The sequence below is a fragment of the Streptomyces flaveus genome (genome assembly GCF_014647675.1).
GTDB lineage: Bacteria > Actinomycetota > Actinomycetes > Streptomycetales > Streptomycetaceae > Streptomyces > Streptomyces flaveus.
The window spans coordinates 248,950-304,599 of sequence record NZ_BMPQ01000008.1 but is presented as its reverse complement, the minus strand read 5'-3'; the positions used below and the strand labels follow the sequence as shown (position 1 = coordinate 304,599).

The window sequence follows — 55,650 nt, the reverse complement described above, 5'->3', positions numbered from 1 at the left end:
ACCACGGACGGCGAATGGGACGACGGCAAGCAGCCGCTGAACACGGCGAAGGTGAAGGACATGATCGCGGTGTCGCCGGCCGCCGAGCGCGCGCTGTGGCAGCACGTCTGCTCGGTGGACTGGGTCACGGCGGTGAAGACGGGCCATCGCGCTCCGGACGACCTGCTGCCTCTCCTGCTGCCGGACCCGCGGGCCGCGCGGCTCACCACGCAGGCCGACTGGCTGTGGGTGCGGATCCTGGATGTCGTACGGGCTCTTGAGGCGCGTACGTACGCGGGTACCGGGACGCTCGTGCTGGAGGTCACCGATCCGGACGGGCTGTCCGCCGGGCGGTACCGGCTGGACGCGTCACCGGACGGGGCGAGCTGCGTACGAACCACGGACGCCGCCGAACTCACGCTGGGAGCAAGCGAGTTGGCGGCGCTCTGGCTCGGGGACGAGTCGGCGGTGCGGCTCGCCGCGCTCGGCCGGGTGGCCGAGTCGCGGGCGGGCGCCGCAACCACCGCCGACGCCCTGTTGCGTACGTCCAGGCGGCCTTGGTGCCCGGACGTCTTCTGAAGTCTGTGTCACCTCCTCCCTCCGTAGCGTGATGGGAACGGACTGACCGAGCTCCCGGCTCCCCTCCGGAAGGGAGCCCGGCCAGCCGGACTGTCGGACGGTGGCGTCCGGTCAGCCGGTCTGGGTGAGCAGCACCACGAGAATGAACGCTCCGATGCCGCCGATGTACGTGTTCTTGGCCTTGATGCCGATGGAGAGGAGAACGAACGCGATGAGGCCCATCGCCCCGAACTTCAGCTGGACGAACTGCTCGAAACCGATGATGAGGGCGGCGATGACGAGGGTGGCGATGAGCGGCATTTCGGTCCCTCCTTCGGGATGGGGACGCGGTGACCGGCGGTGACCAACTGGTCGATCCAGTCACCGGTGGTAACCAACTTCTCCAAAAGTCTGGCCATGTTGCCGAAGTTGGTGACCAACTCCAAGGGTTTTATCTCCGCCTGGATGCGTCTCATAACCACCTTCACGGTAACTGCCCAAAGATGGCGCGAAGTTGTACTGTTTGGTTGTGGACGCGAAACACGCCGCCGTCAATGGGCGGAATCGGTCTCAACGGCCCCAGCGACCACAGCGGTCACACCGAGAGGTCGCTGACGCGCTGCGCAGCCGGATCAGGTCCGGAGAGCTGCAGCCGGGACAGCGCATGCCCACACAGGCCAGGCTGGCCGACGAGTTCGGCGTCGAGCGCGGTGCCGTACGCCAGGCGCTGCGCATCCTGCAGTCGGAGCACCTGCTCTCCAACGTTTCCAAGGGCAGCCCGGCGACGGTCGCCCCGGACGTGGGCAAGGTCCTGCCCGGGCCGGAGACGCCGCAGCCCACGATGGTGGCGCTGGCGCCGCGGATAGCGGACGCCTTCACGGCCCCGCACGTGGAGATCGACGCCCTGTGCCTGAAGGCGGTCTCCCTCACGCTCGCCATGAGCGAGCCCCTCCGTCTCATCCACGAGGGCCGTATGAAACCGGCCAAGGTCGACGTCCGGGTCCTGCTGCCGAGCCGCGACATCGACCTCGCCTTCCCCGTCCCGGTGGACGGCGGCAGCGATGACGACCTGGTGCACGAACGCTGGCTGGCCCAGCGCAACTCCCAGGGCCAGGTGCTCCGCCACAACCTGCTGGCCTTAAGGGCCTCCCACGGCATCGATGTCCATGTGACGTTCCGCGCGCTGCCGTTCACCCCGCCGGTGAAGCTGTATCTGCTGAACGGGGAGGAGGCGCTGTTCGCGTATTACACGCTCACGCGGCGCGGCGAGGAGATCGACCACGAGTACCTGGAGATGTACGACACCGAAGGCACGCAGTCCATGCTGTTCCCCTTCGAGCAGGGGCCCGCACTGCGGGACACCACCTTCGTGGAGCAGTCGCATCTGTGGTTCAACGCACTGTGGGAGACCATCAGTCTGGAGCTGGAGCTCACGAACTGAGGTCTCCCACGGGTGGGTCTTCGAGCGGAGGATCTTCGGGTGGTGGATCTTTCGGAGGGCCGGTCGGCAGATCGGTCGGGGCGGGGTCTTCCCAGCTCACATTGTCGGGCCCGCGACGAGTACGGCGAGCAGGACCGCCCCGATCGAGCTGCAGGTGTGGCTCTTCGTCTTGATCCCGATGCTGAGCAGAAGCAGGCCGAAGATGCCGACGGGTCCGTAGTGCCACTCGACGAGCTCCTCGAAGCCGACGACGAAGACTGCGGGGATGAGTGCGATGGCGGGCATGGTGGATCCTCCTTCGGGCAGTGCCTGGCTTCCAGGGGCGGACGAGCAGAGCGGACAGAGCGGGTACTTTCGGGCGCGTACTGCGTATCTGCCAAGTGCTTGCGAAAGGAGGGAGGCATTCCGCCATCTTGGCTTAGTTGGTTGCCAACTATGATTAACTTACCCCAAGTTGGTCGACGTTAACCGGCAAGTAGCGAACAACTCGCCTAAGATGGAGCAAAGTTATAGCGTTTGGTCGTGACCCAGGAGAATGTCGCAGTGAACGGCAGCAGAAGGCTCTCGCCCCAGGAGATCGCCGACATCCTGCGGGACCGCATCCGCAGCGGCGAGCTGAAGGCCGGCGACCGCCTGCCCACGCAGGCCGAACTCGCCGACGAGTTCGGCGTGGAACGCGGCACGGTCCGCCAGGCCCTCCGCGCCCTCCAGGAAGACGGCCTGCTCAGCAACGTCAGCAAGGGCAGCCCCCCGCGTATCGCCGAGGTGACCCCGTCCACCGACAAGCCCCAGCCGACGATGGTGGGCCTGGCCCCGCAGCTGATGGAGGCCTTCACGGCCAAGCACGTACGCATCGACGCGGCCTGCCTCACCGCCGAGACCCTGCTGACAGCCCTGGGTGAACCGGTGCGCCGCATCCACGCGGGCGACCTCCGTCCGGAATCCATCGACGTACGCATCCTGCTGCCGTCTCGGGACATCGACCTGGCCTTCCCCGTCCCGGTGGAGGGACGCGGCGACGACGACCCGGTCCACCGGCGCTGGCTGGAACAGCGCAACGCCCAGGGCCAGGTCCTGCGCTACAACCTCCTGGCCCTGCGCGCCTCCCACGGCATCGACGTCCATGTGACGTTCCGCGCGCTGCCGTTCACGCCGCCGGTGAAGCTGTACCTGCTCAACGGCGTCGAGGCCTTGATCGCGTACTACATGCTGACGCGACGCGAGGAGGAGTGGGAGAGCGGAACCCTGGACATGTACGACACGCTGGGCTACGAGTCCCTGCTCTTCTCCTTCGAGAAATCCGCCGGTGAACGGGACGCTGCCTTCGTCGACGAATCCCAGAAGTGGTTCGACGCCCTCTGGGCAACCATCACCACTGACCTGACACTCTCCTAGTGACTCCTGATACGAAGCAGCAGACTGAGCTGGTGACGGCAGAGACTGAGAAAGCGAAAGAGACAGAGAAACTGAGGGGACTGGTCGCTGGAGCGCGCTTTGTGCTCTTCGACTTCGATGGCCCGATATGCCGGTTGTTCGCGGGGCACACGGCGGAGCAGGTGGCCAAGGACCAGGTGCGGTGGCTCGAGGAGAGAGGCCTGCGTGGGCTCCTCACGGAGGAGGAACAGGCCGAACCCGATCCCCATATCGTGCTGCGGATGGTCGATCGTCGGCATCCCGACAGCGACCTCGTGTTCGAGCTGGAGAAACGTCTCACCCTGCAGGAACTGAGGGCGGTGGAGTCGGCGTACCCCACGGCCCACGTGGATCCACTGATCCGGACCTGGCACGCGCTGGGGGTACGGCTGGCCGTTGCAACCAACAACTCCCCGCTGGCCGCCGCCCGTTATCTGACCACCCGCGGTCTGACGGAGTGTTTCGCCCCGCACTTCTACGGTCGCACCCAGGACCTCTCGCTCTTGAAGCCGCACCCTCACTGCCTGAACCGCGCCTTGAGCGCCCTGGGCGCCGAGCCCTCCGAGACGCTCATGATCGGCGACCAGCCAACGGACTTCGAGGCGGCCCAAAGCGCCGGAGTCAGCTTCTTGGGTTACGCGCGTAACGAAGCCAAGGTGGAGGAGCTGCGGGCCGCCGGAGCCAGGGTGGTCGTGGAGGAGTTCAAGTCCGTACTGAAGATACTCGGGGGCCGGGTCTGAACCACGCTCGGAAGCGGTGAGGCGAACGACTGTGCGTCCAATTGGGCTGTTTTGCCTGGTGGTTGGTGGAGGTACGGTCGGTGTGTGGTTGAGGGTCGGGTCGGCGATGGGGGCGGCAGGGAGTTCGAGCGCGTGCTGGACGCGCTGCGGACTCGCTTGACCGACGGCACGTATCGGGTCGGCAACCGTCTGCCGCTGCAGCGTGAGCTCGCCGAACACTTCAGCGTTTCCCGGGACACCGTGCAGCGGGTCCTGAAGGCGCTGGTCAGTGAAGGCTGGATCGAGTCGCGTCAGGGCAGTGGCTCCCGTGTGATCAAGACCCAGCGGATCCAGAGCACGACGGCGCGGAGCGCGAAGTCGGGCCCTGTGCCGCTGGGCCCGATGATCGGCGAGGCATTCGACGAGCCCGAAGTCACCCTGGATATCCACACGTTGACGTCCCAGTCCTTGGATACGCACATCCGGGTACAGGTGGAGCGGATCCGTTCGGGGGAGATCGCCCCGCAGCGTATTGCCGTGCGTATGCTCCTGCCTGCCGAGGAGCTGGAGTTGCCCTATCCGCGGGCCAAGGACGACCCGGCCGATGCGCGCCCGCGGGATCGTCTGCTGTCCATTGAGCGCAGGTCCACCGCTTCGCTGCAGGACGTTCTCGGGAATCTGCGCGCCGAGAACCTCGTGCCGGACGTCAGCCTGGAGATCCGTCACGCACCACTGACGCCGACCTTCAAGCTCTACCTGCTCAATGGCACCGGGGCGCTGTTCGGACCGTACGAGGTGACTGAGCGCCCCATCTTTCTGGAGGAGAACGAGGAGATCGACGCGATTGACGTCGTCGAGATCAGCGCCGGCCTCACGCACTACGTCAAGGACGGCAACCCGGACTCCCCGGGAACCTTCTTCGTGAACAGCATGCAGGACTGGTTCAACTCGGTGTGGAACCTGCTTGCCGAGTAGGCCTGTCCTCAGGCCTGAGCCATCAACAGCACGAACAGCACGGCACCGGCGGTGAGGCACGTCGAGTTGCGGGCCCGGACCCCACAGGTGATCAGCAGCAGGCAGACGATGCCCATAGCCCCGTACCGCCATTGGATCAACTGCTCCAGGCCGAGGCTCAACACGACTGACAGCACTTGGAAGATGACCATGACCCCACCCCTTTGTCTCTGACACTTCCAGCGAAGCGATCAACTAGTCGTCCAATTGGACTGGTTGACTAAGATTGGTCTTCCCTTGTTGTCTGATCCCTTAACCGGCAGGCTTGGTGGGCTGTTGAGTTGACTGGAAGTGGTTTGTTTCTCGACTGGAAGAGGTACGGTCGGTGTGTGGCTGAGGGTCGGGTCGGCGATGGGGGCGGCAGAGAGTTCGAGCGCGTGCTGGACGCGCTGCGGACCAGCCTGACCGACGGCACGTACCAGGTCGGCAACCGTCTGCTGCCGCAGCGAGAGCTCGCCGAACACTTCAACGTTTCCCGGGACACCGTGCAGCGCGTTCTGAAGGCGTTGGCCGGAGAGAAGTGGATCGAGTCCCGCCAGGGCAGCGGAACCTGGGTGATCAAGACCCAGCGGATACAGTCCCCGACGGCGGATGCCGCGCAGCCCGGCCAAGCTGTGACGCTGGCCAGCCTCATCGGTAAGGCGTTCAAGCAGTCCGAGGTCACCCTGGATGTCTACACACTGACGTCCGAGTCCCTCAACGCCCACGTCAGGGTGCAGACGGAACGGATCCGCGCGAAGGAGATAGCGCCGCAGCGCATCGCCCTGCGCATGCTGCTGCCTTCCGAGGCACTGGAACTGCCCTATCCACGAGCAAAGGACCCCGCCTACAACGAGCCCATGCGGCAACGCCTGCTTAGCATCACCCGCTTGCACACGGCGTCGTTGCGACGCGCCCTACGGGAACTGCGGACCGAGGGCCTGGTCTCCACCGTTGACATCGAGATCCGGCACGCGCCGCTGACCCCCACGTTCAAGCTCTACCTGTTCAACGGTGCCGAAGTACTGCACGGTCCGTACGAGGTCCTCGAGCGCCGCATCGAGCTGGACAGCGGCGAGGAGATCGATGCAGTCGACGTGCTCGGCGTTGGCGCCACTCTCACGCACTACGTCAAAGACGACGATCCGAATTCGCAGGGGTCGGTCTTCGTCGGCAACATGCAGTCCTGGTTCGACTCCGTCTGGAACCTGCTTGCGGAGTGAGTGCAAAAAAACGGCCTGAATCTCACAATCATGCCCATCCCGCCGGGCTCGTATACCTCATTGAGACCAACACTTAACGGACTCCGCTCGTGAGGGATCTCAGCCGACGATACTGTGTGCTCACCTTCGAACGTCAGCCAGGAGCGGCCAGTGGGCACACCGCGTGACCTCAGCCGCATCTCCCGGGAGCGAAGGGCCGCCGATCAGGCCTACGACGAGTTCGTGGACCTGGCGAAAGAGCACGGGACGATGAGCGGTGGCCATCACAACCGCAATTACGTGCTGCCTCTCACCGAGGACATGGCGCGCCATGTGCGGCGCGAGGCCGGCACATCCGTGACGGTGCGGATCCGCAAGCCCGAGGCACTGCCGGTCGTGATCAGGACCTGGCAGCACGAGTCGGAGATTCTGAACGCCGTCAAGGGCGTTTTGCGCCACGTGCCGGAGTGCCTGGCCGAACGTGGAGGTTCTGCGGTCCACAGCTACGTGGAGGGTGTCCCGCTCTCCAACGTGTGCCCGAACGGCAAACCGGTCGACAGACTGCTGATCAAGGCCCTGGCCGAGCTGCTGGCGCAGATGTCCCAGGTGCGCAGGGAGGCGTTGCCGCCGCTGCCCGCTGCCTGGCCGCGTAACGACAAGGACAGCCAGGGGTTTCTGCATACGCTGGCGCGCCTCGCGGACCGGCAGATCCGTCAGCCCAATTGGCCTGCCTTCGGTGGACTGTTCACGGCCCTGGGCATCCCCGAGGACGCCCTGACCCGTCTGGCCGACCGGGTGCCCGCTATGGCGCGCCGCCCGTACAGCCTGCTGCACGCGGATCTCCACCGGGACAACGTGATCGTGACCTACAGCGGTAAGCCGCCCCTGATCTGCGTCGACTGGGAACTCGCGTCCTACGGTGACCCTTTGCACGACCTCGCCACGCATCTCGTCCGCATGCAGTATCCCGAGTTCCAGTGGGACGAGGTCATCGACGCGTGGGCCGAGGCCGTGCAGGCCACGCGCCCTCTCGCCGTGAACGGCCTCGCCAAGGACCTGCGTCACTACATCGACTTCGAGCGAGCCCAGTCCGTCTATCCCGATGTGATGCGTGCGGCGAAGTCGCTTGAGGAATCGTTCGACCAGAAGAGCCTGGACGAGGCGACGGCTTCCGTGCGCCGTGCTTTGGAAGCCGCCGCCAAACCTCTCCGACTTGCCAGTGTGGCGAGCGAGACGGAGATCGAGAGGGTTCTCTTCCGGTGGCAGGCGTCCCGGCTGGAACGGCACCCGGGTGTCCGGTCGGTCAACGTCATCAGCTGGGATCCGGATGCGAGAGTGTCGGAGCATCCCGATTTTCCGAAGTCCGCGGTATTCGACGCGTTGATCGCGGAGGGGGCGGCCCCCGCGAGCCGGGTGTTCAAGGGCACCGCACACCTCAACTCGGTGGTCCGGGTTCCGGGCGTCGACTTTCCAGTTGTCGTACGCCGCAAGGTGGCATCGGTCAGCCGCCGTGAGCCCAGCTTTCTCAGTGAACACGCCGTGCTCCGGGCCATCGAACGGTCGCAGGTCGCGGTGACGGCGCCGCGGGTGCTCGCCCTGGGCACGAGCTATCAGGACGACCCGTTCGCCATCCACACCTATGTTGGTCCGCCCGACGATGATCAGCCCCCCAGCCATCCGGAGCACGGTCTGCTACCTCATGAGGCGGACGGGCTGGTTGACCAGCTTTGTGCGCTGACCAACGTCGATTACGGTCCTCTCGACCCAATCGGTGAGATCGCGGACGCGTCGGAGTTCTACGGCTGGCTGAGCGAGCAACTGGTGGCGCTGGTCCGGAAACTGCCCAAGGAATCGCAGCTGATGGCACGCAACCTCGGCCTGCCCGATGCCTCCCGGCTCAGCCAGATCCTGTCGCGGCATCGAGTGACACCGCGTCGGCCGGCCCTGCTGCACGGTGATCTGAACCCCTGGAACCTCGTGCGCCGCGACGATGCGCTCGCCCTCACCATCATCGACTGGGAGATGGCGATGGTCGGCGACCCGCTGTACGACCTGGTCCGGCACATGCATCTCACCCCGACCCAGCCCGACATCCGCAAGCGCATGTTCCGCCGCTGGGCGCGGAAGCTTCCCAGCACGCACACGAAGGACTGGGAGCAGGACTGGCGCGTCTACCGGTGGATCGAGAGCATCCGCTCCGCCTACGTGGATCTCGACCGCCTGGTGACCGGCGCCAGCCTCGACGCCCCGAACGTCCGCAGGGCGGTGGACTCGTACGCAGTGACCCTCGCGGTTGCCAAGGGGTCACTCGGACTGCCCACTCGCGCTACCGCGAACCCCTATCTTGCCCGCGCGTTGCCGTACGGAGACCATGGCGGCATCAGTCGGGCCGGGTTCACTGTGGGCGCATGACACGTCGCCGGACGGCCCGAGGCGAGGGGGCCGCTAATGTCCGGGGCGGGAAGTGGCGGAGCCGACGGCGGGTGGGGCTTACGGCTGAGGCGGTATCAGGAGCGGTTGGAGCCTGTGGTGACGCGGGTCCTGCTCATCGGGATCTTCGTCGGCGGGCTGACCGCCCAGTTCGTCAAGCCGGTCGGAGACGCCCTGGAGGGCAAAGGGTTCCTCGGCGGTGCGCTGCTGAGCCTGGTGGGCTATGTGCTGTACGACGCGGTGAGGAAGCTCTCCTCGTCGGTCAGGACGCCCAGCCGCGCTCTGGTGAACTCGCGCCAGCTCGGTAGTTTCGTCGGTGAGGCCTTCCGGGCCCAGAAGGTGGAAATCAGCTTCCTCGGTTACACCGGGGAGACGCTTTACAACGAGCTCTACCACCGGCTGGAGGAACTGCCTGTCGATCCCGGTCCGACCAAGCGAGTCTCCGTCAGGATCCTGGTGCCCGACTTCCGCCTGCCGATGACCGTGCCCTCCCGTGTCGGGCACGACGGGGCGCCTGTGGACGACCCCGAGTTCCGTGAGCGCATTGAGCGGAAGTGCAAGGAGTACGACGGGATACTGTCGGGCCTCGCGGAGCAGCTCACGGCCAACGGCACGGTCGCCGTCGAGTGCGAGTACCGCCTCTATCCCGGCATTCCGCGGGACAAGATCTGCATCTTCAACCGGAAGCAGGTCCTGCACGGCCTCTACAACGTGGCCGCCCGTATGCGGCTGAACCACCTGGATCCGGAGTTCTACGACCCCAAGGGCTACAGCACGGACCTCAATGTCTGGTCCCGAGAGGGCACGGCTGCCGCCGACGCAGCCATTTCCACGTGGAACAAGCACTTCGACGATCTGTGGAATCTTGCGGCAATCCCCGCGTGGAGGCAGGGACCGTGACGTGAGGCGTCCCCGAAGGACGTCACACGGCGGCCCAGCCGCTCCGCTCGCATGCGGCCCGTGGTGCGTACGCTCGTCCGCATGAGCGACACGGGACTGCGCGAGCGCAAGAAGCGGCGGATGTACCAGGAGGTCTCCGACCTGGCCATCGCGCTGTTTCTGGAGAAGGGGTTCGAGAAGGTGTCGGTCGCCGAGGTCGCCGCCGTCGCCGAGATCTCCAAGCCGACCCTCTTCCGGTACTTCCCGGCCAAGGAGGACCTGGTCCTGCACCGGTTCGCCGACCACGAGGACGAGGCCGCGCGGGTCGTTGACGAGCGGGCCGAGGGGCAGTCGCCGCTCGAAGCGCTGCGGGTGCACTTCCTCGGCGGCCTTGAGCGGTGTGATCCCGTCACCGGGCTCAACGACGCGGAGCCCGTGCTCGCCTTTCACCGGCTGCTCTACGGGACGCCCTCGCTCGTGGCCCGGTTGTCCGGGTTTCTGGAGCGGTCCGAGGAGGCGCTCGCCCGTGCTCTTGGCGGGGACCTGGAGGCGCGGCTCGCCGCCGGGCAGATCGTTGCCGTGCGGCGGATCCTCGCGATGGAGAACGTGCGGCGGATGGCGGCGGGGGAGTGCGCGGAGGAGGTCCGGGCGGATGCTGTCGCCGCGGCCGAGCTGGCCTTTCGGCAGTTGACGGCGGGGCTGAAGCGGTTCGCGTGAGCGCGCGGTGGGCCACGGTCCGCCGTTTCCGTCCGTATGTGAGACTCGATAAGAAATTTAACTCGGTAACGTTTCGCCGTTATCCTTGCTGGAATGACGTCCCCCGAGCCCTCCCTCCAGCACGCTCTCACCCAGGAACGCGCCCATCACGAAACCTGCCGAGCCGCCCTCGCGGCGATGATCGACGGCGCCCAGGAGCATGTCGTCACCGGCGAGGACGTCTCCGCTTCCGGGGCCGACGCCGAAGTGCTCGGGTATCAACTGCGCAGCAAGGCAAAGGAGTTGCGCGAGCTGCCCGACGGTCCTTTGTTCTTCGGGCGGTTGGATTTCGACGGCGGCGAACACGCCGGGCAGAGCTACCACGTCGGTCGGCTGAGGATCAGCGAACACCCCGCCGCCCCGCCCCTCGTCGTCGACTGGCGCGCCCCCGTCTCACGTGCCTTCTACCAGGCGAGTGCCCACGACCCGCAGGGCGTCCGCGTGCGCCGCCGGTTCGGCTGGGCACCGGGCAGCCGGGGCGAGTCCGCCGACCTCACCGGTCTGGAGGACGAGCACCTCGGGACGGGCCTCGGTGCAGGGGAGACCCGGCAGCAGAGCCGTATCCTCGCGGGCGAGATCGAGCGCCCCCGCGTCGGCCCCATGCGCGACATCGCCGCGACCATCCAGCCCGAACAGGACGATCTCGTACGCGGCGACCTGGCGGCCTCCGTCTGCGTGCAGGGCGCCCCGGGCACCGGCAAGACCGCGGTCGGGCTGCACCGCGCCGCGTACCTCCTCTATACGTACCCGCAGCGCATCCAGCGCTCCGGCCTGCTGATCCTCGGTCCGAACCGCACCTTTCTCTCGTACATCTCGGCGGTGCTGCCGGCGCTCGGCGAGACGGGCGTGCGGCAGTCGACCCTCGCGGACGAGATCGCCCGCCATCCCGTGGCGGCCACGGACGCGGAAGCGGCGGCCGTCGTGAAGCACGACGCGCGGATGGCTCAGGTGTTGCGCCGGGCGTTGTACGCCCGCGTGGGGACGGACGGGCCGGGCGACCTTGCGGTGCCGGACGGTTCGTACCGCTGGCGGATGTCCGGTGAGGAGCTGGCGCGGATCGTGGCGGGCGTACGGGACGAGGAGCCGCCGTACGCGGTCGGGCGTGAGCGCGTACGGACGCGGGTCGTGCGGCACATCCAGCGGCAGGCCGAGCGGCGGGCGGGGGCGGTGCCGAACGCATGGGTGCGGAAGATCGAGCGGGCGCGGGCGGTCAGCGCGTACGTCGACGCTGTCTGGCCCGCGGTGCGGCCCGAGGAGGTTCTCGCGGAGCTGCTCGCCGATCCGGACGCGCTGGCCGTGGCGGCGGACGGGGTGCTGGACGCGGACGAGCAGAAGGCGGTTCTGTGGGCCCGGCCGCCTCGCTCGTACAAGTCGGCGCGGTGGTCGGCAGCCGATCTCGTGCTGCTCGACGAGGTGGCGGGGCTGGTCGAGCACCCGGAGGGGTACGGGCACTTGGTGATCGACGAGGCGCAGGATCTGTCGCCGATGGAGTGCCGGGCGATCGGGCGGAGGGCGGCCTTCGGCTCGGTGACGGTGCTCGGTGATCTCGCGCAGGGGACCACGCCGTGGGCCGCGCGTGACTGGGCCGAACTGCTCGGGCATCTCGGGAAACCGGAGGCCGCGTCGGTGCCGTTGACGACCGGGTTCCGGGTGCCGGGGGCGGTGGTCGAGCTGACGAACCGGCTGCTGGCGCGGCTGGATGTGCGGGTGCCCGCGGCTCGGTCACTGCGGAGGGACGGTGAGCTGAGGATTCGGCAGGCCGCGGACGTCGTCGGGGAGACCGTCGCGGCTGTGCGGGACGCGCTCGCGCACGAAGGATCCATCGGGGTCATCACCGCCGACTGCGATGTCGTACGGGTGCGGGAGGCGCTCGGGGCCGCGGGGATCGAGTCGGCGGGGCCCGACGAACTGGGCGCACGGGTCGCGGTGCTGGGGGCCGGGGTCGCCAAGGGGCTCGAGTACGACCACGTGGTCGCCATGGAGCCGGCGGCGATCGCGGATGCGGAGACGGAGGACGAGGGGGAGGGCGAGGGAGCGGCGGGGGCGAGTGCGCGAGGGCTGCGCCGGCTGTATGTCGTACTGACTCGGGCCGTGTCCCGGCTCGATGTGGTGCACGGTCGGGCGCTGCCGTTCGACTGAGGCCGCTCGGAGCCCCGCGACCGAGCTTTGCGACCGAGTCCTGCGGCCCGGCCCCGCGACCCCCGTCGGCGGTCCTGAGTTGCCGGTCCCCGTGCCCGGTGCCACCGTGAACGAGGGGCAACGCCGACGGCCTGGCAATGGGCAACCTTGCAGGTCACGACAGTACGCGTTGATACACGGCTGAACCGCGCCCCACGATCCGTGGTGCCTGACAGTCCGTGCGTCGGCGCGCGTCCACGCAACAGGGGGAGCGCACAGAAAGCGGGAGAACCACATGGCGAACGGATCCATGGACCGACGCGCCTTCGGCGAGCAGCCGGGCCGACCAGGCTGGCCCAACAGCCCCGGGATGGGCCAGGGCACGGAGTACACCGGCCGGTACGTGATCCTGCTCGACCAGAGCAACCAGGAGAGCGGACTGAACGCACTGCGTTCCTCCGCCGACATCGCGTCCGTCGAACGTGTCCGAGGAACCGAGGCCGGCAATATCGCCGAACTCCTGGAGCGCCCCGACGTCTCGGTGCACTTCGAGGAACTCGGCGTCGCCGTCGTCGAGGTGCGGCCGGAGCAGCGCCACGCGCTGGTGACCACGGCCGAGGCGGAGCCCTCGATCATCGCGGCGGAGCCGGAGCGCCTGGTCTACGCCTCGCCGGTCATCACTCCGCAGCAGGCGCCGACCGAGTTCTACCCGGCCTACCGCAGCGACGAGGACGTGGTCGCGCGCCACACGCGGGCCGAGATGGCCGCCGCCCAGGGCCCGGCCTGGGACGAGCAGAGGTGGACCTGGGGCCTGCAGGCGATCCACGCACACCTGTCCAGCCTGACCGGACGCGATGTGAAGATCGCCGTCCTCGACACCGGCGTGGACACCGACCACCCGGACTTCGCCGGCCGCATCGAGGCGACGGCCTCCTTCGTGCCCAACGAGAGCGTCGTGGACGGCAACGGTCACGGCACGCACTGCATCGGCACCGCGGCCGGCCCGGCCAAGCCGCAGCAGGGACCCCGTTACGGCGTGGCCTGCGAGTCCCGGATCCTCGCGGCGAAGGTGCTCAACAACGCGGGCACGGGCACCGACGGCCAGATCCTGGCGGGCATGGCCTGGGCCGTCGCCCACGGCGCACGGGTGATCTCCCTGTCCCTCGGCGCGCGCGTCCAGCCGGGTGAGCTGTTCCCGCAGACGTACGAGAAGCTGGCCCAGCGCGCGCTCGAGCGGGGCACGGTGATCGTCGCCGCCGCGGGCAACGAGAGCAACCGTCCGCCGGACATCAAGCCCGTCGGCCGGCCCGCCAACTGCCCCTCCATCCTCGCGGTGGCCGCGCTGACCAAGGCGATCACGTCGGCCTTCTTCTCCAACGGCGGCGTCAACGGCCAGGGCGGCGAGGTCAACATCGCAGCCCCCGGCTGGCAGGTGCACTCGGCTGCCCCCGGCGGCGGGTACCAGCCCATGAGCGGCACCAGCATGGCCACGCCGCACGTCGCGGGCGTCATCGCCCTGCTCTCCCAGGCGAACCCCAACGCCTCCGCGGCCGACCTCGTGGCGGCCCTGAAGTCCGGAGCGTTCCCGCTGATGCTGCCCGCCCGGGACGTCGGCGCCGGTCTGCTCCAGGCGCCGTGAGCGAGTCGAACCGGTCCGCTCCGGTCGGGGTCGTCCTCGCGGTCGACCCCGACCGGTTCGCGGAGGTGGTCGAGGCCCTGCGGCAGGCCGGACTGACGGTCACCGGAGAGCAGCCGATCCTCGGCACGCTCTCCGGCACCGTCGCGGAGGACCGTGTCCCGGCCCTGGAGGCGGTCGACGGCGTCGAATCCGTGGACCGGGACATCACCATCCAACTGCCCCCGCCCGACTCCTCGATCCAGTGAGTTCACATCCGGTGATCAGGCCGGCGCGTCGAGTATGGGGATCAACTGCTCCTCCTCGTACGTCAGATGGACTTCGAGTGCGTCCGTGAGGCGTTCGACTTCCTTGCGTACGAGTTCCCTGTGTACGGAGGCGGGGCCGCCCTCGCTCCCCGGGTCCGCGGTGTTGGGGCCCGCGGTGTCGATGACCGTCTTCAACTCCTCTGTGAGCGCGGCGATCTGCTCGTGCTCCCGGCTCAGGCGGTCGATGACCGGGGCGAGTTCGGGATAGCGGCCGGCGAGAGCCGGGAACATGGCGACATCCTCGCCGGTGTGGTGGTTGTGCAGGCCCTGGCAGAAGGTCAGGCAGTTGACGCGGAGCTGGGCGCCGAGGGCGGTGGTGCCCGGCCCCGCGTCGGTGAATTCCTTGCGGATCAGGGCGAGTTCGCGTCGGAACGCGTCGTGGATGACCTTGAGGTACTCACCCATCGATGAGGCGGCCACGTTCGGCGGGCCGTCGCTCGGGATCTCGTGCAGGGCGACCACGGGGATCACGCGGTCGGTCTTCGCCTGGTACTCCGCCCAGCCCGGCTCGGCCTCGACCGCCCGTGCGAAGACCCGGTCGCGCTCTTCGCCCTCCAGGACGACGGCCCGTGCCTCGTACGTGAACACCCCTGTTTCCACGGTGACTTGAGGGTGGACGAGGAGGTTGCGGAACCAGTCCGGGTGCTTCGGCGCACCGCCCGCCGAGCCGATGACCAGGACCCTGCCGCCGCCGTCGGGGAGATAGCCGACGGGGGTGGTGTGCCGGGTGCCGGTACGGGCTCCCGTGGTGGTCAGCAGGAGCAGCCGGGCTCCTTCGAAATAGCCGCCCACCTGGCCGGCGTTTCTGCGGAACTCTTCGATGACCTGTCGGTTGAATTCGTTGGGCATTCTCTTCTTTCTTCTCGGGACTCTGCGAATTTCTGCATGAGGGCAGGGCGAATTACCACGGGCGGCGAATGGGGCGCGACCGTGGTGAAGGAACGGCGGAAGGGTGCGCGGATTTCGACGGAGTGATCCGGAGCGCATCCGGCACCAGGTGAGAACACATCCGGCACCGGGCGAAAGGCATCCGGCACCAGGTGAAGACGTCGCGTGAGCGTCGGCAAGGGGCATACGGGCACGCGGATCACGGATCACGGAAGAAAACACGCGTGGCGACGCAGCCGCCGTACTCAATACGCGTACTCAGAAAATGGCGGGCCCCTGGCCCACCCCGGCCTCACGCAGAGGCCGGGAACCCAACTCGCTCTTGGCCCATGGCCGACCCGGCAGTCACGGGGAAGACGTTAATGGAATGCGGGCGGTTGAGCAATGCCGTATTTCTCGCCATGGCTGTGCGGCACGCGGAAGGCGCGGCGATAAGCGGCCGGGGTGGTGCCGAGCGCGCGGTGGAAGTGCTGGCGGAGGCCGTCGCCGCTGCCCAGTCCGCTGCGTTGGGCGACGGTGTCCACCGGGAGGTCGGTGGTCTCCAGCAGCTCCCGAGCGCGCGCCAGCCGCTGCTGGTTGAGCCAGCGCAGCGGAGTGGTGCCGACCTCGCGCGCGAAGTACCGCTCGAAGGTACGAGTACTCATTCCGGCACGTGCCGCCAACTCCCCTACTGTCAGCGGCTGTTGGAGTCGCTCCAGGGCCCAGTCCAGGACCGGGGCGAGTCCCTGCCCCGATGTCTGTACGCGGGGCGTGCGGGCCGGTGCGTACTGCGACTGGTCGCCCTCCCGGTGCGGGGCGACGACCATACGGCGGCCGACCTCGGCTGCCCCCGCCGAGCCGTAGTCGTGGCGCACGATATGCAGGCAGAGATCGATGGCGGCCGCGGTACCCGCACTGGTGAGGATGGAGCCGTCATCGATGTACAGGGCCCGCTCGTTGACGCGTACGCGGGGATGGCGGCGGCGCAGTTCGTCCGCGTACATCCAGTGCGTGGCGGCCTCGCGCCCGTCCAGCAGTCCGGCCGCGGCCAGCACGAACGCCCCGGAACACAGCGATGCCACCCGTGCCCCTCGGGCGTGCGCGGCACGCAGTTCGTCGAGCAGTTCCTCGGGCGGCTCGTACGCGTCGCCCATCACGCACGCCGGTACGACGACGAGGTCGGCCTCCCGCAACGCGTCCACGCCTCGCTCGGCGGTCAGGCTCAGCCCGCCGGGCGCCCGCTGGATGCCACCAGGCGTGGTGCTGCACAGCGTCAGCTCGTAACCCTCGTCGAACACGGCGCAGGGCACCGAGAGCTCGAACAGAGAGGCCTTCTCCAGGAGCGCGACCACAACGCGTATCGGTCCTGCCTGCTTGTCGTCGGCGTACTTGTCCTTGGCCATGACGTAAATCTAGTGCTTCCTGACGTTTCCGCCACTGGTTCGGCGTCTCCCCAGGTCACAGGCTTGAGATATGGCTATGACACGCATCATCGGTCGTCCCCAGTGGCACGTCGGTCTCGCCGGACTCAGCGCCATCGGCGTGACCTTCGGCTTCGCCCGCTATGGCTACGGCCTCTACCTCCCCGAATTCCGCCGGGAGTTCGGCTTGTCCGTCGCGACGGTCGGTCTGATCGGCAGTGCGAGCTACATCGGCTTCGTGGTGGCCCTGCTTCTGGTCGGCACGCTGGTCGCCCGTTTCGGCCCGCGCGCCATGGTGATCATGGGCGGAGGGTGCGCGACCGCCGGCATGGGCCTGGTCACCGTCGCCCGCGATCCGGCCGCCCTCACCACGGGTCTGGTGCTGGCGGGCATGAGTTCCGGCTGGGTCTGGGCTCCGTACTCCGACGTGGTGGACCGTGTGATCCCGCGGAACCGTCGCGAGCGCGTCATGGCGGTGATCGCCACCGGCACCGCCTTCGGCGTCGTCGTCGCGGGACCGCTCGCCCTGTTCCTCCGTAACTCCCACTGGCGGCACGCCTGGTCGGTCTTCGCCGTGGCCGCGCTGGCCGCCACGGTCTACAACGCGCTGGTGCTGCCCGGCGGTTCGCACCACGCAGCGCCGCACGGCGCACGCGGGCGGAGCGAGGCCGACCGAGCCGGATCAGGGGCAGGCCGGGGCTGGTTCCTGCGCCGCCGCGCCGTCCCGCTCTACCTCACGGCGGTCTCGTACGGGCTGGTGGGCGCCGTGTACTGGGCGTACGCGATCGAGGCGATCACCGACGAGACCGGCTCCGGCTCGGCCACCGCGCCGCTGTTCTGGACCCTGATGGGGCTGGCCGGTACGGCGGGCGCGCTGACCGGCCATGCCATCACCCGCCACGGTCTGCGCCGCACGCACATCGGGCTGTTCACCGGCCTCGCCGTCGCCGTCGCCCTGCTCGGCACCGCCCCGGGCTCGCTGCCCGCCGTGGCCGCCTCCGCGGTGCTGTACGGGCCGTGCTTCATGGCCGGTTCGGCGCTGCTCGCGGTCTGGAGTTACTACACCTTCCCGGAGAAGCCCTCCACCGGCTTCACCGCGACCATCCTCTTCGTAGGCCTGGGCACCATCACCGGCCCCGCCACACTCGGCGCCCTCGCGGACAGCCACGGACTGCGCGCCGCATTCCTGGTCACGGCCCTGGTGGCAGCCACCACACTCCTTGTACGCCCCGGCTCATGGCTCGGCCCGCGTTCCGGTACGGGCAAGGCCCGGAACGAGTACGGCCACGAGTACGGCCGCCACGGGCAGGTGCATCAGGGTCGGCGAGGCGCGGGTCCCGCCCGTCATCCCCACGGAAACTGACGCGCCCGGACGCGCCTGGATGAACCGGCCGAACTCGTACCGGTGCCGCCGGCGAACAGGAAGACTGACCCCATGGAACTCGTCTTCACCGGCCAGGTGATCGAATGGCGCGGGCCGTCGCCGTACTACTTCGTCCGCGTGCCGGGCGAGGAGTGCGACGACATACGCGAGGTGGCCGCGATGGCCACGTACGGCTGGGGCGTGATCCCGGTCGAGGCCCGGATCGGCGAGATTGCCTTCGGGACGTCGCTCTTCCCCAAGGACGGCGGATACCTGCTGCCTCTCAAGGACGCTGTGCGCAAGCCGCAGGGCCTCACGGCAGGTGACGACGTGACCGTGAAGCTGACGGTCCGAATCTGAGCAGTGAGCTCCCTGCGGGTTAGCAGGCGCAGGTTGGCAACGAAGAACGACCTGCCGGTGCCAAGTGGCTGTGACTTTCAGCGTTAGGTGTCACCGACGTCGTCGGCTGACCTGCGATGCCCCGTTGAGGTCGCAGCGGTATCTGTCACCGAATGCGTGAGCTTGTTGGCACCACTTGCGTGTTCGCAGCTGAGTTGTCACCGTGTGTGTCCTGTACGTGCAGAATGCGGGGTCATGGGCGAGCAGGACACCAGCATCAAGACGACCGTAGCTGGTCGGAGCATCAATCGCCGCGCTCGCCTTCCCGGTGCTCGGGCCGGTGGGAGTGGTGGCGGTGCGCCAGTGGGTGGCCGCCGTGGTGCTGCTGTGCGCCGGCCGGCCGAACCTGAGTTCATTCACTGCCGCGCAGTGGCGGCCGGTCCTGGGTCTTGCCGCGGTGTTCGCGACCATGAACCTCACGCTGTATGCGGCGATCGACCGGATCGGGCTCGGCCTTGCGGTCACCCTGGAGTTCCTCGGCCCGCTTGCTGTGGCGCTGGCAAGCTCCCGCCGCCGTATCGATCTGGCCTGTGCTCTCGTCGCTGCGGCGGGCGTGGTGGTCCTCACCCGTCCCCGGCCCAGCACGGACTCTCTCGGCATCGGCCTGGCCCTGATCGCCGCCGTCTGCTGGGGCTGTGACATTTTGCTCAACCGCACCGTGGGCGAGCGCCTGCCCGGGCTGCAGGGATCGGCCGCCGCCGCGGCCGTCTCCGGCCTGCTCTATCTGCCCCTCGGCGCCGCTGCCCTGTGGCTCCACCAGCCCACCGTCGGAGCCCTGCTGTGCGCGCTGGCCGCCGGTGTGCTGTCCTCCGCGGTGCCGTTTCTCGCCGACCTGCTCGCGCTGCGCCGGGTCCCCGCCCGCTTCTTCGGGATCTTCATGAGCGTCAATCCGGTGTTCGCCGCGCTGATCGGCATGCTCGTCCTCGACCAGCATCTCGGTGCGGCTTCGTGGCTGGCCGTCACCGTGATTGTCGCCGCCAACGCTGTCTCCGTGGGCACCGCCGCCGGCCACTCGAAGAAGAAGACCGACCTCTTGCGGTGAACCCGCGCCGGGCGCCCGCATCCCCGTGTGTGCCTTCGCCCTCCGCCATGGCGACGTACGGGCCCTTCCCGACGGCGGTATTTCCGCGCGAAAGAAGGTACGCAGCCCGCCTGGGTTCATGGCGCCGGTACGGCACCGATCTGCTGCATCACCCCGAGGAGGTCGGGCTGCCCCCGTTCGCCGACGATCCGGCCGTCGGCCAGATAGTAGAAGTTCATGGCCTGCACCGAGATCTTGTTGCCGGTCGCCGGGATCCCGAAGAATTCACCGTCGTGGGTTCCCCGCATGGTGAACCGCGCGGCGACCGTGTCGCCTTCGGTGACCGTCTCCTCCAGCGTCCACTGGACGTCCGGGAAGGCGCTGCGCATCATCCCGAGGACTTCCATGTACCCATCGGGCCCCCGCAGCGGTTCCGGGTGACTGGGTGCGTGGAACACCGCGTCCGGAGAAATGACCTCGCGAGCGAGACCCTCGTCGCCCGTGTTGATGAACTCGACGAAGCGGTTCATCACTGACTCGCTGGACTGCGCCGGCATCTTGCTGTGCCTCTCCAAAGACGATGGGTGGATACCTGGGAGCGTAACATCGAATCGATGTTTACATCGATTCGATGTAGGCGTGCGAAGATGGACCCATGCTCGAACTCGCGATACTCGGTTTCCTGGCCGAGGGACCCTTGCCCGGACACGAGCTGCGCCGCCGCGTCTCACAGCTGACCGGCTACACGCGGCCGGTCAGTGACGGCAGCCTGTATCCGGCGATCAATCGTCTGACCAAGGCGGGCCTCATCGAGCGGCGCGCCGACCCGGCCGCGGGGGCGGCCCGGTACGTGCTCAGCCTGACCCCGGCCGGACGGGCCGAAATGCTTCAGCGCCTGCGCAAGCCCGCCGACCACGAGATCACCGACTTCACCCGGTTCTACATCGTCCTGGCATTCCTCTCCCACCTGCCCGACGTGGCCGAACAGCACGCGGTGCTGCGCAGACGGCTGGAGTTCCTGGAAGAACCCGCGAGCTTCTTCTACGACAACGACCGGCCCCTGCGCGCCGAGGAGATCGCCGACCCCTACCGGCGCGGCATGCTGCTCACTGCCCGCGCCACCAGCCGCGCCGAACGGACCTGGCTGCGCGAGACCCTCGGCGAGAAACCGCCCGCATTCGACACCACGGTCACTGACAACGATCCGCATGCGCCCGCCGCCCCCGCGAGCTGACCGCCCACGGAGGTATCTCCATGCTTGCTTCCTGGTACGACGACCAGGGACCCGCCGCCGATGTCCTGCACGTCGGCGAACTCCCTGATCCCGTCCCCGGCCCCCGCGAGGTCCGCGTCCGCGTCACCGTCTCGGGCGTCAACCCTGGCGACACCAAGAAGCGGCGCGGCTGGCTCGGCTCGTCCATGCCCTTCCCGCGGGTGATCCCGCACAGCGACGGCGCCGGAGTCATCGACGCCGTGGGCGCCGGAGTCGACGCTCGCCGCGTCGGGCAACGAGTCTGGGTGTACGGGGCCCAGTCCTACCGCCCCTTTGGCACGGCCGCCCAGTACACCGTCGTCCCTGCGGATCTGGCCGTCCCGCTGCCCGACCACCTCAGCGACGAGCTGGGCGCGAGCCTCGGCATCCCCGGTATCACCGCCCACCGCACCGTCTTCGCCGACGGCCCGGTCGACGGCCAACTGGTCCTGGTCCACGGCGTTCTCGGCGGCGTCGGCTCCCTGGCCGCCCAGCTCGCCCACTGGGCCGGCGCCACCGTGATCGCCACCGTCCGCCGAACCGCGGACCTCGACCGCGTCGACCCGGCCGTCGTCTCCCGCGCCGTCGCCCTGGACACCGGTGACCCCGTCGCGGCCATCCGCTCGTACGCGCCGCGGGGCGTCGACCGCATCGTCGAGGTCGCGCTGTCCGAGAACGCCGACCTCGACAACGCCGTCGCCGCCAACGAGGCCGTCATCGCCGCCTACGCCACCCGCGCGGACCGCACCGAGATCCCCTTCTGGCCCCTGCTGTTCAACAACGTCACCCTGCGGCTGCTCGGCAGCGACGACTTCCCTGCCGAGGCCAAGCGTCAGGCCGCCCGCGATCTCACCTCCGCAGCCGCCGTCGGCGCCCTCACCGTCGACGTCCGCGACCGCTACCCGCTGGACGACATCGCCAAGGCCCACGACCACGTCGACGCCGGCGGTGGCCACGGCCGCATCCTGGTCACCATCCCCCAATAGCGCGCAGTGGCGTAGCGCACTATTGCAAGCAGGCGCTTGCAATAGTTAGCGCGGCTGGGGCAGAGTGGAGGCATGGCAACGCTCAACGTCGGCAATCTTGGTGAGTATCTGCGGGAGCAGCGGCGCAATGCGCAGCTGAGTCTGCGGCAGCTCGCCGAGGCCGCCGGGGTGTCCAATCCGTATCTGAGTCAGATCGAGCGCGGGCTGCGCAAGCCGAGCGCGGAGGTGTTGCAGCAGGTCGCCAAGGCCCTGCGGATCTCCGCCGAGACGTTGTATGTGCGGGCCGGGATCCTCGACGCCGAGCGGGACCGGGACGAGGTGGAGACGCGAGCCGTCATCATCGCCGACCCGACGCTCAGCGAGCGGCAGAAGCAGGTGCTGCTCCAGATCTACGAGTCCTTCCGCAAGGAGAACGGCTTCGAGATCAAGGATGTCGAGGAATTCCAGGACGTTCAGGATGATCTGGATGCTCAGGGCGTAACGGAAGGTCGGGTCACCGCCGTTGACAGGGCCCGCGCGGCCGACGGCAGCGAGGCCGTGCAGCGCGACCCGTACGACGAGGACAGCCGGCACGAGAACACGAAGAACGACCGCAAGACCGACAAGAGTGACGAGAACGATCGCGGTGAACCGCACGGTCGGCAGTCCGCGAGCTGACCCGGGGCGACGGAGCCCCACCGCGGAGCAGCGGTCGTACGCCGTAGCACAAACCCTCACATAAAACCCTCACTTAGCGATTCCGGAAGGACCATCGCCATGGCGATCACCGAAGACCTGCGCAAGACCTTCAGCAACCCGACCCCGCTCTACTTCGCCGCCGGCACCGCTGACCTTGCCATCCAGCAGGCCAAGAAGGTGCCCACGATCGTGGAGCAGATCCGTACCGAGGCCCCGTCCCGTATCGAGGCCGTCAAGCAGATCGACCCGAACGCCGTCCAGGAGAAGGCCACCACCCGCGCCAAGGAGGCGCAGGAGACCCTTCAGAGCAAGGTCACGGAGTTCATCAGCACGCTCGACACCGACCTGAAGAAGATCGGTGAGACCGCTCAGGACTTCGCCCTGCGCGGTGTCGGCGTGGCCGCCGAGTACGCCGTGAAGGCGCGGGAGACCTACGAGAAGGTCGCCGAGCACGGTGAGCAGACCGTGAAGACCTGGCGCGGCGAGGCTGCCGAGGAGATCGAGGAGCTGGCGGTCGCCGTCGAGCCGAACCCGGAGCCGGCCGAGGTAGCCGAGGCCAAGGGCGAGAAGCCGGCCGAGGCCAAGTCCGAGCCCGCCGCGGCGAAGAAGCCGGCCCCGGCCAAGAAGGCCCCGGCCGCTCGCAAGACCACGGCCAAGAAGACGACGCCGCCCAGCAAGTAAGCGGCGTACGGGGCGTTGACAGAGATTCACCCATGCAAGAACCGTCGGGGACTCCGGGCACTATCGGAGTCCCCGACCCGTTCTCCGGGTACGGTGACGGCGTAGAGACGACTCGACTCGGGTGGTGGGCACAGTGTTGATGACGGCATTCGGCGGCTTCATGTCGCTGCTCTTCCTCGGCATGCTGGTGCTCGCCGTGGTGGCGCTGGTGATGGCGGCGATGGCCCGCGACGACGCGTACCGCGCTGCGGACAAGCAGAACAAGATGTTCTGGATGATCATGCTCGGCGTCACGGTGGCCGTGAACCTGCTGGTGCCGATCCTGTTCCTGCAGATCGCCGGGCTCATCGCCACGATCGTCTTCTTCGTGGACGTACGCCCCGCGATCAAGCAGGTCTCGGGTGGCGGCGGCCGTCGCGGGGGCAGCAGCAGCGACGGTCCGTACGGGCCTTATAACGGCGGACGCTGACAGCCGCGAGGCCGCGTAAGCCCGTAGCGAGAGGTCGTACGTCCGCAGAGTACGGAGGCCGGAGGCGTACACCCTTGTGGCGTGCGGCCCGGCACGGTCCTTACGGTCCCCGGTCGAGCAGCAGTACCGCCACGTCGTCCGTCAGCTCCCCGCCGTTGAGGTCCCGGACCTCGTTCACGGCCGCCCTCAGGAGTTCCTCGCCGCTCAGGCCCTGTGCCAGCTGGCGGCGGACCATGTCGACCATCCGCTCCTGGCCCAGCCGCTCCTTGCCCGCGCCGATCCGGCCTTCTATCAGGCCGTCCGTGTAGAGCATCAGGCTCCACGCGCCGCCCAGCTCCACCTGTCGGCGCGGCCAGCGGGCGTTCGGCAGCAGGCCGAGGGCCGGGCCGCCGCTCTCGTACGGGAGCAGTTCGGCGACGTGGCCGGAGCGGGCGATCAGCGGGGTGGGGTGTCCGGCCAGGCACAGGCCGGCGCGGCGGCCGTCCGGTGCGATGTCCACCGTGCAGAGCGTCGCGAAGATCTCGTCGCTGTCCCGCTCGTGCTCCAGGACCTGCTGGAGAGTGCCGAGCAGTTCGTCGCCGCACAGGCCGGCCAGCGTGAGCGCGCGCCAGGCGATGCGCAGCTCCACGCCGAGCGCCGCCTCGTCGGGGCCGTGCCCGCAGACGTCGCCGATCATGGCGTGCACGGTGCCGTCCGGGGTGCGCACGGTGTCGTAGAAGTCGCCGCCGAGCAGTGCGCGCGAGCGGCCGGGCCGGTAGCGCGCGGCGAACCGCAGTGAGGAGCCCTCCAGGAGGGGTGTGGGCAGCAGACCGCGCTCCAGGCGGCGGTTCTCCTGGGCGCGAACCCGGCCCTCGGCGAGCTGCCGCTCGGTGGTGTCCGACCGTTTTCGCTCCACCGCGTACCGGATCGCGCGGCTGAGCAGCCGGCCGTCCAGCTCGTCGCGGAAGAGGTAGTCCTGGGCGCCGACGCGTACCGCTTCCGCGCCGCGCTCGGCGTCCTCGGACGCGGTGAGTGCGAGGACGGCGTGCCGGGGCGCGAGCCGCAGTACGCGCTTGAGCGTGGCCAGCTCGTCGTCGCCCTCGACGGCCCGGCCGGGCGCCGGCAGCGCGAGGTCGAGCAGGATGCACTGGACGTCGTCGGTGAGCAGCCGCCCGGCCTCGGTGAGGTTGCGGGCGGTACGGACCCGGATCGGCTTGCCGGCCGAGTCGAGCAGTTCGGGCACGCTCAGCGAACCGGCCGGGTCGTCCTCGATGACGAGCAGCGTCAACGGGGCGCTGCCGGCCAAGGCGCCGGTGTCACGCGTGGCCGAGGGTGGTGTCTGGGCGGCCGGGGCGCCCGGTGCGGACGCGGTGTCGGCCATGGCGCCGACTTTGGAGGCGGCGCGAGCCTGACCACCTTCCACGGCCGGGATCGCTCTCTGCCGCGGTACGGGTACGGGCATCGTCTTGGTTCCTTCCCTCCCCCCGAGGGCACGGTGGGACAAGGTCTAGCCCACCGACGGGGACCATAGCGTCAGCTGCCGCCACATAGGAATGGCGTAAAGCGATCGGTACGCAAAACAGCCCCTGTCATATGCCGCATCCTGTAACGGATTTGGACATCGGTTGGCTCTCCAGGTAATGACGAACGTCACGTTGCCGGGGTTGTTGGAGGCCTCGGAACGTGTTGCACGTCACGTGGAGTGCGTCACGCATCAGGGGTTACGGGAGAGGGCGCGGCAGGGACCGCTGTCCGCACCCTCACGCCCACGTCCCTCACGTCCACGTCCCTCATGCAGCCGGACGCACGACCCCCAGGATCGGCATGGACCCCGCACCCGCCATCGTCACGGTCCGCCCCGGCCGAGGGGCGTGGATGATCGCGCCGTCACCTATGTACATCGCCACATGGCTGGCGTCGGGGTTGTAGATGATGAGGTCGCCCGGGCGCATGTCCTTGATGTCGACGCGGTCGAGCTGCTTCCACTGCTCCTGCGAGGTGCGCGGGATGGCCTGGCCTGCCGACGCCCACGCCTGCGAGGTCAGTCCGGAGCAGTCGTACGTTTTCGGGCCCTCGGCGCCCCATTCGTATGGTTTGCCCATCTGCTCCGTCGCGTACTGGACGGCCTTCTTGCCCGCCGCCGTCGCCTCGCCCTTGGCCTTCTCGATCACACCGGTGTCCAGCCAGGCCGTCTGTGCCTTGGCCGCGGCCTCCCGCTCCAGCTCGGCCAGCCGCTCCTTCTCGTCCTCCTCCAGCTCCGACTCGAGCTTCTCGGCGGCGGCGATCTGCTTCGTGACCTTCTTCTTGGCCTCGGCCTTGGCCTTGCGGTTGCCCTCCAGCTTCTGCCACTGGGCCGAGGCGTCCTTCGTGTACTGCTTCAAGTCCCGCTGCGTACGCGCCATTTCGGCGAGCATGCCCTTGGTCGCCTGCTCGCCCTGGCGCATCCGGCCCGCTCCGTCCAGGTACTCCTGCGGGTCGCCGCTGAGCATCAGCTGCGCCTCGGGCGGCAGTCCGCCGCTGCGGTACTGGGCGCGGGCCGCGGCGCCCGCCCGGTCCTTCAGCCTGTCCAGCTTCTCCTGGCCCTCGACGACCGCGCGGGCCAGCTCGACGAGCTGGGCGGACTGCTTCTCGGTCTTCTCCTCCGCCGCGTTGTACGCGTCCGTGGCGACCGCCGCGTCGTGGTAGAGCTTGTCCAGCTTCTTGCGGATCGCCTCAAGGTCCTTGGTACTCGCGGGATTTGAGGACGGCGTCGGTGTCGGGCTCGGTGCCGGATTCGCGTACGCCACCCCGGGTGCGGCCATGATGGCCGCCGCGCAGGCCAGGGCCATGGTCACCGTGGTCAGGCTCCGCTTGCCCGTTCCCATACTCCGCTCCCCAAGCTGATTTACCGTCAGTAACTTACGGATGCCTCGGGGATGGTGCCATGGCGTCCCGCAATCCGACAGAGGCACGCGAGAACTCCCCTGACTCCCCTCGGGTCACCGCCCACTCGGCAACTCCCCTCGGGTCCCTGCCCACTCGACGATGATCTCCCCGCCCATGTGACGAACGACTCGCGGAGATCGTTCCCGCCGTTCCCGCCGTATCAGCGCACGCCGATCACGGGCGCGGGGTCACCGGTGCGGGGCCACTGGTACGGGATCGCGGGGATTGCGCGGGATGACAGCTGGGACCACCGGACTGCCGGACTACCCGCGAGGCGCCAACGCCCCCCATCGCACGGTCACTTCGCCCTGCCGCCAGCGCGTCACGCCGTCCGTCACCGGCCAGTCGGCCGTCAGATCGCGTACGGCCCGTATCCAGCGCTGCCGGACGCCGTACGAGGCGTAGGGCGCCGCTGCCGCCCAGGCGCGGTCGAAGTCGCGCAGGAAGGCGTGCACCGGTTCACCCGGGACGTTGCGGTGGATGAGCGCCTTGGGGAGGCGTTCGGCGAGGTCGGAGGGGCGGTCCAGGGAGCCGAGGCGGGTGGCGAACGTGACGGTGCGCGGGCCCTCGGGGCCGAGTGCGACCCAGACGTGCCGTCGGCCGATCTCGTCGCAGGTGCCCTCGACGAGGAGCCCACCGCGCGAGTCGGCGCACGCCGGTGCGAGGCGGGCGCACAGCCGTGCCCAGACCTCGGCGACCTCCGCCTCCTCGTACTGACGCAGCACGTTCGCCGCGCGGATCAGCAAGGGCCGCTCCGGGAGCGGGATCTCGAAGCCGCCGTGCCGGAAGGCGAGCCCCTCCCGCTCGTACGGCCGCGCCGCCGCGACCCGGGCCGGATCGATCTCGACGCCGACCACGCGCGTGCGTGGCGCGACGGTGCGAAGCCGCTGGAGGAGCTCCACCGCGGTCCACGGTGCGGCTCCGTAACCGAGGTCGACCGCCACCGCGTCGTCGGCCCGGCGCAGTTCGGCGCCGTGGACCGCGGTGATCCAGCGGTCCATGCGCCGCAGCCGGTTGGGGTTGGTGGTTCCGCGCGTCACCGTGCCCATGGGGCGGCTGGCTGCGCGGGATGTCATGCGTACGAGGGTAGGGGGGCGGCTCTGACAGCAGGCCCTGGGTGTGTCCGCCACCACGTCTACGCATGGCAGCCTCGAACGGTTGAGCGAGATTCGGCAATGATTCGGTAAAGAGGAAATGGAGCAGGGCGCTCCGGCGTTCCTGCTTTGGAGGGCACTCCAAGCCCTCCGGTCCGGCATGCCCGCAGCAAGGAGGAACGCCACGTGAGCCAGTACGTGAGCAGGCTCGGGCGTCGCTCACCGGCGGCACCCCCAAGGCTCAGGCTGCACCGCAGGCCACGCCGCGTCGCGATGCTCTCCGTGCACACCTCGCCACTGCACCAGCCCGGCACGGGCGACGCCGGCGGCATGAACGTCTACATCGTGGAGCTGGCCCAGCGACTCGCCGCGATCAACATCGAGGTCGAGATCTTCACGCGCGCGACAACCGGGGGCCTGCCGCCCAAGGTGGAACTCGCGCCCGGCGTCCTCGTACGCCACATCGACGCCGGTCCCTACGAAGGTCTCGCCAAGGAGGACCTGCCCGCCCAGCTGTGCGCCTTCACGCACGGCGTGATGCAGGCCTGGGCCGGTCACCGACCCGGCTACTACGACCTGGTGCACTCGCACTACTGGCTCTCCGGCCACGTCGGCTGGCTGGCCGCCGAACGCTGGGGCGCCCCCCTGGTGCACGCGATGCACACCATGGCGAAGGTCAAGAACGCCGCCCTGGCCGAGGGCGACGCCCCCGAGCCCGCAGCCCGCGTCATCGGCGAGACCCAGATCGTCTGCGCCGCCGACCGCCTCATCGCCAACACCTCCGAAGAGGCCGACGAGCTCGTACGCCATTACGACGCCGACCCCGGCAAGGTCGCGGTCGTCCACCCCGGTGTGAACCTCGACCGCTTCCGCCCCGCCGACGGCCGCGCCGCCGCCCGCGCCCGCCTCGGCCTCCCGCAGGACGCCCTGATCCCCCTCTTCGCGGGCCGCATCCAGCCCCTGAAGGCCCCCGACGTACTGCTGCGCGCGGTAGCCGTCCTCCTGGAGGAGCGCCCCGAACTCCGCTCGAAAATCCTCGTCCCCGTAGTGGGCGGTCCGAGCGGCAGCGGCCTCGCCAAGCCGGAGGGCCTGCAGAAGCTCGCCGCCCGCCTGGGCATCGCCGACGTCGTCTGTTTCCGCCCGCCCGTCGACCAGGACCAGCTCGCGGACTGGTTCCGGGCCGCCTCCGTCCTCGTGATGCCCTCCTACAGTGAGTCGTTCGGGCTCGTCGCCATAGAGGCGCAGGCGAGTGGCACTCCGGTGCTCGCGGCGGCGGTGGGCGGACTCCCCGTCGCCGTACGCGACAAGGAGACCGGCATTTTGGTCCCCGGCCACGATCCCGTCGACTACGCGCGCGTGCTGCGCGATTTCGCCGACAACCCCGCGCTCCTGGAGCGGATGGGCGAGGCCGCCGCCTGGCACGCCAAGTCCTTCGGCTGGAACACCGCGGCCTCGGCCACCGCGGACGTCTACACGGCGGCGGTCCACGACCACCGCCGTCGCGTACGCTCCCACCATGGCTGACGTACGGCAGGCCACTCAGGCCGCACAGGTCGTCGAGGGCTTCCTCAAGGACGCCGAACTCGAGTGGGAGAGCCCCGAACCCGGCACCTACGTAGTGAAGCTCCCCGGCACTCGCAAGCTCTCCACGACCGTCTCACTGATCGTCGGCAGACACTCCCTCTCGCTCAACGCCTTCGTGATCCGGCACCCCGACGAGAACGAGACCGGCGTCCACCGCTGGCTCCTGGAGCGCAACCTCAAGCTCTACGGCGTCAGTTACGCCGTCGACCCGCTCGGCGACGTCTATGTGACCGGCAAAATCCCGCCGGCCGCCGTCACACCCGACGAGATCGACCGGCTGCTCGGCTCGGTCCTGGAGGCCGCCGACGGCGGTTTCAACACCCTCCTGGAGCTCGGTTTCGCGTCCGCGATCCGCAAGGAGTACGCCTGGCGGGTGTCGCGCGGCGAATCGACGCGCAACCTGGACGCGTTCGCGCATCTCACGAAGCCGCGCGGCGACTGACGCCCGGTTCACTGGTCCACATCAGGCAGTACGGGCGTACCGGCCCGGAGTCACACCCACCAACCGCTTGAAGTGACGCGTCAGATGGGACTGGTCGTAGAAGCCGGTCGCAGTGGCCACCTCACTCGGCGGACGACCGTCGAGAAGCAGGCGGCGGGCGCGGTCGACCCGGCGGGAGTTCACGTACTGGTGCGGGGCGATACCGAAGGCCGCGCTGAACGCCCGTACCAGATGGGCCGGATGGGCATGCACCAGTCGCGCGGCCTCGTCCAGCGCGATGCCCGGGACGAGCCGGGCGTCGAGAAGTTCGCGCAGGGTGTGCGCGACGCCGCGGTCCGGCGACGGCCGTTCCCCGGTCGGGCCGGTCAGCCGGGGCCGCAGATGCCCGCGCAGCCGCTCGCCGATGAGCGCGAGCCGGCTCGCGGCCTCCAGCTCGTCACCGGGATGCCGCAGGGCCGAGTGCAGTTGTCCGACTCGGGTGCGCAGTACGGGATCCGCCAGGTCCGGGCCGTCCACCGCCGGGCCGATGAAGCTCTCGTCGAGCTGCGTCGCGTCCAGGTAGATGACGCGTTTGCGGAAGCCGTGCGGGGTCGCGGGGGAGCCGTTGTGCGGCACATGCGGCGGGAGCAGGGTGACCGTGTCGTGCGGGGTGCCGTGCTCGTGCCGGTCGAGGTCGTAGCGTACGGCGCCGTCGTCGACGATCAGGAGGGTCCACGCGTCGTGTACGTGCATGGGGTACGCGTACTCGGTGAAGTGGGCGTGGAAGACCTCCACGACACCCGGGACATGCGGGCGCCAGGCGGACACTTCCTGCCGGTGCACCATGCAAGAAACGTACAAGACCGTGGCGTACGACAGCCGTCAGTCTCGTCCCATGGACAACGAACCCATCCGCTTTGAGACCAAGATCGCCGTACTGCTGAGGGACGACCTGGAGTCCTGGCAGCGCCTGAACGTGACCGCCTTCCTGGTCAGCGGCCTGGGAACAGAGCTGCCCGAGGTGATCGGGGAGCCGTACGAGGACGCCGACGGAACCCCGTACCTCCCGATGATCCGCCAGCCTGTGATGATCTTCGAGGCCTCCAAGGAGACCCTGACCGCGGCTCACAGCCGCGCCCTCACCCGTGCCCTGCCTCGCTCGGTCTTCACGTCCGACCTGTTCACCACGGGCAACGACCGGGACAACCGCGCGGCCGTACGGGCCGTCGCCGCGGGGGAGTTGGACCTGGTGGGGCTCGCGGTGTACGGGCCGCGCAACGGGGTGGACAAGGTGGTGAAGGGGGCGCGGATGCATCCCTGAGGTCCTGGCACTGGTCCTCTTGCCCGGCCCCCTCAGCGGGAGGGGCGCCGGACGTCCAGGGTGGCGTCTCTAGGGCTCATCAGGTGTCGGGAGTGCGGCCCGATGGTGAGCGAGCTGCCGCCATTCGCGGGGTGTGGCGCCGTACGTCTGGTGGAAGCGGCGCGAGAAATAGGACGGGTTCGTGAAGCCCCAGGAGCGGGCGACGGCGCCGATCGTGCGGTGGGCGTGCTCGGGCGCGGCCAGGTCTCGGCGCGTGCCTTCCAGACGGCGGCGGACGATCCATTTCTCCAGGCTGAGACCGCCGTCCTCGCACAGCCGGTAGAGGGTCCGTACGGAGATGTTGTGGGCCGCGGCGATGCGCTGAGGTGTGAGGCCGGGATCGGCCAGGTGGGCGCGGATGTAGGCGAGGACGCGGGTGAGGAGGGTGTCCTCCGTGACGGAACGGCGGGTGCGTTCGTCGGCGGCCACCGACGCGATGACGGCGCGGGTGAGGTCCAGGGTGGCGGAGGCGAGGGCCTCGGCGCCGGGATCGGCGCTCAGCCGGTCGGCGTCGTGGTGCAGGCCGCGGATGTGCTGCAGGAGCAACGGTCCGATCCGGCTGTGGTGCAGGAGGGGGATCGCGGCGCGGACCAGTTGTTCGGGCAGGCCGAGGCGGTCGGCGTCGACCATGAACGCGACGGACAGCCCGCTGCCGGACCACTCGTACTCGTATCCGGCCGTCTTGTGGGCCAGCGCCAGGGCGTCGCGGCCGACGCGCTGCTGGTGGCCGTTCCAGGTGAAGGCACCCGTGCCCTGGCTCTGGGTGATGATCGAGACGGTGTCCAGGGAGTCGAACCGGGCGTGCCGCGGAGTACGCCAGATACGCATTCCCGAGCCGTGCGTGGCGAACAGGGTCAACGGGCCGAAAGTCCAGACTTCCAGCTTCTTCCAGATGCCGGCCTCGGGATGTTCGTGCTCGACGGAGCAGCTGCCGCTCTCCCCGACGGCGACGGCGTGAAAGGCGTCGATACGGTCGGCGGCCGGTAACTGCGTAGTGTCCAGGACCAGCATGATCCCCCCCAGGTCGGCCGCAGCGACATCTGCGCTGCCGGGTCGTATCCTCGAATTCTCCACGCTTTCCGCCTAATTGTGGGCGGAACGTGTGGGTCCTCAAATCCGCGGAAGGGCGCCGGGATCACGGTCGCCCGTCCTGGCCGGCTCAGGCGGCTCCCATGCGGCGTGGCAGGCAGTGTCGCGGCAGGCAGGGAACAGAACGCGGCGCGCACGGTAAACACCCGCTCCCGCGGCGCTGGCAGGATCGCCCGAGTCGCAGATCATCCGAAGTTGGGAGCATTGCCATGGGCTTCATCTCCACAAACGACGGCACGGAGATCTTCTACAAGGACTGGGGCGGCGGGCAGCCGGTCGTGTTCAGCCACGGCTGGCCGCTGAACGCCGACACCTGGGACGACCAGCTGAACCTGGTCGCCTCGCACGGCTACCGCGCGATCGCCCATGACCGCCGCGGCCACGGCCGGTCGGCGCAGCCGTGGCACGGCAACGACATGGACACGTACGCCGACGATCTCGCCCAGCTGATCGAGACCCTCGACCTGCACGACGTCGTACTCGTCGGACACTCGACCGGCGGCGGCGAGGTGACCCGCTACATCGGCCGGCACGGCACCGCCCGGGTCGCCAAAGCGGTCCTGCTGGGCGCGGTCCCGCCCCTCATGCTCAAGACGGACGACAATCCCCAGGGGCTGCCGATCGAGGTGTTCGACGGCATCCGCGCGGGTGTGGCAGCCGACCGCTCGCAGTTCTACGCCGAACTCAGCCTGCCCTTCTTCGGTTTCAACCGGCCCGGGGCGGTGGTCTCGCAGGGCCTGCGAGACTCGTTCTGGATGTGGAGCATGCAGGTCGGACTCAAGGGCGCCCTGGACTGCATCCGCGCGTTCTCCGAGACCGACTTCACCGAGGACCTCAAGCGTTTCGACGTGCCCACGCTGATCGCGCACGGCGACGACGACCAGATCGTCCCCATCGCGGCAAGCGCCCTGGAAACGGTCAAGATCGTCAAGGACGCGAGGCTGAAGGTCTATCCGGGCGCTCCGCACGGACTAGTGGGCTCGTACAAGGACGAGTTCAACGCCGACCTGCTCACGTTCCTGTCCTCCTGAACCTCCGTCCTTGTCCTCCTGAAACCCCGTCACCTCGTAGGCGGCTCACCCGTGCCGTCATGACCACGCACGACGGCACCACGACGGCACAGAGAGCACAGATCGGCACGTCACGGCACCCGCGGACAGCTCAGCGCACTCCAACCCTCCTTTCCGAAAGGGTTCTTCATGCGTGTTCCTGCACTGCGCCGACTGCTGACGGCACTGGCAGCCGTCGTTCTCATCGTGGCCGGGGCGGTCTCCGCACAGGCGACGTCCCAGAGACCCACGCAGGCCGAGCGGGCCGGGGCGAAGGGACCGAAGCCGACCGTCGTGCTCGTACACGGCGCGTTCGCCGACGCCTCCGGCTTCGACGACACCATCGCACTGCTGCAGAAGTCCGGCTTTCCGGTTCTCGCCCCGGCCAACCCGCTGCGTGACACCGCGGGCGACGCCGCTTACATCTCCAGCTTCCTCGACACCATTCCCGGCCCGGTGATCCTGGCCGCCCACTCCTACGGCGGCGTCGTCATCACCAATGCCGCGCGCGGCCACGCCAACGTCAAGGCCCTGGTGTATCTGGGGGCGTTCGCGCCCGACGAGGGCGAGAGCGCGCTGCAGCTGGCACAGCAGTTCCCCGGAAGTGAGCTGGGCACCGCTCTCGTCCCACGCCCCTACCCGCTGCCCGGCGGCGAGGGCACCGACGGCTACATCGCACCCGAGAAGTTCCGCGCGGTGTTCGCCGCCGATCTGCCCGCTTCCAGGACCCGTCTGATGGCGGCCACCCAGCGTCCCGGCTCCGTCGAGGGCCTCAGCGGTGGAAGCGGTGCCCCGGCCTGGAAGTCCATCCCGTCCTGGTACCTGATCCCGACCCAGGACAAGGTGATCCCGCCCGCCGCCCAGCGGTTCATGGCCAAGCGCGCCGGCAGCAGGGTGACCGAGATCCGGTCCTCGCACGTGGTCATGATGTCCCACCCGGACGCCACCGCCCGCATCATCAACGCGGCCTACGCCGCGACCCGTTGAAGGAGCGAAGGCTCATGAAACCCGACACCATCGTCCTGGTCCACGGCTTCTGGGTGACCCCGCGCAGCTGGGAGCACTGGATCACCCGCTACCAGTCCCAGGGCTTCCGGGTGCTGGCCCCCGCCTACCCCGGATTCGAGGTGGAGGTGGAGGCCCTCAACGCCGACCCCACCCCGATCGAGGAACTCTCCATCCCCGCGGTCGTCGCGTCCCTGGAGAAGCTGATCGACGGCCTCGACACCAAGCCGATCATCATGGGCCACTCCGCCGGCGGGGCGATCACCCAGATTCTCCTGGACCACGGATACGGCAGCGCAGGCGTGGCCATGAACTCCGTACCCACCGAAGGCGTCGTCACGGTCCCGTTCTCCCAGCTGAAGGCGGCCTTCCCCGTGCTGAAGAACCCCGCCAACCGGCACAAGGCGGTCGGACTCACCTTCGACCAGTGGCGGTACGCCTTCACCAACACCTTCCCCGAGGACGAGGCCCGCGCCCTGTACGAGCGCTACCACGTCCCCGCATCCGGGCACGTCTTCTGGGAGAACGTGCTGGCCAACATCCAGCCCGGCCACGCCGACACGTACGTCGACTACCACAACGACGACCGGGCGCCGCTGCTGTTCATCGCGGGCGAGAACGACCATCTGATGCCACCGAAGGTCCAGCGGTCCAACGCCAAGCACTACAAGTCGAACACCACCGTCACCGAGGTCGTCGAGTACGCCGGCCGATCCCACCTGATGCCCGCCCAGAAGGGCTGGGAGGAGATCGCCGACCATGCCCTGAGCTGGGCCCTCGATCACTCCTGACACACATCGGCCGACTTCGGACGGGCCGCTCGGGCTGGGCGGTCCGTCCGAAGCCGTCGGCGGGACCGGCCCAGACCGCTCAAGCCACAGGAGGCGGAGCCCATATGACGGAGGTCCGGTTCACTCACATCGGCGGCCCCACCGTCCTCATCGAGTTCGCCGGCTGGCGGCTGCTGACCGACCCGACGTTCGATCCACCCGGCCGCACGTACGCGTTCGGCTGGGGCACGTCCTCCCGCAAACTCACCGGCCCGGCCGTGCCTCCCGACGACGTCGGACCGGTCGACGCGATACTGCTCACCCACGACCACCACGCCGACAACCTCGACGACGCCGGACGGGCCATGCTCGCCGGTGCCGGCACCGTGGTGACCACTCGGGCGGGGGCACGCAGGCTGAACGGCGCCGTACGGGGACTGAGGGCCGGACACACCACCCGGCTGGAGGCGCCGGGCCGCCCGCCCATCGACATCACCGCCACTCCCTGCCGGCACGGCCCGCCCTTCAGTCGCCCCGTCGCCGGAGCCGTCGTCGGATTCGCCCTCACCTGGCCCGGACAGCACCACGGACCGCTGTGGATCACCGGCGATACGGTCCTGTACCCCGCGGTCCGCAAGACCGCCGCAGCCCTGCGCCCCGGCACCGTGCTGCTCCACCTGGGCGGTGTCCGCTTCCCCCTCACCGGCCCCGCCCGCTACACCATGACCGCCGCCGACGCCTTGGACCTGTGTGACACCATCCGCCCCCACACCGTCCATCCGGTCCACTACGAAGGCTGGCAGCACTTTCGAGAGGGCCCCGAAGCACTCACCGCGAAGCTGGAGGCCGCTGCCTCCTCCGAGCGCGGAAAGGCGTTCACGTGGCTGCCCCACGGCACCGGGCACTTCACCGTGGTCTGACGGTCCTGCGTCCAGGCGGAGTTCATGCGCTCGACGTGACCTCCGTACGCAGGTCGCTGATCAGGTGAAGGGGCGCGGATGCACGGGGCGGCTCCGGTGGAGAGAAGGGGAGCCGCCCCGAGGATCCCTTATCGGGCGCGCGGCAGGTCGATCTGGGTGTCGCTGTCTGGGGCGTCCCCCTCGTCCGGCAGCGGCAGCCGGGCCCCGCGGCTCTCGGCGACGCGGAGAACGTCCTGGAGGGACTCGGTCAACCTGGCCGAGAGGTATCGGAGTTCGGCGGATCCTGTCTTCGGGGCACCGATCAACTCCTGGGATCGGCCGAGCGCTCGGATGCGATGGGGTGAGCGAGGCCGGCACCCTGCCTACCGGAAATGTGACACCCGCGGAGGTAACTGTCACATTCTCGCGCGACTGCCTGCGCCGGCCGGCAGGTCGTCGATGAGGCCGGCCTTGAGCTGGCGCAGTTGTTGCCGTTCGTCGCGCACAGAGTAGTGCCGTGATCACGTACGCGCCTACCGGACCGGTGAGGTCAGGCCGCCTGCTCGGGCAGGGGCTTCGATGTCCCGGCCTCCGGCCGCCGAGCGGAGGGCTCCTCCTCCGGCAACCGGCGCATCAGCACCCAGTACCCGAGACCCGCCACCGTCCCCACCACCGCACACGTCCCCCACAGCCACTGCGGCCCGAACCCGTCGATGATTCCGCCCGCCATCAGCGGCGCGACGAGGCTGGCCACCGGCCAGGCCGATGCGTAGACGCCCTGATAGCGGCCCCGGCCGTGCAGCGGGGAGAGGCGGACGACGAGGCCGATCTGGGTGGGGGCGATGACGATCTCGGCGAGGGACCAGACACACACGGTGAGCGCGATGACTCCGACGGACCCGGCGAAGGCGGTGAGGCCGAAGCCGTACCCCGTGAGGAGGGACGAGACGACGAGCAGCCGCCCCGCATCCCGGTGTTCGAGGAAGCGGGTGACGGGGATCTGGAGGACGACGATCAGTACGCCGTTGATGGCGATCGCCATGCCGTAGTCGGCGGGTGCGAACCCCGCCTGGCCCATCGCCACCGGCAGCCCCACCATGCCCTGCTGGAAGATCAGCGCGACAAGGAAGAACAGCCCGACCATGGCCATGAACCGGCCGTCGCGCAGAACCGTGCCGAGGCTCACCTCCCCAGCTGCCTTCTCCTTCTCCGTACGTACGGGCCTGGACTCCGGCAGCTTGGCGAAGACGACGATCGCGCAGACGAGCGTCATCCCGGCCTCGATCAGGAACCCGGCGAGATAGCTGTACTCGGCGATGAACCCGGCGGCCATCGACGAGATCGCGAACCCGAGGTTGATCGCCCAGTAGTTCAAGGACAGGGCCCGCACCCGGTCCTCGGGCCGGACGATGTCGGCCACCATCGCCTGCACGGCGGGCCGGGAGGCGCTACTGGTCGCGCCGACCAGGAAGGCGACGGCGGCGATCGCGACCGGGTGGTGCATGAAGCCGAGCAGCGCGACGCTCGCGGCCGTCGACGACTGGGCGACGAGAAGGGTGGGCCGCCGCCCGAGCCGGTCGGTCATCACCCCCGCGCCGATGGAGGAGACGACGCCGCCGAGTCCGTGGAGAGCGACGACGAGACCGGCGTACGAGGCGGAGTAGCCGCGGTCGAGGGTGAGATACAGAGCCATGAAGGTGGCGACGAAGGCCCCGAGCCGGTTGACGAGCGTGCTGAGCCACAGCCACCAGAACGCGCGGGGTAATCCGGAGACGGATTCGCGGACGGCGCGTTTCATGGCGGCGCGTGACATCGGAATCCCCTGGATGTAAGCGGCTTATGCTCCCTACGTACCTTACGAGTGCGCCGCTCTACCCGGCCACCCAATTGGCGAACGCCGTCAACTGTCCGGCTGCCGGGCAGCCACACGACGGCTTCAGGGCGTCTATTACGCTCGGGGCATGGCCGACGCACCGTACAAGCTGATCCTCCTCCGCCACGGCGAGAGCGAATGGAACGCGAAGAACCTGTTCACCGGCTGGGTGGACGTCAACCTCAACGAAAAGGGCGAGAAGGAGGCAGTCCGCGGCGGTGAGCTGCTCAAGGACGCCGGCCTGCTGCCCGACGTCGTGCACACCTCCCTCCAGAAGCGCGCCATCCGCACCGCGCAGCTCGCGCTGGAGTCCGCCGACCGCCTCTGGATCCCGGTCCACCGCAGCTGGCGTCTGAACGAGCGTCACTACGGCGCACTCCAGGGCAAGGACAAGGCGCAGACGCTCGCCGAGTTCGGCGAGGAGCAGTTCATGCTGTGGCGCCGCTCGTACGACACGCCCCCGCCGCCGCTGGACCGCGACGCCGAGTACTCGCAGTTCGACGACCCGCGCTACGCGACCCTCCCGCCGGAGCTGCGCCCTCAGACGGAGTGCCTCAAGGACGTCGTCGTCCGCATGCTCCCGTACTGGTTCGACGGCATCGTCCCCGACCTCCTCACCGGCCGCACGGTCCTGGTGGCGGCCCACGGCAACTCGCTGCGCGCCCTCGTCAAGCACCTCGACGGCATCTCGGACGCGGACATCGCGGGCCTGAACATCCCGACGGGCATCCCGCTGTCGTACGAACTCGACGCCGACTTCAAGCCGGTCAATCCGGGCGGTACGTACCTGGACCCGGATGCGGCTGCGGCGGCGATCGAGGCTGTGAAGAATCAGGGCAAGAAGAAGTAACTTTCCCGCATTGAGCCCTCTGCCTCCGGTTTCTCCGGAGGCAGAGGGCTCTTCGCTGAGCTGGGGCCCGCGCTGGGCCGTTAAGCAGTACTAGCCCTACGACCAGCGCGCCGTCAACCGCACTGGCAAGGACTCCCCGACTGGCAGCCGCACCTGCAGCCCGAACCGCAGCCGCAGGCGGCGACAAGCGGGAGGCTGATGATCTCGGCGGGCTGCTCGGTCTCGCGCTCCCGGGTCGGGTCGGGGGTGGTGGTGGGGGATTCGGCCATGGTCCCTCCTTGAAGGCTGGTGCCTACGCCCATTGCAGGCCCCCACCGTCCGGCGTATCAACGGCGCACCGAGGCTCCCACGCACCGACCAGGAGCACGCACGCCCGTGCAACGGAACTGCACGCCCCCGCAACAGGCCCGTACGCCCTCGCAACCCGCCCGTACGCCCCGCAGCGGAGCGCTTACGCCCCCTCGACCCCCGTCACAGGCTGTATCTCGTCCGCGTGCTCCCCGGTCACCAGGTACACCACCCGGTTCGCCACCGACACCGCATGGTCCGCGAAGCGCTCGTAGTAGCGGCCCAGCAGCGTGACGTCGACGGCCGTCTCGATGCCGTGCTTCCAGCGGTCGTCCATGAGGTGCTGGAAGAGGGCGCGGTGCAACGTGTCCATCGCGTCGTCGTCCTGCTCCAGCTGGAGCGCGAGGTCGACGTCCTTGGTGACGATGACCTCCGCCGCCTTCGCCATCAGGCGCTGAGCGAGCTGGCCCATCTCCAGGATCGTGGCGTGCAGGTCCTGCGGGACCGCGCGCTCCGGGAAGCGGAGGCGGGCGAGCTTCGCGACATGCTGGGCCAGGTCGCCCGAGCGCTCGAGGTCCGCGCTCATCCGCAGCGACGTGACCACGATCCGCAGATCCGTCGCCACCGGCTGCTGCCGCGCCAGCAGGGCGATCGCCCGCGCCTCGAGCTCGTGCTGGAGATCGTCGACCTTCTGGTCGCCCGCGATCACGGTCTCCGCCAGCTTCAGATCGGAGTCGAGGATCGCCGTCGTGGCGCGCCCGATCGCCGACCCGACGAGCCGGGCCATCTCGACCAGGCCCTCGCCGATCGAGTCAAGTTCCTCGTGGTACGCGTCGCGCATCAGGATGTCCCTCTCTTACGTCAGCTTCCGGATCTCGTACACGGATCCTCGTACATGGTTTCCCATGCAGGTTTCCCGTGCGGGAGTCCAAGGGGCTCGCGTACCCCACGCTTCCACGATCCGGCCTGAACGCGTCCGTTTCCGCCACCTCAAATGAACCATCTCTATCACCCAGGTGAACTATGGGCGACATCGCACCTCGCCGCCGGTATGCCTTCCGTGAGGCCGCTCGCAGTAAGTGAACCGACACGGTCTCCACGGTGAACTCTGGGCGACGAGTGCTCGAGCTGGCACTCTGGGCGCTGTAAGGGGGGCGTACGTCATGCCTAACCTGGAGCCATGGACGTGAACGCGGCGGTCGCCGCAGCGGCAGCGATCGCCGGTGTGCTCACCGGCGTCATCGCCATGCTGGCGTTCCGCTGGAGCGAGCGCGAGCAGAAGCGGCCGACGCGCACCTCGCTGCACACGGACCCGGTGCTTCCGCCGGGCGTAGACACGGTCCTGTCCGTGCTCCGCTCCTCCGCCGTCGTGCTCGACGAGGCCGACGCCGTGGTGAAGGCCAGTTCCGCCGCGTACGCCCTCGGTCTCGTGCGCGGCGGGAAACTCGCCGTCGAGCCCATGCTGCAGATGGCCCGCGACACCCGTCGCGACGGCGAGATACGGCAGGTCGAGCTGGACCTGCCCCGCCGCGGCACCGGCCGCGGGGAAGCCCTCGCCGTGTCCGCCCGCGTCGCCCCGCTGGGCTCCCGCCTCGTACTCCTCCTCGTCGAGGACCTCACCGAGGCCCGCCGCATCGAGGCCGTACGACGCGACTTCGTCGCCAACGTCAGCCACGAACTCAAGACCCCCGTCGGCGCGCTCAGCCTCCTCTCCGAGGCGGTCATGGGCGCCTCCGACGACCCGGAGGCCGTGGAACGCTTCGCCGGACGCATGCAGATAGAGGCCACCCGCCTCACCAACCTCGTCCAGGAACTCATCGACCTCTCCCGGGTCCAGAACGACGACCCCCTCGAGGACGCCGAGCCCGTACGCGTGGACGAACTCGTCGCCGAAGCCATCGACCGCTGCCGCCACCAGGCCGGCACCAAGCAGATCACCATGGCCGCCAATGTGGGAGGCGGGCCCATGGGGGCCTCGGACGAGGACGGCGGCGGGCGACAGGCGGACACCGCAGACCTGCAGATCTGGGGCAACCGCGGCCAGCTGGCCGCCGCCCTCGGCAACCTCGTCGAGAACGCCGTGAACTACTCGCCCGCCCGTACGCGCGTGGGAATCGCCGCGCGCCGGGTCCCCGCGCCCGGCGGAGACCTCATCGAGGTCGCCGTCACCGACCAGGGCATCGGCATCTCCGAGAAGGACCGCGAGCGCGTCTTCGAGCGCTTCTACCGCGTCGACCCGGCCCGCTCCCGCCACACCGGCGGTACGGGGCTGGGCCTGGCGATCGTCAAGCACGTGGCTGCCTCGCACGGCGGGGAGGTCACGGTGTGGAGCTCCGAGGGTCAGGGCTCCACCTTCACCCTCCGGCTGCCGGAGGCGGGCGTGGCCCGCGACCGCGCGACCGACCACATGTCCGGACTCGCCGACGACGTCGACGACGGGCCGCCCGACGGAACGACCACCGTCACAACCCCCACAACATCCCCGTACGAATCGCTTTCTGCCCCGGAGGTCCTTCCGTGACCCGAGTGCTCGTCGTCGAGGACGAGGAGTCCTTCAGCGACGCCCTGTCCTACATGCTCCGCAAGGAGGGCTTCGAGGTCGCCATCGCGACCACCGGGCCCGATGGCCTCGACGAGTTCGAGCGCAACGGCGCCGATCTCGTCCTGCTCGACCTGATGCTGCCCGGACTGCCCGGCACCGAAGTGTGCCGCCAGCTGCGCAGCCGCTCGAACGTCCCGGTGATCATGGTCACCGCCAAGGACAGCGAGATCGACAAGGTCGTCGGCCTGGAAATAGGAGCCGACGACTATGTGACCAAGCCCTTCTCCTCACGCGAGCTGGTCGCCCGCATCCGCGCCGTACTGCGCCGCCGCGGCGAGCCCGAGGAGGTCACTCCCGCCGCACTGGAGGCCGGCCCGGTCCGTATGGACGTCGACCGCCACGTGGTCACCGTCTCCGGCTCCAAGGTCGACCTCCCCCTCAAGGAGTTCGACCTCCTGGAGATGCTGCTGCGCAACGCGGGCCGCGTGCTGACCCGTATGCAGCTCATCGACCGCGTCTGGGGCGCCGACTACGTGGGCGACACCAAGACCCTCGACGTCCACGTCAAACGCCTCCGCGCCAAGATCGAGCCGGACCCGGGCGCGCCGCGGTACCTGGTGACGGTCAGAGGCCTCGGGTACAAGTTCGAGCCGTAAACCGAACCTCTCGCACGCTGAGCACGACGAAGGGCGGGAACCCTGGCAAGCGCCGGGGGTCCCGCCCTTCGTGCGTACGAGACTTCCGTGGCCGTACGCCGCTCAGCCGTCCGCTCAGTCCTCCCCGACCGCGTCGCCGCCCTCGGGAGCCGTGGGCGTCACGCTCTGCGAGGCCGCGTCAGTGGCGCCCTGCCCGGCTTCGCCCGCTCCGGCCTCACCGGCCCCCGGCTCGGCCGACGGGGACTGGGACGGAGACCCAGTGGGGCTCGGGCTCCCGGACCCCTCGGAACCCGGCGCCTGGGGAGTCTCGGACGGCCCCCACTCGGCGTAGAAGCCGTCGGCCGGGACGACGAACGCCCGCAGCTTCACCTCACCCGTCTCACTGAAGGAGAAGGTGACCGGCTGCGCGTCACCGTCCTCCAAGGCCTCGCTGCTGCCGGTCACCACGGCGGAGGCGTTGCCCTTTCCGCCGAGGATCACCGAGCCGTCGGCCGGGACCGTGATCGGGCCGGTGCCCTCTGCGGGCCTGAGCGTGACGGGGTCCTCGACGCCCTCCACGCGGATCGACTCCAGCGTCTCGTCGCTCCCGCCGTTGTTGAACAGGGTCGCGGAGATCGCGGCCGGGCCCGTCGACTCAGGGTCGGGCTGGGTGATCACCACGGCGTTCTGGATCTCGATGTCGCCGACGCTGGTCGCGGCGTGGTCCGGCTTGATCTCCAGCGACTGGGCGTTGTTTCCGGCGCCGCACGCGGCGAGCGAGGCGATCGAGAACGCGATGGCGGCGGCGGCGAGGGCGCCGCGTCGAAGGCTGCTGCTCACGGCGGCGGCAACTCCTTGAACGTGGGCGGAGCAGGGCGGCCTACTTGTTAAAGCCGCCCTAAGGGTCTGTCAGCGGCTCAGGTTACCGATCCGCCACTGCGCCCCCGCACCCGACCCTCCCCAGCTCTCGACTTCGCTCGAACCGGGGGACCCCCACCTACGGTTCTCCCGCCCCCGTCACGATCGTCGCGCCGAGGGCGCGCCCCTCGTATCGCTCCGCCATGTTTCTGCAACAAAGAGCACGCGAGCCACGTTGACAACATTTCCCATAAGGAATGCGTTCAGGGGTCCGTAAGAGAATTGATCTTCGGTCTGTCGTGATCAATTCCGGATTCGTCTCGTACCCGCCCCCGATCACCGAACGGAGTAGCGCAAGTCCCACCCTCGGAACCCGACAAATCTGGACGTTCGGCCACGCGGGGAAGCCTGTGAAGCGTTGTAACGGGCGGGTTTCGCCTCCCTCGAGGAACCGCTCCGACCTGCGAATACCCCCTTCCGTCGCCTCCTCGAAGCACGTTCCTGTCGCTGTTGTCAAGCCCCGAGATGTGCCCTGACCTGCGAAAACGCCATTCAGAAGATGCGGTTCTCGTGTTACTCTGGATAGCCACGGAAGGGGTACCTGTCACATGACGTTCAAGGTTGGCGACACCGTGGTCTATCCCCATCACGGGGCCGCGCTGATCGAGGCTATCGAAACTCGTCAGATCAAAGGCGTGGACAAGACCTACTTGGTGCTGAAGGTCGCCCAGGGCGACCTGACGGTGCGTGTGCCAGCGGACAATGCGGAGTTCGTCGGCGTGCGTGATGTGGTCGGTCAGGACGGGCTGGACCGGGTCTTCGAAGTGCTGCGCGCGCCGTATGCCGAGGAGCCCACGAACTGGTCGCGTCGTTACAAGGCAAATCTCGAGAAGCTCGCCTCCGGCGATGTCATCAAGGTCGCGGAAGTCGTCCGTGACCTGTGGCGTCGTGAGCGCGAGCGCGGACTCTCCGCCGGCGAGAAGCGCATGCTCGCCAAAGCTCGGCAGATCCTGGTGAGCGAGCTCGCCCTCGCGGAGAACACGAACGAGGACAAGGCCGAGGCCCTGCTCGACGAGGTCCTCGCGTCCTGACGCCCGTCACTCTCTGATCGCTTCCGACCAGAAGCGAAACGAGCAGTTCGGCGTACGCAATTGAAATGCCGCGGTGCCCGATGACGTAAGTTCTGTCGCCGGGCGCTGCGGCATGCTCGTACCCAGGACACCGTACGACCGTACTCCGGAGGCTGGGTAATGAATTTCCGGCCGCCGACACTTGGCGTGCCGGGCCCGGGCAGCTGGCTCGACCAGATGTCACGGAAGGGTCCCCGGTCAAGGCGTCGCGCCCGGCACGCTGAGGCCATACCCACACGGGCCCGGTCGTCAAACCGGCGCGAACCGGCGGGTCAAACCGGTGCGCGCCGGGCGGCGTTCGTGGGCGCCGGATTGACGCCCGGTGGACGCCGGACCGACGGCAGGACGTGACCGTACACACCCCCGTACGCACCCGTACGTACACACACCCGACAGGGAGCCGATGTCTGACGATTCACGCCGTTCCGGGGCCGGTACCGCGGCCGTGATCCCGGCCGCGGGTCGAGGCGTGCGCCTCGGCCCGGGCGCCCCCAAAGCGCTGCGCGCGCTGAACGGCACTCCCATGCTCATCCACGCCGTACGCGCGATGGCCGCGTCGCGCGCCGTCTCGCTGGTCGTCGTCGTGGCGCCGCCCGACGGTGCCGCCGAGGTCAAGTCGCTCCTGGACACGCATTCGCTGCCCGAGCGGACCGACTTCCTCGTCGTGCCCGGCGGCGACACCCGGCAGGAGTCCGTGAAGCTCGGCCTCGATGTGCTGCCGCCCGGCATCGACATCGTGCTCGTGCACGACGCCGCCCGGCCGCTGGTGCCCGTCGACACGGTCGACGCGGTCATCGAGGCGGTACGGGACGGGGCCCCCGCCGTCGTACCGGCGCTGCCTCTCACGGACACCGTCAAAGAGGTCGAGCCGCGTACCGACGGCTCGCCCGAGCCGGTCGTCGCCACTCCCGAGCGGGCGCGGCTACGGGCCGTACAGACCCCGCAGGGCTTTGACCGGGACACCCTGTTGCACGCCCACGAGACCGTCACGGACGGGGTCACCGACGACGCGAGCATGGTCGAGCAGCTGGGCAAGCCCGTCGTGGTCGTGCCGGGGCACGAGGAGGCGTTCAAGGTCACCCGGCCGCTCGATCTGGTGCTGGCCGAGGCGGTACTGGCGCGGCGGAGGGCGAACGATGGCTTCTGAGGCGCCCCTGCCCTTCGTGTTGCCGCAGGTCGGGATCGGTACCGACGTTCACGCCTTCGAGGAGGGGCGGGAGCTGTGGTGCGCCGGGCTGAAGTGGGAGGGCGAAGGGCCGGGGCTCGCCGGGCACTCCGACGCGGACGTCGTAGCGCACGCCGCCTGCAACGCGCTCTTCTCCGCCGCCGGGCTCGGTGACCTCGGCGCTCACTTCGGTACCGGGCGGCCCGAGTGGTCCGGGGCGTCCGGCATCACGCTGCTCACCGAGGCGGCCCGTATCGTCCGTTCCGCCGGCTTCACCATCGGCAACGTCGCCGTTCAGGTCGTCGGGCCTCGGCCCAAGATCGGCAAACGCCGCGACGAGGCGCAGAAGTTGCTCTCCGATGCGGTGGGGGCGCCTGTGTCGGTCTCGGGCGCCACGACGGATGGGCTCGGCTTTCCGGGGCGCGACGAGGGGTTGCTGGCGGTCGCTACGGCGTTGGTCGTACGCACTGGCTGAGCGGGGTCCCTCCGGGGGAAGGGCGGTGGGGTTCGTTGTTGGGTGCGGGTGCGTGGGTGGTTGCTCGCGCCGTTCCCCGCGCCCCTTGGGTGGGTGGGGGGTGCGGGGTCGTGGGCCGGTGCGTCAGCCCGTCGCAGGGCGGGCATACGGCCCTGGCCTGGTACAGGGTGCGGGTTCTCCGAGACCGGAGCTACGCGACGGGCATACGACGCACCGGCCCACGCCCCCTCCCGCCGGAGGGCAAGTGACGGGTCCGTCGGGGCTGGCGGTGAGTGGAGCCGCAGGCTTTTGCTTTTAGGGGCGCGGGGAACTGCGCGACCAGCCACCCACACACCCGCACCCACCAAACCGCCGGAGGCAACCCGCCCAACCCCCGGAGGGACACCCACTACCCTTAGAGCCGTGACTATTCGTCTGTACGACACCAGCGCCCGGCAGATCCGTGACTTCGTCCCGCTCACAGCGGGCTGTGTCTCGATCTACCTGTGTGGTGCCACCGTGCAGGCCGCCCCGCACATCGGGCACGTCAGGTCGAACCTGAACTTCGACATCCTGCGCCGCTGGTTCGCGTACCGGGGCTACGACGTGACGTTCATCCGCAACGTCACGGACATCGACGACAAGATCATCAGAAAGGCCGCGGAGCAGAACAGGCCCTGGTGGTCGATCGGTTACGAGAACGAGCGGGCGTTCAACGACGGCTACGAAGCCCTCGGCTGCCTGCCGCCCACGTACGAACCCCGTGCCACCGGCCACGTCACCGAGATGGTCGAGATGATGCGCACGCTCATCGAGCGCGGGCACGCCTACGAGGCCGACGGCAACGTCTACTTCGACGTACGTTCCCTGCCCGGCTACCTCGCCCTCTCCAACCAGGATCTGGACGACCTGCGCCAGCCCTCCGAGGACGGCGAGACCGGCAAGCGGGATCCGCGTGACTTCGCCATGTGGAAGTCCGCCAAGCCGGGCGAGCCGAGCTGGGAGACGCCGTGGGGGCGGGGGCGGCCCGGCTGGCACCTGGAGTGCAGTGCCATGGCGCACAAGTACCTGGGGTCCGTCTTCGACATCCACGGCGGCGGGATCGATCTCATCTTCCCGCACCACGAGAACGAGATCGCGCAGGCCAGGGGCTTCGGCGACGAGTTCGCCAAGTACTGGGTGCACAACGCCTGGGTCACCATGAGCGGCGAGAAGATGTCCAAGTCGCTCGGCAACTCCGTGCTCGTCAGCGAGATGGTCAAGCAGTGGCGGCCCATCGTGCTGCGCTACTACCTCGGCACCCCGCACTACCGCTCCACCATCGAGTACAGCGAAGACGCCCTGCGCGAGGCCGAGTCGGCGTTCGCGCGTATCGAGGGCTTCGTCCAGCGGGTCGTGGAGATGGCGGGGAGGCCGGTCGAGCCCGCGGCCGACGTGCCGCCCGCCTTCGCCGAGGCCATGGACGACGACCTGGGAGTGCCGGGGGCCCTCGCCGTCGTGCACACCACCGTCCGGCAGGGCAACAGCGCGCTGGCCGCCGACGACAAGGACGCGGCCGTCGCCCGGCTCGCCGAGGTCAGGGCCATGCTCGGCGTCCTCGGCCTCGACCCGCTCGACGCGCACTGGGCCGGCGAGAGCGACCAGAGCCAGGACCTGCACGGGGTCGTCGACAGCCTCGTACGCCTGGTCCTCGACCAGCGTGAGGCGGCCCGGTCCCGCAAGGACTGGGCCACCGCCGACGCCATCCGCGACCAGCTGGGCCAGGCCGGCCTCGTCATCGAGGACAGCCCCACCGGCCCGCGCTGGACGCTCGGCCCGCGCTGAGCGTTCCTTGATCCTCGGTCGATTCCTTGATCGATTGTGCCGCCCGGCCTTCCGGGCGGCACACTTCATAGACGTACGACACTTTCAGAGACGTACACACGCACGCTTTCTCACAGACAGGTAGGTCATGGCCGCTAACAACCGCCGCATGTCCGGCAAGAAGGGCGCGCAGGTCGGCAGTGGCGGCCAGCGACGCCGGGGCCTGGAAGGCAAGGGCCCCACCCCGCCCGCCGAGATGCGCAAGGGGCACAAGAAGAACCGCGTCGCCACCGCCAAGGCGAAGCAGACCGCCCGCCGCCCCGCCCCCAAGGGCCGTGGCGGCAAGTCCACCTCCGAACTCGTCGTCGGCCGCAACCCCGTCGTCGAGGCGCTGCGCGAGGGCGTGCCCGCGACCATGCTCTACGTCCAGCAGTTCATCGACAACGACGAGCGGGTGCGCGAGGCGCTCCAGCTCGTCGGCGAGCGCGGCGGCATCCACCTCATGGAAGCCCCCCGCCCCGAACTCGACCGCATGACCAACGGCCTCAACCACCAGGGCCTCGTCCTGCAGATCCCGCCGTACGAGTACGCGCACCCCGAGGACCTCGCCGCCGCCGCGTACGACGCGGGCCAGGACCCGCTGATCGTCGCGCTCGACGGCGTGACCGACCCGCGCAACCTCGGCGCCGTCGTCCGCTCCGTCTCCGCCTTCGGCGGCCACGGAGTCGTCGTACCCGAGCGCCGCGCCGCCGGCATGACCGCCGGCGCCTGGAAGACCTCCGCCGGCACCGCCGCCCGTACGCCCGTCGCCCGCGCCACCAACCTGACGCGCACCCTGGAGGCGTACAAGAAGGCGGGCATCATCGTCGTCGGCCTGGCCGCCGACGGCGAGCTCGAACTCGGTGACCTGGAAGCCCTCGGCGGCCCCGTCGCCATCGTCGTCGGCAGCGAGGGCAAGGGCCTGTCCCGGCTGGTCGGCGAGACCTGCGACTACCGTGTACGGATTCCCATGCCGGGCGGTGCCGAGTCGCTGAACGCCGGTGTGGCGGCGGGAGTTGTGCTGTACGAGGCGGCTCGGCGGCGCGCCTGACGGCAGGCGGGGTGATCTTGACGGAGTCCGGACAGATCGGGGCGGTCAAGGCAGTGTCCTAACGACACGTCACTCGGTTAGATGAGTGTGGACACCAGAACACCCCGCACACCCACGGGGGACCGCACGTCGGGCTTCGACGACGCTCCCGCGCTGAGCATGGTGAAGGTGCCGAGCGATCCGGCGCAGGTCATCGTCAATCATGCGAGCTTCCGCGTGCAGCTGGGCACCGCGTCCCGTACGCGGTCCCCGGGCGCCGCACGCCACTTGAGCTCCGCCGACCCCTCGCGCAGGTCCGCCATCGGCACGGCCGCCGGCACCCGCCGCCGCGCCCCTGTCGTCTGGAGCGGGAAGTCCGCACCCGACGACACCGGCGCCACCCGCCTGCTGCAGGCCGCGCGGAGCACCAGCGTGCACCACGGCGCCGCGGACCCGACGGGCGACGCCGGCGCGACCCAGGTCATCCCGCGCCTCGACCACGACAGCGACCGATACGACGACAGCGGCTACGACCGCAACGGCTACAGCGGCGCCGGATACGGCGGATACGACACCGACGCCACCGTCGCGACCCCCACCATCGGCGGCCCCCGCACCCCCATCCTTCCGCAGATGCGCACAGCGGGCAGCGCGGACGACGAGTACGACCAACACCCGTACGCAGAGGACGAGTTCGAGGCCGACGCATACGACGACGAGACCGACGAGGACGGCCGGCCCGGGCGACACCACGCCAACCCGGTACGGCACGCGTACTACCCCGGCCGCCGGATGAACCTCGGCGTCGTCCTGTTCCCGCTGCGCCTCATCCTCGGCTTCATCTCCATCTACGCCGGCATGGGCAAGCTCTGCGACCCGCACTACTTCGACGGCGGCAAGCGCGGCTCCATGGTCAAGTGGCTCAACTCGCTGCATCCCTGGGAAGTTGCCGAACCCCTGCGCCAGTTCGCTCTGGAGCACCCCGTCGGCTCCGGACTCCTCATCGCCTTCTTCCAGGTCATCGTCGGCGTCCTCACCGTTCTCGGCCTGTGGCAGCGGGCCGCCGCCGTCGTCGGCGCGCTGCTCTCGGCCGCGCTCCTGATCACCGTCGGCTGGAAGAGCGTCCCCGCCTACGACGCGACCGACATCATCTACCTCGCCGCCTGGACCCCGCTGATCATCGCGGGCGCCCCCGTCTACTCCGTCGACGGCCGCCTCGCGGGCGGCGCCTGGCGCAGGCTCGGACCGCGCGCCGACATCTGGGACCTGCGCCGCTACGTCCTGCGCCGCGGCGCCCTCGTCGCCACCGTCGTCGTCGGGCTCACACTGCTCGTCGGCTCGATGCTCGGCGGCGCCGTCCGCGACGCCGACCGCGTGGTCGTCCCCGGCCCCGGCGAGGCCCCGCGCAACGAACTCCCCGGCTCCCCGCTCCCCGAGGAGTCCGGCGAGGACCGCCGCTCGGAGAGCCCCTCGGCCGCCAACTCGCCCACCCAGGGCGCGACTTCGGACAGCCCCTCCGAGAAGGACGCCACAAACACCCCGGGCGCCTCCCGCGAGTCGGCCACCGCGGGCGCCGACCGGCCCAGCGAAACCCAGGGCACGGGCCAGGTCCCGCCCGCCCAGCAGACGGCACCCCCCGCCGAGGCGCCCAGCACCAGCGCGGGCCCGTCCTCCTCGGGCGGCGCCGGCACGGGCGGAACGGGGTCCCCCGGAGGCACGGGCGGCGGCGGCGGCTCGGGTGACGGCTCCGGTGGTTCCGGTGGTGGGGGCGGCGGCTCGGACGAAGGCAGCCTTGTGGGCGGTCTGCTCGGGTAGCCGCTCGGGTAACGGCCTTTCGCCGGTACGCAGTCGGGGCCCCGCACTTTCACGAGTGCGGGGCCCCGATGACGTACGTACGAAGAAGTCGCCTACGTACGAGAAGGGAACTGCAAGCTGTGAGCCGCGAGGAGCACGCGGCCGGGGTCAACGCCCCAGTGCCGCCAGCTCCTTCGCCGCCTCCGTGAGGTCCTTCGCGGTGTCGATGGCGCGCCAGTACGCGCCCTGCGGGATCGGACAGCCGAACAGGCGGCGCTCGCGGGCCAGTCGCGGGAACGTGGTGCGCTCGTGGTCGCCGAGGTCGGGCAGCAGGTCGGTGAACTCGGGGGAGAAGACGTAGACACCCGCGTTGATCTCGTACGACGTCGGCGGGGACTCGATGAAGTCCGTGATGTGACCGAAGTTGTCGGTCTCGACGGCGCCCCACGGGATGCGGGGGCGGGCCAGCGCGAGGGTCGCCACCGCGTCGCGCTCGGTGTGGAAGTCCGCCATGTCGCGCAGCGAGAAACGGGTCCAGATGTCACCGTTCGTCGCGAACCAGGGGCGGTCCGGGTGGGGGAGGTGCTTGGCGGCGAACTTGAGGCCGCCGCCGCGGCCCAGAGGCTCCTTCTCGACCACGGTGGTGACACGGACGGGGAGTTCGACCGACTCCAGCCACTGCTGGAGGACCTCGGCGAGATGGCCGCACGAGACGACCACGTCCGTCACACCCTCCTCGGCGAGCCAGGCCAGCTGATGGCCGATGATCGGGGTCCCGGTGCCGGGGATCTCGACCATCGGCTTGGGCCGGTCGTCGGTGTAGGGACGCAGCCGGGAGCCCTGGCCACCGGCCAGGACAACGGCTTGAACGGGGCGCGACGCGGCGCTCGGATGCTTCATGAGCGCACTGTACGTCGCGCCCCGTTCGGGGCCTGCCGGGGCCTGCGTCGGCGCCGGGCCGCGCCACCTGGCCCGTCGTCAGCCTTGCCCGTCGGCGACGCCCGTGGCGAAGGACGTGTCGCAGACGGGGCGGGAGAACGACTGGGCGCGGGACGGGCCGTACTTGGCGACGGCAGCACGGCCCAGCGAGCGGGCGATGGAGGCACAGTGCCTGGCGAGCGACGGGCGGCCGTTCACCGCCTCCTGAAGGTGCGTGAGCGCCACCGTCGCGTCCTTCTCCTGGAGTTCGAGCAGGAGCTGGTCGCGCAGCACGTCCTGGGGAGCGCGGGACGCGGGGCGCGAGGACGCGTTCTCGGCGGAGGCGGCGAGTACCGAGGCCGAGGAGTCGCTCCCCGACCAGGGAACCCGGACGACCGCGAGAGTCCCGGAGAGCACCAGGACGACGGGCAGAACGAGGGCGAGAGTACGGCCGATCCGGTGGGCCGGACCGCGACCGTGCCGCGTCGGGCGGTCGGCGGGGCGGCGGCCGTGTCGCGTCGAGGGGTTAGTGGAGTGCTTCACGCGAGTGAGGGTAGCGTAGAGTGATGATTTGGCGACATTTGGTAATCAATTCGAGCGACGGTCAACGCTCAAATTCGGGCGCGTAGTTGACGTACAGGGATCGAAATGCCCGGTCTGCCGGGGTATTTGTCGACAACGGAACGACGACGAAACGCCGACAAAAGGGGCCCCGCAGCAAGCTGCGGGGCCCCTTCCGTCAACGTGGGCGAATTCACCCGGTACGGGTGCCTTCAGTGCGCGTGCCTCAGTCGGAGAGACGCTCACCCGTGGACGTCGAGAACACGTGGGTCTCGCCCGGCCGCGGCACGACGTGCAGCGTGGCACCCTTCTCCGGGACCGCGCGGCCGCTGACGCGGACGACCAGGTCCTTGAGCTCGTCGCCGAGCTTGGAGCTGCCGTAGACGTAACCGTCGGCGCCCAGCTCCTCGACGACGTTCACCGAGACGGCGAGGCCCGCCGGGGCGTCCTCGGTCTCCTTGGTGAGAGCCTTCGCGGCGCCGCCGTTCTGCTCGACGATGTCGAAGTGCTCCGGACGGACGCCGACCGTGACGGTACGGTCGCCCCGGTCCGCGGCGGCCGAGAGGGCCTCCCGGCTGACCGGCACCACGCTGTTGCCGAACTTCACGCCGCCGTCCGTGATCGGGACCTCGACGAGGTTCATGGCCGGCGAGCCGATGAACCCGGCGACGAACAGGTTCGCCGGCCGGTCGTACATGTTGCGCGGCGAGTCGACCTGCTGGAGCAGACCGTCCTTCAGCACGGCCACCCGGTCGCCCATCGTCATGGCCTCGACCTGGTCGTGGGTCACGTACACGGTGGTGATACCGAGACGGCGCTGGAGACTCGCGATCTGCGTACGGGTGGACACACGCAGCTTGGCGTCGAGGTTCGACAGCGGCTCGTCCATGAGGAACACCTGCGGCTCACGCACGATGGCACGACCCATCGCGACACGCTGCCGCTGACCACCCGAGAGCGCCTTCGGCTTGCGCGCCAGGTAGTCGGTGAGGTCCAGGATCTTCGCCGCGTCCTCCACCTTCTGGCGGATCTCGGCCTTGTTGACGCCCGCGATCTTGAGCGCGAAGCCCATGTTGTCGGCGACCGTCATGTGCGGGTACAGCGCGTAGTTCTGGAACACCATGGCGATGTCCCGGTCCTTCGGCGGCAGATGCGTGACGTCACGGTCACCGATGTGGATCGAGCCGGCGTTGACGTCCTCAAGACCCGCGAGCATGCGCAGGGAGGTGGACTTTCCGCAGCCGGAGGGACCGACGAGGACGAGGAACTCGCCGTCCGCGACGTCGAGTTCGAGCTGGTCGACGGCGGGCTTGTCGCCGCCCGGATAGATGCGAGTCGCCTTGTTGAACGAGACAGTGGCCATGGTGATGGGCCCCCTTCTACCGGCAGGAACGTGCCGGACGATCCGTTGTGGAAGGTGGTGCCACTACGGGTGATTCCGTTGTGGTGTAGTCCACGCAGAGCGGACTGGGTCAGGACGGTACCTGGCGTATGCCTGTTCTGTCAGTAGTCGGGGAGCTGTGAACTTCGTGGAAACTTTCGAGAGGCAGAGCACCGCACTTTTGGCCATACCTCGGGCAAGGGTAGAGCGACCGCCTTTTGGCCTTGCTTAGGGCTTCCTGCTTCATCGCCCACTGCCGACCGCACACAGCCCTGGTGAGCTGCGCACGCCCGGTCTTACGCGGACTCCACAGGCATTCCGGCCGACGGCCCGTCGGTCCGTACCGCACCGGCCGCTCCTACGCGGCCAGCAAACACTTCTCCAGCTCCGACGCCTTGATCACCATCGGCGCTTTCTTCTCCGGTGGTAGGCCGGTTGCCACCAGCCAGTACAGCCGCATTCCCTCATCGCGAAGATTCACGGCGGCATTCACATCACGGTCATGGACCACACCGCACCCCGTGCAGGTCCACTCCCGGACCGAGACATCCATCCTCGGCCCCTTGGCCTGGCAGGCCGAGCACCGTCGGGTCGAAGGAAAGAATCGGTCGACGATCACCAGCGTCCGGCCGTACCACTCACACTTGTACCGCAGCTGCCGCAGCAGCTCACCCCACGAGGCATCGATGATCGCTTCGTTCAGCCGCGCCTTACGACGCTTCCCCTTACCGCGCGCCGCACGCATCAGGTTCACGATGGACAGGTCCTCCACCACAAGCACTTGGTTCTCGCGCACGAGGCGGGTCGTGAACTGGTCCAGCATGTCCCTGCGTACGTCGCTGATGAGCGCGTAGAGGCGTGCGATCTTCTGCTTGACCTTCTCCCGGTTCCTGGATCCCCTCACCTTCTTGTGCAGCTCCCGCTGCAACCGCACCAGCTTCTCCGCATACCGCTTCAACAGCCGCGGATGATCAATCTTCGTCCCATCGTCCAGCGTGACGAGCGACGCCAGACCCAGATCCAGCCCCACCGCCTTCGGCGCCCGCGAACCCGGCACGAACGCGGCGGGCAGCGGCGCTATTCGCTCCTCCACCAGCATGGACACGAAATACCGGCTCGCCCGATCCCGCGTCACCGACAACCGGACCGGGACCGTCCCCGCGGGCAGCGCCCTCGACCAGCGAACGTCCAACGGCTGCGACTGCTTGGCCAGCGTGATCAACCCCGTACCAGGCCGCTCCGGATCCTCCACCCATGTGAAACCCGTACGCACATAAGTCGCCGAATCCCGAGACCGCCCCTTCTTCTTCCGCCGCGGATACCTCGCCACACCCTTGAAGAACCGGCCGAACGCCTGCTCAAGATGCCGCAACGACTGCTGCAGCACCGTCGACGACACCTCCTTCAACCACACCGTCTCCTCGGCCCGCTTCCAGCCGGTCAGCGCCCGGCACGTCTCCGCGAAACCCACGTTCACCCGGTGCTCCTCCCAGGCCATGGACCGCAGAGCCAGCCCCTCGTTGTAGACCCACCGACAGGCACCGAACGTCTGCGCCAGCTGCCCGGCCTGCTCTTCCGTTGGATAGAAGCGGAAGCGGTACAGGCGGTGGTGCGCGTCCGGCTCTTTGGCGTGCCCCTTCAACGGCGTCGCCTTACGCGAGTGGTGCTTGCGACGGTCGCCGATACCGAGCGCCTCACGCTTGATGCGCTTGGCCTCCTCGCCCTTCACCGCTTTCGGCTTCGGCTTCTCCGCCAGCTCCCCCATGATCCGCTCCCCAGCGATCCGATCTCCGCAACAGCACGTCAGACCGATCAACGAACGGGTGTACGGATGGTTACGCACCGTTTTTGGATCGCGTGGAGCGGGGAACTTCGTGGCTTGGGGAAACGGGCTCTGTGTACAGTGGAGCCGCCTTCGCGTACGGCGTTGAAGTGCGCGATGCCTCCTTAGCTCAGCTGGACTAGAGCAGATCACTTGTAATGATCAGGTCGTCGGTTCGAATCCGACAGGGGGCTCCAACAGCATTGATGACCCGCCGGATCCCCCCTCACATGACTTGAGGGGGGACATCCGAGGACAGGAACCCCGCCTCCCTCATCCGCCCCGCCAGCTCCACGAGCCCTGCGGGAGTGTCGTGCAGCAGCAGCCGGAGTCTGAAGCCGTCCGGGTAGGCTCCGGCGTCCTCGTCGTGGTCCTGGACCGTGGCTGCGTCGGAGAGGGACTGGAGGAGGGCCGTGAGGTCCTGGGGTGCCGCGTCGGCCAGCAGTTGGGCGGCGTCCTCGACCAGGATCGTCAGGGGGTGTGCGGGGGGCGGCCCGTCGGGGTCGGAGTGCCAGAGGGCCTTCTCCGAGACGCAGTCGTGGAAGGCGTCCCAGTTGTGGCCGAAGTAGGCGGGGAATTCCAGGGCTCGTGCCCATGTGGAGAACAGCCCCGTCCTGGTGCTGCAGTCGGTGCCGCGGACCACCACCGAGAGGGACTCTTCGGGTTCTCCGGGGGGCTCGTGCACGGTCAGTCGTAGCCAGTTCATGGTGCGGTCCACAGGTTCCTCCGGTTCCCAGGGTTCCTCGGGTGGTGCCGTCGTGCC

56 protein-coding genes and 1 tRNA gene (1 of these 57 only partly in view) are annotated in these 55,650 nt (G+C 69.1%); 37 read left to right on the top strand and 20 right to left on the bottom strand.

Going from position 1 to position 55,650, the window contains the following annotated elements:
• Positions 1-558 carry the 3' end of a GNAT family N-acetyltransferase gene (locus tag IEZ21_RS19410; RefSeq protein ID WP_189323162.1) on the top strand. The gene continues 708 nt to the left of window position 1, outside the view, so only the last 558 of its 1,266 coding nucleotides appear in the window; its start codon lies beyond the left edge, outside the window; the stop codon is at positions 556-558.
• A 111-nt stretch (positions 559-669) separates the two neighbouring features.
• Here the strand turns inward: IEZ21_RS19410 and IEZ21_RS19405 are convergent, their stop codons facing one another.
• The gene (locus IEZ21_RS19405) at positions 670-858 is read right to left on the bottom strand and encodes a hypothetical protein (RefSeq protein WP_033322263.1); all 189 of its coding nucleotides are present in this window, start codon (positions 856-858) and stop codon (positions 670-672) included.
• 202 nt (positions 859-1,060) lie between these two features.
• Between IEZ21_RS19405 and IEZ21_RS19400 the strand changes: the two genes are divergently transcribed.
• On the top strand, positions 1,061-1,978 hold the full coding sequence (locus tag IEZ21_RS19400) for a winged helix-turn-helix domain-containing protein (protein WP_189323161.1): 918 nt from the start codon (positions 1,061-1,063) through the stop codon (positions 1,976-1,978).
• 96 nt (positions 1,979-2,074) lie between these two features.
• Here IEZ21_RS19400 and IEZ21_RS19395 read toward each other — a convergent pair whose 3' ends face one another.
• On the bottom strand, positions 2,075-2,263 hold the full coding sequence (locus IEZ21_RS19395; protein ID WP_189323160.1) for a hypothetical protein: 189 nt from the start codon (positions 2,261-2,263) through the stop codon (positions 2,075-2,077).
• A gap of 231 nt (positions 2,264-2,494) precedes the next feature.
• On the opposite strand from IEZ21_RS19395, the gene IEZ21_RS19390 reads away from it, so the two are divergent.
• The 3 genes from IEZ21_RS19390 (at position 2,495) to IEZ21_RS19380 (ending at position 5,085) form a co-directional block, all read left to right on the top strand.
• Positions 2,495-3,373 carry a GntR family transcriptional regulator gene (locus IEZ21_RS19390; protein ID WP_189323159.1) on the top strand — a complete coding sequence of 293 codons (879 nt, stop codon included), beginning with the start codon at positions 2,495-2,497 and terminating at the stop codon, positions 3,371-3,373.
• Positions 3,374-3,405: 32 nt separating this feature from the next.
• A complete protein-coding gene (locus IEZ21_RS19385; RefSeq protein ID WP_246567902.1) occupies positions 3,406-4,131 on the top strand; it encodes an HAD family hydrolase in 726 nt (241 codons plus the stop codon).
• Positions 4,132-4,263: 132 nt separating this feature from the next.
• On the top strand, positions 4,264-5,085 hold the full coding sequence (locus IEZ21_RS19380; protein WP_246567900.1) for a winged helix-turn-helix domain-containing protein: 822 nt from the start codon (positions 4,264-4,266) through the stop codon (positions 5,083-5,085).
• Positions 5,086-5,093: 8 nt separating this feature from the next.
• Here the strand turns inward: IEZ21_RS19380 and IEZ21_RS19375 are convergent, their stop codons facing one another.
• On the bottom strand, positions 5,094-5,276 hold the full coding sequence (locus tag IEZ21_RS19375) for a hypothetical protein (RefSeq protein ID WP_189323156.1): 183 nt from the start codon (positions 5,274-5,276) through the stop codon (positions 5,094-5,096).
• Between the two features lie 177 nt (positions 5,277-5,453).
• Here IEZ21_RS19375 and IEZ21_RS19370 point away from each other — a divergent pair, with 177 nt between their 5' ends.
• The 7 genes from IEZ21_RS19370 (at position 5,454) to IEZ21_RS19340 (ending at position 14,372) form a co-directional block, all read left to right on the top strand.
• Positions 5,454-6,326, top strand: a complete 873-nt coding sequence (locus IEZ21_RS19370; RefSeq protein ID WP_189323155.1) for a winged helix-turn-helix domain-containing protein — start codon at positions 5,454-5,456, stop codon at positions 6,324-6,326.
• Between the two features lie 249 nt (positions 6,327-6,575).
• Positions 6,576-8,717: a phosphotransferase family protein gene (locus IEZ21_RS19365; RefSeq protein ID WP_189323206.1), complete on the top strand. Its 2,142-nt coding sequence runs from the start codon at positions 6,576-6,578 to the stop codon at positions 8,715-8,717.
• Positions 8,718-8,834: 117 nt separating this feature from the next.
• On the top strand, positions 8,835-9,635 hold the full coding sequence (locus tag IEZ21_RS19360; protein ID WP_246567898.1) for a hypothetical protein: 801 nt from the start codon (positions 8,835-8,837) through the stop codon (positions 9,633-9,635).
• A gap of 81 nt (positions 9,636-9,716) precedes the next feature.
• A complete protein-coding gene (locus IEZ21_RS19355; RefSeq protein WP_189323153.1) occupies positions 9,717-10,331 on the top strand; it encodes a TetR/AcrR family transcriptional regulator in 615 nt (204 codons plus the stop codon).
• Between the two features lie 93 nt (positions 10,332-10,424).
• Positions 10,425-12,509, top strand: coding sequence for a HelD family protein (locus tag IEZ21_RS19350; RefSeq protein ID WP_189323152.1), 2,085 nt, complete (start codon positions 10,425-10,427; stop codon positions 12,507-12,509).
• Positions 12,510-12,783: 274 nt separating this feature from the next.
• A complete protein-coding gene (locus IEZ21_RS19345; RefSeq protein WP_189323151.1) occupies positions 12,784-14,127 on the top strand; it encodes a S8 family peptidase in 1,344 nt (447 codons plus the stop codon).
• Positions 14,124-14,372: a hypothetical protein gene (locus tag IEZ21_RS19340; RefSeq protein WP_189323150.1), complete on the top strand. Its 249-nt coding sequence runs from the start codon at positions 14,124-14,126 to the stop codon at positions 14,370-14,372. Before IEZ21_RS19345 ends, IEZ21_RS19340 begins: the two co-directional genes overlap by 4 nt.
• Before the next feature lie 15 nt (positions 14,373-14,387).
• On the opposite strand, the gene IEZ21_RS19335 is transcribed toward IEZ21_RS19340, so the two are convergent.
• Entirely contained in the window at positions 14,388-15,281 is an 894-nt protein-coding gene (locus tag IEZ21_RS19335) for a nitroreductase/quinone reductase family protein (RefSeq protein ID WP_189323149.1), read from the bottom strand.
• A 398-nt stretch (positions 15,282-15,679) separates the two neighbouring features.
• Positions 15,680-16,702: a GlxA family transcriptional regulator gene (locus IEZ21_RS19330; protein ID WP_189323148.1), complete on the bottom strand. Its 1,023-nt coding sequence runs from the start codon at positions 16,700-16,702 to the stop codon at positions 15,680-15,682.
• A gap of 70 nt (positions 16,703-16,772) precedes the next feature.
• Here IEZ21_RS19330 and IEZ21_RS19325 point away from each other — a divergent pair, with 70 nt between their 5' ends.
• The 3 genes from IEZ21_RS19325 (at position 16,773) to IEZ21_RS19315 (ending at position 19,524) form a co-directional block, all read left to right on the top strand.
• Positions 16,773-18,083 carry an MFS transporter gene (locus IEZ21_RS19325; protein WP_189323147.1) on the top strand — a complete coding sequence of 437 codons (1,311 nt, stop codon included), beginning with the start codon at positions 16,773-16,775 and terminating at the stop codon, positions 18,081-18,083.
• 72 nt (positions 18,084-18,155) lie between these two features.
• Complete coding sequence (locus IEZ21_RS19320) at positions 18,156-18,443, top strand: DUF1905 domain-containing protein (protein WP_189323146.1); 288 nt, start codon at positions 18,156-18,158, stop codon at positions 18,441-18,443.
• Between the two features lie 271 nt (positions 18,444-18,714).
• On the top strand, positions 18,715-19,524 hold the full coding sequence (locus IEZ21_RS19315) for an EamA family transporter (protein WP_189323205.1): 810 nt from the start codon (positions 18,715-18,717) through the stop codon (positions 19,522-19,524).
• Positions 19,525-19,640: 116 nt separating this feature from the next.
• On the opposite strand, the gene IEZ21_RS19310 is transcribed toward IEZ21_RS19315, so the two are convergent.
• On the bottom strand, positions 19,641-20,033 hold the full coding sequence (locus tag IEZ21_RS19310) for an ester cyclase (RefSeq protein ID WP_246567896.1): 393 nt from the start codon (positions 20,031-20,033) through the stop codon (positions 19,641-19,643).
• A gap of 125 nt (positions 20,034-20,158) precedes the next feature.
• Here IEZ21_RS19310 and IEZ21_RS19305 point away from each other — a divergent pair, with 125 nt between their 5' ends.
• The 5 genes from IEZ21_RS19305 (at position 20,159) to IEZ21_RS19285 (ending at position 23,569) form a co-directional block, all read left to right on the top strand.
• A complete protein-coding gene (locus tag IEZ21_RS19305) occupies positions 20,159-20,737 on the top strand; it encodes a PadR family transcriptional regulator (RefSeq protein ID WP_189323144.1) in 579 nt (192 codons plus the stop codon).
• A gap of 20 nt (positions 20,738-20,757) precedes the next feature.
• Entirely contained in the window at positions 20,758-21,741 is a 984-nt protein-coding gene (locus tag IEZ21_RS19300; RefSeq protein ID WP_189323143.1) for an NADPH:quinone reductase, read from the top strand.
• Positions 21,742-21,813: 72 nt separating this feature from the next.
• Complete coding sequence (locus tag IEZ21_RS19295; protein ID WP_189323142.1) at positions 21,814-22,398, top strand: helix-turn-helix domain-containing protein; 585 nt, start codon at positions 21,814-21,816, stop codon at positions 22,396-22,398.
• A 99-nt stretch (positions 22,399-22,497) separates the two neighbouring features.
• On the top strand, positions 22,498-23,100 hold the full coding sequence (locus IEZ21_RS19290; RefSeq protein WP_189323141.1) for a hypothetical protein: 603 nt from the start codon (positions 22,498-22,500) through the stop codon (positions 23,098-23,100).
• A 139-nt stretch (positions 23,101-23,239) separates the two neighbouring features.
• Positions 23,240-23,569 carry a DUF2516 family protein gene (locus IEZ21_RS19285; RefSeq protein WP_373302245.1) on the top strand — a complete coding sequence of 110 codons (330 nt, stop codon included), beginning with the start codon at positions 23,240-23,242 and terminating at the stop codon, positions 23,567-23,569.
• A gap of 100 nt (positions 23,570-23,669) precedes the next feature.
• Here the strand turns inward: IEZ21_RS19285 and IEZ21_RS19280 are convergent, their stop codons facing one another.
• The 3 genes from IEZ21_RS19280 to IEZ21_RS19270 form a co-directional block, all read right to left on the bottom strand.
• Positions 23,670-25,010: a PP2C family protein-serine/threonine phosphatase gene (locus tag IEZ21_RS19280; RefSeq protein ID WP_189323140.1), complete on the bottom strand. Its 1,341-nt coding sequence runs from the start codon at positions 25,008-25,010 to the stop codon at positions 23,670-23,672.
• A 328-nt stretch (positions 25,011-25,338) separates the two neighbouring features.
• The gene (locus tag IEZ21_RS19275) at positions 25,339-26,412 is read right to left on the bottom strand and encodes a C40 family peptidase (protein WP_189323139.1); all 1,074 of its coding nucleotides are present in this window, start codon (positions 26,410-26,412) and stop codon (positions 25,339-25,341) included.
• Positions 26,413-26,736: 324 nt separating this feature from the next.
• Positions 26,737-27,549, bottom strand: a complete 813-nt coding sequence (locus IEZ21_RS19270) for a class I SAM-dependent methyltransferase (protein WP_189323138.1) — start codon at positions 27,547-27,549, stop codon at positions 26,737-26,739.
• Between the two features lie 204 nt (positions 27,550-27,753).
• Between IEZ21_RS19270 and mshA the strand changes: the two genes are divergently transcribed.
• Both mshA and IEZ21_RS19260 read left to right on the top strand, forming a co-directional pair.
• Positions 27,754-29,091 carry a D-inositol-3-phosphate glycosyltransferase gene (mshA, locus tag IEZ21_RS19265; RefSeq protein ID WP_189323137.1) on the top strand — a complete coding sequence of 446 codons (1,338 nt, stop codon included), beginning with the start codon at positions 27,754-27,756 and terminating at the stop codon, positions 29,089-29,091.
• A complete protein-coding gene (locus IEZ21_RS19260) occupies positions 29,084-29,593 on the top strand; it encodes a type III secretion system chaperone family protein (RefSeq protein WP_189323136.1) in 510 nt (169 codons plus the stop codon). Before mshA ends, IEZ21_RS19260 begins: the two co-directional genes overlap by 8 nt.
• Positions 29,594-29,614: 21 nt before the next feature.
• Here the strand turns inward: IEZ21_RS19260 and IEZ21_RS19255 are convergent, their stop codons facing one another.
• Positions 29,615-30,418, bottom strand: coding sequence for a helix-turn-helix transcriptional regulator (locus IEZ21_RS19255; RefSeq protein ID WP_189323135.1), 804 nt, complete (start codon positions 30,416-30,418; stop codon positions 29,615-29,617).
• On the opposite strand from IEZ21_RS19255, the gene IEZ21_RS19250 reads away from it, so the two are divergent.
• Positions 30,417-30,893, top strand: coding sequence for a DUF2000 family protein (locus tag IEZ21_RS19250; protein ID WP_189323134.1), 477 nt, complete (start codon positions 30,417-30,419; stop codon positions 30,891-30,893). The genes IEZ21_RS19255 and IEZ21_RS19250 overlap by 2 nt on opposite strands.
• 69 nt (positions 30,894-30,962) lie before the next feature.
• On the opposite strand, the gene IEZ21_RS19245 is transcribed toward IEZ21_RS19250, so the two are convergent.
• Entirely contained in the window at positions 30,963-31,943 is a 981-nt protein-coding gene (locus IEZ21_RS19245) for a helix-turn-helix domain-containing protein (RefSeq protein WP_189323133.1), read from the bottom strand.
• 287 nt (positions 31,944-32,230) lie between these two features.
• Between IEZ21_RS19245 and IEZ21_RS19240 the strand changes: the two genes are divergently transcribed.
• The 4 genes from IEZ21_RS19240 to IEZ21_RS19225 all read left to right on the top strand — a co-directional run bounded on the left by IEZ21_RS19240 (position 32,231) and on the right by IEZ21_RS19225 (position 35,765).
• Entirely contained in the window at positions 32,231-33,052 is an 822-nt protein-coding gene (locus tag IEZ21_RS19240; RefSeq protein WP_189323132.1) for an alpha/beta fold hydrolase, read from the top strand.
• 168 nt (positions 33,053-33,220) lie between these two features.
• Positions 33,221-34,057, top strand: a complete 837-nt coding sequence (locus IEZ21_RS19235) for an alpha/beta fold hydrolase (protein WP_189323131.1) — start codon at positions 33,221-33,223, stop codon at positions 34,055-34,057.
• A 14-nt stretch (positions 34,058-34,071) separates the two neighbouring features.
• Positions 34,072-34,866, top strand: coding sequence for an alpha/beta hydrolase (locus IEZ21_RS19230; protein WP_189323130.1), 795 nt, complete (start codon positions 34,072-34,074; stop codon positions 34,864-34,866).
• 104 nt (positions 34,867-34,970) lie between these two features.
• Entirely contained in the window at positions 34,971-35,765 is a 795-nt protein-coding gene (locus IEZ21_RS19225; protein ID WP_189323129.1) for an MBL fold metallo-hydrolase, read from the top strand.
• A gap of 529 nt (positions 35,766-36,294) precedes the next feature.
• On the opposite strand, the gene IEZ21_RS19215 is transcribed toward IEZ21_RS19225, so the two are convergent.
• Positions 36,295-37,557 carry an MDR family MFS transporter gene (locus tag IEZ21_RS19215; RefSeq protein WP_189323128.1) on the bottom strand — a complete coding sequence of 421 codons (1,263 nt, stop codon included), beginning with the start codon at positions 37,555-37,557 and terminating at the stop codon, positions 36,295-36,297.
• A 148-nt stretch (positions 37,558-37,705) separates the two neighbouring features.
• On the opposite strand from IEZ21_RS19215, the gene IEZ21_RS19210 reads away from it, so the two are divergent.
• Positions 37,706-38,467, top strand: a complete 762-nt coding sequence (locus IEZ21_RS19210; protein ID WP_165345810.1) for a phosphoglyceromutase — start codon at positions 37,706-37,708, stop codon at positions 38,465-38,467.
• A gap of 113 nt (positions 38,468-38,580) precedes the next feature.
• Here IEZ21_RS19210 and IEZ21_RS19205 read toward each other — a convergent pair whose 3' ends face one another.
• Positions 38,581-38,736 (bottom strand): hypothetical protein, encoded by a 156-nt coding sequence (locus tag IEZ21_RS19205; protein ID WP_189323127.1) that lies wholly within the window; start codon positions 38,734-38,736, stop codon positions 38,581-38,583.
• A 182-nt stretch (positions 38,737-38,918) separates the two neighbouring features.
• Positions 38,919-39,596, bottom strand: a complete 678-nt coding sequence (gene phoU / locus IEZ21_RS19200) for a phosphate signaling complex protein PhoU (RefSeq protein WP_033322293.1) — start codon at positions 39,594-39,596, stop codon at positions 38,919-38,921.
• Positions 39,597-39,935: 339 nt separating this feature from the next.
• Between phoU and phoR the strand changes: the two genes are divergently transcribed.
• Positions 39,936-41,276, top strand: coding sequence for a two-component system sensor histidine kinase PhoR (gene phoR, locus IEZ21_RS19195; protein ID WP_189323126.1), 1,341 nt, complete (start codon positions 39,936-39,938; stop codon positions 41,274-41,276).
• A complete protein-coding gene (gene phoP, locus IEZ21_RS19190; protein WP_033322296.1) occupies positions 41,273-41,953 on the top strand; it encodes a two-component system response regulator PhoP in 681 nt (226 codons plus the stop codon). The genes phoR and phoP overlap by 4 nt, the downstream gene beginning before the upstream one ends.
• A gap of 114 nt (positions 41,954-42,067) precedes the next feature.
• On the opposite strand, the gene IEZ21_RS19185 is transcribed toward phoP, so the two are convergent.
• Complete coding sequence (locus IEZ21_RS19185; RefSeq protein WP_189323125.1) at positions 42,068-42,772, bottom strand: copper chaperone PCu(A)C domain-containing protein; 705 nt, start codon at positions 42,770-42,772, stop codon at positions 42,068-42,070.
• A gap of 626 nt (positions 42,773-43,398) precedes the next feature.
• On the opposite strand from IEZ21_RS19185, the gene IEZ21_RS19180 reads away from it, so the two are divergent.
• From IEZ21_RS19180 to IEZ21_RS19155, 6 genes are all read left to right on the top strand, one after another.
• A complete protein-coding gene (locus IEZ21_RS19180; RefSeq protein WP_003953493.1) occupies positions 43,399-43,881 on the top strand; it encodes a CarD family transcriptional regulator in 483 nt (160 codons plus the stop codon).
• A 442-nt stretch (positions 43,882-44,323) separates the two neighbouring features.
• A complete protein-coding gene (ispD, locus tag IEZ21_RS19175) occupies positions 44,324-45,067 on the top strand; it encodes a 2-C-methyl-D-erythritol 4-phosphate cytidylyltransferase (protein WP_189323124.1) in 744 nt (247 codons plus the stop codon).
• On the top strand, positions 45,057-45,560 hold the full coding sequence (gene ispF / locus IEZ21_RS19170) for a 2-C-methyl-D-erythritol 2,4-cyclodiphosphate synthase (RefSeq protein ID WP_189323123.1): 504 nt from the start codon (positions 45,057-45,059) through the stop codon (positions 45,558-45,560). Before ispD ends, ispF begins: the two co-directional genes overlap by 11 nt.
• Before the next feature lie 402 nt (positions 45,561-45,962).
• Positions 45,963-47,363 (top strand): cysteine--tRNA ligase, encoded by a 1,401-nt coding sequence (gene cysS / locus IEZ21_RS19165; protein WP_189323122.1) that lies wholly within the window; start codon positions 45,963-45,965, stop codon positions 47,361-47,363.
• 127 nt (positions 47,364-47,490) lie between these two features.
• Positions 47,491-48,432 (top strand): 23S rRNA (guanosine(2251)-2'-O)-methyltransferase RlmB, encoded by a 942-nt coding sequence (gene rlmB / locus IEZ21_RS19160; RefSeq protein ID WP_033322303.1) that lies wholly within the window; start codon positions 47,491-47,493, stop codon positions 48,430-48,432.
• Positions 48,433-48,513: 81 nt separating this feature from the next.
• On the top strand, positions 48,514-50,226 hold the full coding sequence (locus IEZ21_RS19155) for a DoxX family protein (RefSeq protein WP_246567890.1): 1,713 nt from the start codon (positions 48,514-48,516) through the stop codon (positions 50,224-50,226).
• Between the two features lie 147 nt (positions 50,227-50,373).
• Here IEZ21_RS19155 and IEZ21_RS19150 read toward each other — a convergent pair whose 3' ends face one another.
• The 4 genes from IEZ21_RS19150 to IEZ21_RS19135 form a co-directional block, all read right to left on the bottom strand.
• On the bottom strand, positions 50,374-51,105 hold the full coding sequence (locus IEZ21_RS19150) for a nucleotidyltransferase family protein (protein WP_189323121.1): 732 nt from the start codon (positions 51,103-51,105) through the stop codon (positions 50,374-50,376).
• A gap of 78 nt (positions 51,106-51,183) precedes the next feature.
• Positions 51,184-51,666 (bottom strand): hypothetical protein, encoded by a 483-nt coding sequence (locus IEZ21_RS19145; RefSeq protein WP_189323120.1) that lies wholly within the window; start codon positions 51,664-51,666, stop codon positions 51,184-51,186.
• 244 nt (positions 51,667-51,910) lie between these two features.
• Positions 51,911-53,047, bottom strand: a complete 1,137-nt coding sequence (locus tag IEZ21_RS19140) for an ABC transporter ATP-binding protein (protein ID WP_033322308.1) — start codon at positions 53,045-53,047, stop codon at positions 51,911-51,913.
• Between the two features lie 376 nt (positions 53,048-53,423).
• Positions 53,424-54,830, bottom strand: a complete 1,407-nt coding sequence (locus tag IEZ21_RS19135; RefSeq protein WP_189323119.1) for an RNA-guided endonuclease InsQ/TnpB family protein — start codon at positions 54,828-54,830, stop codon at positions 53,424-53,426.
• 176 nt (positions 54,831-55,006) lie between these two features.
• Here IEZ21_RS19135 and IEZ21_RS19130 point away from each other — a divergent pair.
• Positions 55,007-55,084 (top strand) — tRNA-Thr (locus tag IEZ21_RS19130).
• A gap of 29 nt (positions 55,085-55,113) precedes the next feature.
• Here the strand turns inward: IEZ21_RS19130 and IEZ21_RS19125 are convergent.
• The coding region (locus IEZ21_RS19125) for a barstar family protein (protein ID WP_213089320.1) at positions 55,114-55,650 on the bottom strand (537 nt) is incomplete at its 5' end.

What these genes read in the sequence shown, in the direction of transcription:
- IEZ21_RS19405 (WP_033322263.1), bottom strand. Translation starts at nt 858, where the DNA reads ATGCCGCTCATCGCCACCCTCGTCATCGCCGCCCTCATCATCGGTTTC.
- IEZ21_RS19395 (WP_189323160.1), bottom strand. Translation starts at nt 2,263, where the DNA reads ATGCCCGCCATCGCACTCATCCCCGCAGTCTTCGTCGTCGGCTTCGAG.
- IEZ21_RS19375 (WP_189323156.1), bottom strand. Translation starts at nt 5,276, where the DNA reads ATGGTCATCTTCCAAGTGCTGTCAGTCGTGTTGAGCCTCGGCCTGGAG.
- IEZ21_RS19365 (WP_189323206.1), top strand. Translation starts at nt 6,576, where the DNA reads ATGAGCGGTGGCCATCACAACCGCAATTACGTGCTGCCTCTCACCGAG.
- IEZ21_RS19355 (WP_189323153.1), top strand. Translation starts at nt 9,717, where the DNA reads ATGAGCGACACGGGACTGCGCGAGCGCAAGAAGCGGCGGATGTACCAG.
- IEZ21_RS19350 (WP_189323152.1), top strand. Translation starts at nt 10,425, where the DNA reads ATGACGTCCCCCGAGCCCTCCCTCCAGCACGCTCTCACCCAGGAACGC.
- IEZ21_RS19345 (WP_189323151.1), top strand. Translation starts at nt 12,784, where the DNA reads ATGGCGAACGGATCCATGGACCGACGCGCCTTCGGCGAGCAGCCGGGC.
- IEZ21_RS19335 (WP_189323149.1), bottom strand. Translation starts at nt 15,281, where the DNA reads ATGCCCAACGAATTCAACCGACAGGTCATCGAAGAGTTCCGCAGAAAC.
- IEZ21_RS19330 (WP_189323148.1), bottom strand. Translation starts at nt 16,702, where the DNA reads ATGGCCAAGGACAAGTACGCCGACGACAAGCAGGCAGGACCGATACGC.
- IEZ21_RS19325 (WP_189323147.1), top strand. Translation starts at nt 16,773, where the DNA reads ATGGCTATGACACGCATCATCGGTCGTCCCCAGTGGCACGTCGGTCTC.
- IEZ21_RS19320 (WP_189323146.1), top strand. Translation starts at nt 18,156, where the DNA reads ATGGAACTCGTCTTCACCGGCCAGGTGATCGAATGGCGCGGGCCGTCG.
- IEZ21_RS19310 (WP_246567896.1), bottom strand. Translation starts at nt 20,033, where the DNA reads ATGAACCGCTTCGTCGAGTTCATCAACACGGGCGACGAGGGTCTCGCT.
- IEZ21_RS19305 (WP_189323144.1), top strand. Translation starts at nt 20,159, where the DNA reads ATGCTCGAACTCGCGATACTCGGTTTCCTGGCCGAGGGACCCTTGCCC.
- IEZ21_RS19300 (WP_189323143.1), top strand. Translation starts at nt 20,758, where the DNA reads ATGCTTGCTTCCTGGTACGACGACCAGGGACCCGCCGCCGATGTCCTG.
- IEZ21_RS19295 (WP_189323142.1), top strand. Translation starts at nt 21,814, where the DNA reads ATGGCAACGCTCAACGTCGGCAATCTTGGTGAGTATCTGCGGGAGCAG.
- IEZ21_RS19290 (WP_189323141.1), top strand. Translation starts at nt 22,498, where the DNA reads ATGGCGATCACCGAAGACCTGCGCAAGACCTTCAGCAACCCGACCCCG.
- IEZ21_RS19285 (WP_373302245.1), top strand. Translation starts at nt 23,240, where the DNA reads ATGACGGCATTCGGCGGCTTCATGTCGCTGCTCTTCCTCGGCATGCTG.
- IEZ21_RS19280 (WP_189323140.1), bottom strand. Translation starts at nt 25,010, where the DNA reads ATGCCCGTACCCGTACCGCGGCAGAGAGCGATCCCGGCCGTGGAAGGT.
- IEZ21_RS19275 (WP_189323139.1), bottom strand. Translation starts at nt 26,412, where the DNA reads ATGGGAACGGGCAAGCGGAGCCTGACCACGGTGACCATGGCCCTGGCC.
- IEZ21_RS19270 (WP_189323138.1), bottom strand. Translation starts at nt 27,549, where the DNA reads ATGACATCCCGCGCAGCCAGCCGCCCCATGGGCACGGTGACGCGCGGA.
- IEZ21_RS19260 (WP_189323136.1), top strand. Translation starts at nt 29,084, where the DNA reads ATGGCTGACGTACGGCAGGCCACTCAGGCCGCACAGGTCGTCGAGGGC.
- IEZ21_RS19250 (WP_189323134.1), top strand. Translation starts at nt 30,417, where the DNA reads ATGCAAGAAACGTACAAGACCGTGGCGTACGACAGCCGTCAGTCTCGT.
- IEZ21_RS19255 (WP_189323135.1), bottom strand. Translation starts at nt 30,418, where the DNA reads ATGGTGCACCGGCAGGAAGTGTCCGCCTGGCGCCCGCATGTCCCGGGT.
- IEZ21_RS19245 (WP_189323133.1), bottom strand. Translation starts at nt 31,943, where the DNA reads ATGCTGGTCCTGGACACTACGCAGTTACCGGCCGCCGACCGTATCGAC.
- IEZ21_RS19240 (WP_189323132.1), top strand. Translation starts at nt 32,231, where the DNA reads ATGGGCTTCATCTCCACAAACGACGGCACGGAGATCTTCTACAAGGAC.
- IEZ21_RS19235 (WP_189323131.1), top strand. Translation starts at nt 33,221, where the DNA reads ATGCGTGTTCCTGCACTGCGCCGACTGCTGACGGCACTGGCAGCCGTC.
- IEZ21_RS19230 (WP_189323130.1), top strand. Translation starts at nt 34,072, where the DNA reads ATGAAACCCGACACCATCGTCCTGGTCCACGGCTTCTGGGTGACCCCG.
- IEZ21_RS19225 (WP_189323129.1), top strand. Translation starts at nt 34,971, where the DNA reads ATGACGGAGGTCCGGTTCACTCACATCGGCGGCCCCACCGTCCTCATC.
- IEZ21_RS19215 (WP_189323128.1), bottom strand. Translation starts at nt 37,557, where the DNA reads ATGTCACGCGCCGCCATGAAACGCGCCGTCCGCGAATCCGTCTCCGGA.
- IEZ21_RS19210 (WP_165345810.1), top strand. Translation starts at nt 37,706, where the DNA reads ATGGCCGACGCACCGTACAAGCTGATCCTCCTCCGCCACGGCGAGAGC.
- IEZ21_RS19205 (WP_189323127.1), bottom strand. Translation starts at nt 38,736, where the DNA reads ATGGCCGAATCCCCCACCACCACCCCCGACCCGACCCGGGAGCGCGAG.
- phoU (WP_033322293.1), bottom strand. Translation starts at nt 39,596, where the DNA reads ATGCGCGACGCGTACCACGAGGAACTTGACTCGATCGGCGAGGGCCTG.
- phoR (WP_189323126.1), top strand. Translation starts at nt 39,936, where the DNA reads ATGGACGTGAACGCGGCGGTCGCCGCAGCGGCAGCGATCGCCGGTGTG.
- IEZ21_RS19180 (WP_003953493.1), top strand. Translation starts at nt 43,399, where the DNA reads ATGACGTTCAAGGTTGGCGACACCGTGGTCTATCCCCATCACGGGGCC.
- ispD (WP_189323124.1), top strand. Translation starts at nt 44,324, where the DNA reads ATGTCTGACGATTCACGCCGTTCCGGGGCCGGTACCGCGGCCGTGATC.
- ispF (WP_189323123.1), top strand. Translation starts at nt 45,057, where the DNA reads ATGGCTTCTGAGGCGCCCCTGCCCTTCGTGTTGCCGCAGGTCGGGATC.
- rlmB (WP_033322303.1), top strand. Translation starts at nt 47,491, where the DNA reads ATGGCCGCTAACAACCGCCGCATGTCCGGCAAGAAGGGCGCGCAGGTC.
- IEZ21_RS19155 (WP_246567890.1), top strand. Translation starts at nt 48,514, where the DNA reads ATGAGTGTGGACACCAGAACACCCCGCACACCCACGGGGGACCGCACG.
- IEZ21_RS19150 (WP_189323121.1), bottom strand. Translation starts at nt 51,105, where the DNA reads ATGAAGCATCCGAGCGCCGCGTCGCGCCCCGTTCAAGCCGTTGTCCTG.
- IEZ21_RS19140 (WP_033322308.1), bottom strand. Translation starts at nt 53,047, where the DNA reads ATGGCCACTGTCTCGTTCAACAAGGCGACTCGCATCTATCCGGGCGGC.
- IEZ21_RS19135 (WP_189323119.1), bottom strand. Translation starts at nt 54,830, where the DNA reads ATGGGGGAGCTGGCGGAGAAGCCGAAGCCGAAAGCGGTGAAGGGCGAG.